At 67.3% G+C, this 56,684-nt stretch carries 51 protein-coding genes and 1 pseudogene; 26 read left to right on the top strand and 26 right to left on the bottom strand.

Translation table 11 applies throughout. From position 1 onward, the window contains the following. The first annotated feature begins 301 nt into the window (after positions 1 to 301). Together ACWESM_RS34760 and ACWESM_RS34755 are read left to right on the top strand one after the other, a co-directional pair. Positions 302 to 1,381 carry a zinc metalloprotease gene (locus tag ACWESM_RS34760; protein WP_452495377.1) on the top strand — a complete coding sequence of 360 codons (1,080 nt, stop codon included), beginning with the start codon at positions 302 to 304 and terminating at the stop codon, positions 1,379 to 1,381. Positions 1,382 to 1,390: 9 nt separating this feature from the next. Next, on the top strand, positions 1,391 to 1,705 hold the full coding sequence (locus ACWESM_RS34755; RefSeq protein ID WP_355079989.1) for a hypothetical protein: 315 nt from the start codon (positions 1,391 to 1,393) through the stop codon (positions 1,703 to 1,705). Positions 1,706 to 1,985: 280 nt separating this feature from the next. Here the strand turns inward: ACWESM_RS34755 and ACWESM_RS34750 are convergent, their stop codons facing one another. Beyond that, positions 1,986 to 2,897, bottom strand: coding sequence for a hypothetical protein (locus tag ACWESM_RS34750; RefSeq protein WP_355079991.1), 912 nt, complete (start codon positions 2,895 to 2,897; stop codon positions 1,986 to 1,988). An 880-nt stretch (positions 2,898 to 3,777) separates the two neighbouring features. Between ACWESM_RS34750 and ACWESM_RS34745 the strand changes: the two genes are divergently transcribed. Further along, on the top strand, positions 3,778 to 4,863 hold the full coding sequence (locus tag ACWESM_RS34745) for a fatty acid desaturase family protein (protein ID WP_452495375.1): 1,086 nt from the start codon (positions 3,778 to 3,780) through the stop codon (positions 4,861 to 4,863). 189 nt (positions 4,864 to 5,052) lie between these two features. Here the strand turns inward: ACWESM_RS34745 and ACWESM_RS34740 are convergent, their stop codons facing one another. Together ACWESM_RS34740 and ACWESM_RS34735 are read right to left on the bottom strand one after the other, a co-directional pair. After that, a complete protein-coding gene (locus tag ACWESM_RS34740) occupies positions 5,053 to 6,276 on the bottom strand; it encodes an FAD-dependent monooxygenase (RefSeq protein ID WP_364434794.1) in 1,224 nt (407 codons plus the stop codon). A 205-nt stretch (positions 6,277 to 6,481) separates the two neighbouring features. Beyond that, positions 6,482 to 8,176: an LCP family protein gene (locus ACWESM_RS34735; protein ID WP_397281898.1), complete on the bottom strand. Its 1,695-nt coding sequence runs from the start codon at positions 8,174 to 8,176 to the stop codon at positions 6,482 to 6,484. Positions 8,177 to 8,493: 317 nt separating this feature from the next. Here ACWESM_RS34735 and ACWESM_RS34730 point away from each other — a divergent pair, with 317 nt between their 5' ends. The 5 genes from ACWESM_RS34730 to ACWESM_RS34710 all read left to right on the top strand — a co-directional run bounded on the left by ACWESM_RS34730 (position 8,494) and on the right by ACWESM_RS34710 (position 15,501). Beyond that, positions 8,494 to 11,748, top strand: a complete 3,255-nt coding sequence (locus ACWESM_RS34730; RefSeq protein WP_452495373.1) for an ATP-binding protein — start codon at positions 8,494 to 8,496, stop codon at positions 11,746 to 11,748. A gap of 73 nt (positions 11,749 to 11,821) precedes the next feature. Next, positions 11,822 to 12,259, top strand: a complete 438-nt coding sequence (locus ACWESM_RS34725) for a DUF4267 domain-containing protein (RefSeq protein WP_355080001.1) — start codon at positions 11,822 to 11,824, stop codon at positions 12,257 to 12,259. A 7-nt stretch (positions 12,260 to 12,266) separates the two neighbouring features. Then, positions 12,267 to 12,719: a DUF2871 domain-containing protein gene (locus tag ACWESM_RS34720; protein WP_364434784.1), complete on the top strand. Its 453-nt coding sequence runs from the start codon at positions 12,267 to 12,269 to the stop codon at positions 12,717 to 12,719. Further along, positions 12,716 to 14,167, top strand: coding sequence for an amidase (locus tag ACWESM_RS34715; RefSeq protein ID WP_364434781.1), 1,452 nt, complete (start codon positions 12,716 to 12,718; stop codon positions 14,165 to 14,167). The genes ACWESM_RS34720 and ACWESM_RS34715 overlap by 4 nt, the downstream gene beginning before the upstream one ends. A 26-nt stretch (positions 14,168 to 14,193) precedes the next feature. Further along, the gene (locus ACWESM_RS34710; RefSeq protein WP_364434778.1) at positions 14,194 to 15,501 is read left to right on the top strand and encodes an FAD-binding oxidoreductase; all 1,308 of its coding nucleotides are present in this window, start codon (positions 14,194 to 14,196) and stop codon (positions 15,499 to 15,501) included. A 177-nt stretch (positions 15,502 to 15,678) separates the two neighbouring features. On the opposite strand, the gene ACWESM_RS34705 is transcribed toward ACWESM_RS34710, so the two are convergent. Then, positions 15,679 to 16,491: a helix-turn-helix domain-containing protein gene (locus tag ACWESM_RS34705; RefSeq protein ID WP_452495370.1), complete on the bottom strand. Its 813-nt coding sequence runs from the start codon at positions 16,489 to 16,491 to the stop codon at positions 15,679 to 15,681. A gap of 102 nt (positions 16,492 to 16,593) precedes the next feature. On the opposite strand from ACWESM_RS34705, the gene ACWESM_RS34700 reads away from it, so the two are divergent. Beyond that, positions 16,594 to 17,526 (top strand): alpha/beta fold hydrolase, encoded by a 933-nt coding sequence (locus tag ACWESM_RS34700; RefSeq protein ID WP_355080007.1) that lies wholly within the window; start codon positions 16,594 to 16,596, stop codon positions 17,524 to 17,526. A 50-nt stretch (positions 17,527 to 17,576) separates the two neighbouring features. Here ACWESM_RS34700 and ACWESM_RS34695 read toward each other — a convergent pair whose 3' ends face one another. The 3 genes from ACWESM_RS34695 to ACWESM_RS34685 form a co-directional block, all read right to left on the bottom strand. Beyond that, entirely contained in the window at positions 17,577 to 17,819 is a 243-nt protein-coding gene (locus tag ACWESM_RS34695) for a hypothetical protein (protein ID WP_355080008.1), read from the bottom strand. Between the two features lie 13 nt (positions 17,820 to 17,832). Beyond that, a complete protein-coding gene (locus tag ACWESM_RS34690; protein WP_452495368.1) occupies positions 17,833 to 22,626 on the bottom strand; it encodes an FHA domain-containing protein in 4,794 nt (1,597 codons plus the stop codon). A 176-nt stretch (positions 22,627 to 22,802) separates the two neighbouring features. Next, complete coding sequence (locus ACWESM_RS34685; protein ID WP_452495366.1) at positions 22,803 to 23,318, bottom strand: hypothetical protein; 516 nt, start codon at positions 23,316 to 23,318, stop codon at positions 22,803 to 22,805. Between the two features lie 570 nt (positions 23,319 to 23,888). Here ACWESM_RS34685 and ACWESM_RS34680 point away from each other — a divergent pair. Beyond that, a complete protein-coding gene (locus ACWESM_RS34680) occupies positions 23,889 to 24,641 on the top strand; it encodes a hypothetical protein (RefSeq protein WP_452495364.1) in 753 nt (250 codons plus the stop codon). A gap of 91 nt (positions 24,642 to 24,732) precedes the next feature. Beyond that, positions 24,733 to 25,395: a hypothetical protein gene (locus ACWESM_RS34675; protein WP_452495362.1), complete on the top strand. Its 663-nt coding sequence runs from the start codon at positions 24,733 to 24,735 to the stop codon at positions 25,393 to 25,395. Positions 25,396 to 25,770: 375 nt separating this feature from the next. Here the strand turns inward: ACWESM_RS34675 and ACWESM_RS34670 are convergent, their stop codons facing one another. From ACWESM_RS34670 to hppD, 8 genes are all read right to left on the bottom strand, one after another. Further along, positions 25,771 to 26,253 carry a hypothetical protein gene (locus tag ACWESM_RS34670; protein ID WP_356968728.1) on the bottom strand — a complete coding sequence of 161 codons (483 nt, stop codon included), beginning with the start codon at positions 26,251 to 26,253 and terminating at the stop codon, positions 25,771 to 25,773. Positions 26,254 to 26,357: 104 nt separating this feature from the next. Then, entirely contained in the window at positions 26,358 to 27,548 is a 1,191-nt protein-coding gene (gene tuf, locus ACWESM_RS34665) for an elongation factor Tu (RefSeq protein ID WP_067809956.1), read from the bottom strand. A gap of 99 nt (positions 27,549 to 27,647) precedes the next feature. Continuing rightward, positions 27,648 to 29,750, bottom strand: a complete 2,103-nt coding sequence (fusA, locus tag ACWESM_RS34660; RefSeq protein ID WP_355080017.1) for an elongation factor G — start codon at positions 29,748 to 29,750, stop codon at positions 27,648 to 27,650. A 136-nt stretch (positions 29,751 to 29,886) separates the two neighbouring features. After that, positions 29,887 to 30,357 carry a 30S ribosomal protein S7 gene (gene rpsG, locus ACWESM_RS34655; protein WP_014353063.1) on the bottom strand — a complete coding sequence of 157 codons (471 nt, stop codon included), beginning with the start codon at positions 30,355 to 30,357 and terminating at the stop codon, positions 29,887 to 29,889. Position 30,358: 1 nt separating this feature from the next. Continuing rightward, positions 30,359 to 30,733: a 30S ribosomal protein S12 gene (gene rpsL, locus ACWESM_RS34650; protein ID WP_039801925.1), complete on the bottom strand. Its 375-nt coding sequence runs from the start codon at positions 30,731 to 30,733 to the stop codon at positions 30,359 to 30,361. Positions 30,734 to 31,075: 342 nt separating this feature from the next. Then, positions 31,076 to 31,633: a DUF3558 domain-containing protein gene (locus tag ACWESM_RS34645; RefSeq protein WP_355080019.1), complete on the bottom strand. Its 558-nt coding sequence runs from the start codon at positions 31,631 to 31,633 to the stop codon at positions 31,076 to 31,078. Positions 31,634 to 31,643: 10 nt separating this feature from the next. Beyond that, entirely contained in the window at positions 31,644 to 32,171 is a 528-nt protein-coding gene (locus ACWESM_RS34640) for a DUF3558 domain-containing protein (RefSeq protein WP_364434744.1), read from the bottom strand. 103 nt (positions 32,172 to 32,274) lie between these two features. Beyond that, positions 32,275 to 33,477 (bottom strand): 4-hydroxyphenylpyruvate dioxygenase, encoded by a 1,203-nt coding sequence (gene hppD, locus ACWESM_RS34635; protein ID WP_355080023.1) that lies wholly within the window; start codon positions 33,475 to 33,477, stop codon positions 32,275 to 32,277. A gap of 157 nt (positions 33,478 to 33,634) precedes the next feature. On the opposite strand from hppD, the gene ACWESM_RS34630 reads away from it, so the two are divergent. Then, on the top strand, positions 33,635 to 34,159 hold the full coding sequence (locus ACWESM_RS34630; protein WP_355080025.1) for an Lrp/AsnC family transcriptional regulator: 525 nt from the start codon (positions 33,635 to 33,637) through the stop codon (positions 34,157 to 34,159). Between the two features lie 10 nt (positions 34,160 to 34,169). Here the strand turns inward: ACWESM_RS34630 and ACWESM_RS34625 are convergent, their stop codons facing one another. Together ACWESM_RS34625 and ACWESM_RS34620 are read right to left on the bottom strand one after the other, a co-directional pair. Continuing rightward, the gene (locus tag ACWESM_RS34625) at positions 34,170 to 35,282 is read right to left on the bottom strand and encodes a winged helix DNA-binding domain-containing protein (RefSeq protein ID WP_364434739.1); all 1,113 of its coding nucleotides are present in this window, start codon (positions 35,280 to 35,282) and stop codon (positions 34,170 to 34,172) included. A gap of 17 nt (positions 35,283 to 35,299) precedes the next feature. After that, a complete protein-coding gene (locus ACWESM_RS34620; RefSeq protein ID WP_355080029.1) occupies positions 35,300 to 36,274 on the bottom strand; it encodes an NADPH:quinone oxidoreductase family protein in 975 nt (324 codons plus the stop codon). Between the two features lie 146 nt (positions 36,275 to 36,420). Here ACWESM_RS34620 and ACWESM_RS34615 point away from each other — a divergent pair, with 146 nt between their 5' ends. From ACWESM_RS34615 to ACWESM_RS34605, 3 genes are all read left to right on the top strand, one after another. Beyond that, on the top strand, positions 36,421 to 36,753 hold the full coding sequence (locus ACWESM_RS34615; RefSeq protein ID WP_364434735.1) for a type VII secretion target: 333 nt from the start codon (positions 36,421 to 36,423) through the stop codon (positions 36,751 to 36,753). Beyond that, the gene (locus ACWESM_RS34610) at positions 36,750 to 37,883 is read left to right on the top strand and encodes a transglycosylase SLT domain-containing protein (RefSeq protein WP_452495358.1); all 1,134 of its coding nucleotides are present in this window, start codon (positions 36,750 to 36,752) and stop codon (positions 37,881 to 37,883) included. Before ACWESM_RS34615 ends, ACWESM_RS34610 begins: the two co-directional genes overlap by 4 nt. A 222-nt stretch (positions 37,884 to 38,105) precedes the next feature. Next, positions 38,106 to 38,891, top strand: coding sequence for an acyl-[acyl-carrier-protein] thioesterase (locus ACWESM_RS34605; RefSeq protein WP_355080035.1), 786 nt, complete (start codon positions 38,106 to 38,108; stop codon positions 38,889 to 38,891). Between the two features lie 366 nt (positions 38,892 to 39,257). Here ACWESM_RS34605 and ACWESM_RS34600 read toward each other — a convergent pair whose 3' ends face one another. Then, positions 39,258 to 40,928 (bottom strand): FAD-dependent oxidoreductase, encoded by a 1,671-nt coding sequence (locus tag ACWESM_RS34600; protein WP_364434572.1) that lies wholly within the window; start codon positions 40,926 to 40,928, stop codon positions 39,258 to 39,260. Positions 40,929 to 41,109: 181 nt separating this feature from the next. On the opposite strand from ACWESM_RS34600, the gene ACWESM_RS34595 reads away from it, so the two are divergent. Beyond that, positions 41,110 to 41,601: a SixA phosphatase family protein gene (locus tag ACWESM_RS34595; protein WP_355080039.1), complete on the top strand. Its 492-nt coding sequence runs from the start codon at positions 41,110 to 41,112 to the stop codon at positions 41,599 to 41,601. A 23-nt stretch (positions 41,602 to 41,624) separates the two neighbouring features. Here ACWESM_RS34595 and ACWESM_RS34590 read toward each other — a convergent pair whose 3' ends face one another. Then, complete coding sequence (locus ACWESM_RS34590; protein ID WP_355080041.1) at positions 41,625 to 41,828, bottom strand: hypothetical protein; 204 nt, start codon at positions 41,826 to 41,828, stop codon at positions 41,625 to 41,627. A 58-nt stretch (positions 41,829 to 41,886) separates the two neighbouring features. On the opposite strand from ACWESM_RS34590, the gene ACWESM_RS34585 reads away from it, so the two are divergent. Further along, on the top strand, positions 41,887 to 42,258 hold the full coding sequence (locus ACWESM_RS34585) for a glyoxalase superfamily protein (RefSeq protein WP_355080043.1): 372 nt from the start codon (positions 41,887 to 41,889) through the stop codon (positions 42,256 to 42,258). A gap of 10 nt (positions 42,259 to 42,268) precedes the next feature. Here the strand turns inward: ACWESM_RS34585 and ACWESM_RS34580 are convergent, their stop codons facing one another. Then, on the bottom strand, positions 42,269 to 42,877 hold the full coding sequence (locus tag ACWESM_RS34580; protein ID WP_355080045.1) for a TetR/AcrR family transcriptional regulator: 609 nt from the start codon (positions 42,875 to 42,877) through the stop codon (positions 42,269 to 42,271). Between the two features lie 77 nt (positions 42,878 to 42,954). Here ACWESM_RS34580 and ACWESM_RS34575 point away from each other — a divergent pair, with 77 nt between their 5' ends. The 7 genes and pseudogenes from ACWESM_RS34575 (at position 42,955) to ACWESM_RS34545 (ending at position 47,666) form a co-directional block, all read left to right on the top strand. Continuing rightward, on the top strand, positions 42,955 to 43,839 hold the full coding sequence (locus ACWESM_RS34575; protein WP_452495355.1) for an alpha/beta fold hydrolase: 885 nt from the start codon (positions 42,955 to 42,957) through the stop codon (positions 43,837 to 43,839). Between the two features lie 123 nt (positions 43,840 to 43,962). Beyond that, entirely contained in the window at positions 43,963 to 44,421 is a 459-nt protein-coding gene (locus tag ACWESM_RS34570) for a MerR family transcriptional regulator (protein ID WP_355080049.1), read from the top strand. After that, a complete protein-coding gene (locus tag ACWESM_RS34565; protein WP_452495354.1) occupies positions 44,418 to 45,428 on the top strand; it encodes an aldo/keto reductase in 1,011 nt (336 codons plus the stop codon). Before ACWESM_RS34570 ends, ACWESM_RS34565 begins: the two co-directional genes overlap by 4 nt. Positions 45,429 to 45,453: 25 nt before the next feature. Continuing rightward, on the top strand, positions 45,454 to 45,747 hold the full coding sequence (locus tag ACWESM_RS34560) for a putative quinol monooxygenase (RefSeq protein ID WP_355080053.1): 294 nt from the start codon (positions 45,454 to 45,456) through the stop codon (positions 45,745 to 45,747). 138 nt (positions 45,748 to 45,885) lie between these two features. Continuing rightward, positions 45,886 to 46,356 (top strand): annotated as a pseudogene (locus ACWESM_RS34555) (carboxymuconolactone decarboxylase family protein); the annotation flags it as partial. 12 nt (positions 46,357 to 46,368) lie between these two features. Beyond that, positions 46,369 to 46,680, top strand: a complete 312-nt coding sequence (locus tag ACWESM_RS34550) for a GNAT family N-acetyltransferase (RefSeq protein ID WP_452495385.1) — start codon at positions 46,369 to 46,371, stop codon at positions 46,678 to 46,680. Beyond that, positions 46,677 to 47,666 (top strand): pirin family protein, encoded by a 990-nt coding sequence (locus ACWESM_RS34545; RefSeq protein ID WP_355080057.1) that lies wholly within the window; start codon positions 46,677 to 46,679, stop codon positions 47,664 to 47,666. The genes ACWESM_RS34550 and ACWESM_RS34545 overlap by 4 nt, the downstream gene beginning before the upstream one ends. A 208-nt stretch (positions 47,667 to 47,874) precedes the next feature. Here the strand turns inward: ACWESM_RS34545 and ACWESM_RS34540 are convergent, their stop codons facing one another. Together ACWESM_RS34540 and ACWESM_RS34535 are read right to left on the bottom strand one after the other, a co-directional pair. Next, entirely contained in the window at positions 47,875 to 48,351 is a 477-nt protein-coding gene (locus ACWESM_RS34540) for an SRPBCC family protein (RefSeq protein ID WP_397281938.1), read from the bottom strand. Next, complete coding sequence (locus ACWESM_RS34535; RefSeq protein WP_397281940.1) at positions 48,348 to 48,680, bottom strand: ArsR/SmtB family transcription factor; 333 nt, start codon at positions 48,678 to 48,680, stop codon at positions 48,348 to 48,350. Before ACWESM_RS34535 ends, ACWESM_RS34540 begins: the two co-directional genes overlap by 4 nt. Before the next feature lie 299 nt (positions 48,681 to 48,979). Between ACWESM_RS34535 and ACWESM_RS34530 the strand changes: the two genes are divergently transcribed. Next, entirely contained in the window at positions 48,980 to 49,603 is a 624-nt protein-coding gene (locus ACWESM_RS34530) for a hypothetical protein (protein ID WP_364434547.1), read from the top strand. Here ACWESM_RS34530 and ACWESM_RS34525 read toward each other — a convergent pair. Further along, positions 49,600 to 50,454, bottom strand: a complete 855-nt coding sequence (locus ACWESM_RS34525; RefSeq protein WP_452495350.1) for a helix-turn-helix transcriptional regulator — start codon at positions 50,452 to 50,454, stop codon at positions 49,600 to 49,602. The genes ACWESM_RS34530 and ACWESM_RS34525 overlap by 4 nt on opposite strands. Before the next feature lie 100 nt (positions 50,455 to 50,554). Between ACWESM_RS34525 and ACWESM_RS34520 the strand changes: the two genes are divergently transcribed. After that, complete coding sequence (locus ACWESM_RS34520; RefSeq protein WP_452495348.1) at positions 50,555 to 51,565, top strand: aldo/keto reductase; 1,011 nt, start codon at positions 50,555 to 50,557, stop codon at positions 51,563 to 51,565. Between the two features lie 242 nt (positions 51,566 to 51,807). Here ACWESM_RS34520 and ACWESM_RS34515 read toward each other — a convergent pair whose 3' ends face one another. From ACWESM_RS34515 to ACWESM_RS34505, 3 genes are all read right to left on the bottom strand, one after another. Continuing rightward, on the bottom strand, positions 51,808 to 52,332 hold the full coding sequence (locus ACWESM_RS34515) for a PaaI family thioesterase (RefSeq protein ID WP_452495346.1): 525 nt from the start codon (positions 52,330 to 52,332) through the stop codon (positions 51,808 to 51,810). A 78-nt stretch (positions 52,333 to 52,410) separates the two neighbouring features. Beyond that, positions 52,411 to 56,364: a DNA-directed RNA polymerase subunit beta' gene (locus ACWESM_RS34510; protein WP_355080071.1), complete on the bottom strand. Its 3,954-nt coding sequence runs from the start codon at positions 56,362 to 56,364 to the stop codon at positions 52,411 to 52,413. Between the two features lie 102 nt (positions 56,365 to 56,466). Then, a partial coding sequence (locus ACWESM_RS34505) for a hypothetical protein (RefSeq protein WP_356968766.1) occupies positions 56,467 to 56,684 on the bottom strand: 218 nt, incomplete at its 5' end.

Here is a 56,684-nt window from a genome sequence, read left to right as displayed (position 1 = left end):
GCCGACCGGCGCGAGCTGTTACTCCACCGCTGTGCGGCGGGGTCGTCGCCGATCTTCCACATATTTCAAAGTTGTACGGATTTTAGCCGCGCGAGGTCGGATGCAGGTAGTCGCTACTCGTGTCACGGCCGCAGAATCGGCGAAGCATCCTTACCGGGCGATTTCATCCGACTGATTCGCGAAAGGATATGTGATGGCCGATCTTCCTACACCTGGTGCACGAAGCCGCGAATTGTGCGGCACCATGGCAGTTCACCATAAACTGCTCCAACAGAGCGAAAGCTACCGACAGCGTTCGGCGATGTTCGAGAACCGCGCGCTCGCCTACGAAGGCCGTATGCGCGCACCGATGCGCACCGGTCCGATCACGATCCCCGTGGTCGTCCACGTCGTCCACAATCCCGCGTTCCCGGCCGAGAACATCAGCGCGGCCCAGGTCGAGAGCCAGATCACGGTGCTCAACCAGGACTTCCGGGCGACCAATCTCGACCGCGTCGGCGTGCCGACCGTCTGGACCGATCGTATCGCCGACTGTCGAATTCAATTCGCCTTGGCGACAACCGATCCTGATGGCAATGCGACCGACGGCATCACCCGGACCGCCACCGCGAAGACATTCTTCAGCGCCGAAGCCGACGATGTGAAAGCCACCGCGACCGGCGGCGCCGATCCCTGGCCGAGCGACGAATACCTCAACCTCTGGGTATGCGCCGATCCGCAGACCGCGCCCGGAAACTCGATTCTCGGTTACGCGCAATTCCCTGGCGGTCCCGTCGACACCGATGGCGTCGTCATCGCGACAACCTGCTTCGGCACAATCGGAACCGCCACCGCGCCGTTCCACCTGGGGCGCACCACGACGCACGAAGTCGGGCACTGGCTGAGTCTGCGCCATATCTGGGGCGATGACGGAAGCGGCTGCTCCGGTGGCGATCTGGTCGACGACACGCCCAACCAGGCCACCCAGAACTTCGGCAAACCCCAGTTCCCGCACATTTCCTGCAACAACGGCCCCAATGGCGACATGTTCATGAACTACATGGACTACACCGACGACGCGGCGATGTTCATGTTCACCACCGGCCAATCCTTGCGGATGAACGCGTGCCTGGATGGGCCGAGGGCCTCGTTCCTGGTCGCCGCTCGCGCTCCGGCCGGGGATCTGCGACCGGCGGTGTCCTCCATGGTCGCGGAGGCGACGCCCGGACGCGGCGAGGCGGCCGCACCCCGTTCCGTGCCATCGACGAATTCGAGTTCCTCCGGCGGCGCGGGTGCGGTCGCCGACCTCGAGGGCGAGGTAGCGTTGTTGCGTTCATTACTCGACGAGATCAACGGCGTCCTCGCCCGAGCGCCACACTGGTCGGCGCCGGGGACCCGGTGAGGATTGCCGGTGACCGGACCGATCCCCATCCTCGGAATATGGGTGCACTCCCACGAGGAGGACACCGACACGGTGTCCATTTATCGGCCACGTGACTTCCCGTTTCCCCGGTCACGTGGCCGGTCCGGCCTCGAGTTCGGAGAAGACGGCACCGTCGTCGAATACCGTCCCGGCGCCGATGACCGGGCCCGGGCGACGACCGGCTCCTGGCGTGACCTCGGGGACGGCCGTTACTCGATGTCTTTTCCCGCCGAAGGCGCAGCGGAGCCCACTACACGTACGCTGCAATGCGTCGGGGACGCCCTTCTGGTGGACACCGGGTAATCAGCTTCGATCACCAATCCCCCACCTGAAACCCTTGTGGGTCTCGCTGACCTTCGATGTGGCGGCGTCTGGATCGGGATGAGCACCGTGACAGCGGTTCGGAACGAAACCCCGAAGCTATCGGCCGCCTTCGCGCCAACGGATATCTCCTGGTCGTCGGCGACTGACGGGTAGGTAGGACCGGTCAGATATCGGGCGAGCATGCAGCGTGGGCGACGGATCGAGAGTGTGCCTGCATCAGGGGACTAGTGTGCTGTGCCCGAATCGTGGAGGGCCTTTGTTATGGGTGGGGTGCGAGGTCGATGCGGACGTTGTCGTTGTTGCTGATGACGAATACTCGGTCGTGGTTGGCCTTCGTCCACTGGTGCGGGATCAGGAAGAAGCGGTCAGGAGTGCGCGCCAGTAGTAGGAGCCCGCTGTAGGCGTAGCGGTATTTCTCCCCGGGTGTGGTGATCGGGAGAACTTGGGAGCCGCCGCCTTCGATCGCGAGCCGATCGACGCTGAGCAGCAGGACGACCGGACGTGCGCCGAAGCCGGTCTCGACGGTGAGGCGGGCGTCGCGAATGGCGCGCTGATGGGCGTAGGAGCCCACCGCCCACGAGAAGCCGAGGAAACCTAAGCCCAGCAAGGCCAGGATCGGTAGCCATGGGGTGGATTGTGTGCGTCTGCGACCGGCGCCGGGGCGGCTGAAAATGCGGGGATGGGTTTCCCGCAGCGCGATGGCGTACCCGAGGAGTGAGACCGCCGCGATGAGCATGATCGGCATGTATGAACCGAGCCACGGCGGTAGCCAGTCGCGGACGATGACCAGAAGCGCGAAGACTGTGGCCAGGATGGCGCCGCTGATCAAGATGGCCATCGTCCAGCGCCGGAGCGTGGCGACGGGTCGTCGGCTGCGTACGGCAACGGCAAGCGGAACCGACCGAAGTGCGTAGCAGGCGAGCACGACCAGCAAGACGATGGTCACGGGCCAGTAGCTACTGGTGAGGCTGCCGATGACGTAGTCGGGGGTGGACAAACCGAGCATCCCGACATCCACGCCGAAATAGCCGTACCAGGCGCGGGTGTACACCATGCCGAAGTAGTAGAGCACTGCGGCGATAACCGCGCCCTGCGAGGCGATGGCTCCCGCAGCGGTCAGAGCTCGACGAAGACTGTGCCGGCCAGTCGAATCGGCGTCGTCCCCACTCATCGAGGGGGCTCACTGGTCGTCGCTGGGTGAGGCGCAACAGTCGTCGTGATATCGACTCCAGTGCCCGGCCTGCCCGGAAGAATCGGAACCGTCGGTGGCACGTTTGTGGGCGGTGTTGTCGGGATGATGACTCCGGTCGTGCTACTCGCCACGGAGACTGACACGGTTGAGGGGATCACCCGCCCGGTCTCGGGGGATACGGACGGAGTAACTGAAAGGACCGAGCTGGCAGTCGCCGAGTCGGGAGAGGTGGTCACTGCGCTGGACGTATCAGCTTTCGGGGCGGTTGTGGTCGGAGAAACCGTGGTCGGTGCATCGGGCGACCCGCACGCGGCCAGCCCACCGATCAACAAGCAGGAACAGACCGCAAAAAGCTGCGATACCGATCGCATCAAGCCCTCCTCGGACAGTGGAGAACAGCACGAGTATTTCACAGAACCATTGCGTCAGTGCAGGTTTGAATTCGAATCGGATCCTCGGCAAAGAAGCGCCTCCGGCCACATCACAGCGAGTGACGGCACCTCCCAGGAACCCTACTGCAACATATTTGCCGGCGACGGAGGGCGCCGGTCGCTTTGCCCGGTGCAAGCGCCACAGATTCGACGAAACGGTTCTGTCCACATCGCTCGATCAGCGGCATGAGGGGAGTCCGGTCCGGCGACCCGGATGTGTCGGCCGACAACGGGCCAGCCGCCTCTGCAGCTGTGGACATCGAATATCACACCGCAGTCCGATTCCCTCTCATACCAGAGGGTTACGAGTAACGAGAATCCGGCCGATAGCTTCGGGGTATCGAAATCCGCGCCCCGCTCCGACATCGACCGGCCGACATCGTCGACGGATGGGGGTGGCGTCTCCGGCTCAGCTCTCAGGAAGATCTATGACGACACCTGCCTTGGTCCCCGAGTCATCTCCACGGTCACCGCGGCGCGGCGCCGACGGTGACTACGCCCGTCTGTTGCGCCGGATCTCCGACGCGGGGCTGATGAACCGGCGTCCCGTCTACTACGCCGTCCGGCTAAGCCTCGTCGGGGTCGCGTTCGCAGCCTGCTGGGCAGCGTTCGTCCTCATCGGCGATTCGTGGTGGACGCTGCTGGTCGCGGGGTTCATGGCCGTGACGTTCGCTCAGATCGCGCTGGTCATGCACGATGTCGCACATCGCCAGGTTTTCCGGCTACGGCAGCCGACGGAGCTCGTGGGAAGAGTTGTCGGCAACGCCGGCATCGGTCTGGGCTACGGCTGGTGGCAGGACAAGCACACTCGGCATCACGCCAATCCGAACCACGAGGAACTCGACCCCGATGTCGCGCCCGACATTCTGGTCTGGTCACAGCAGCAAGCACGGTCCAGCCGCGGTCTGCCTCGTCTCATCGGGAGGGCGCAGGCGTTCCTGTTCTTCCCCCTACTGATGCTGGAGGGCCTGAACCTCCATGTGGCGGGCGTTCGGGCGCTGAGAAATCGATCGGTCAAACACCGCGGGTTGGAGGGCGCGCTGCTGTTCGTCCACTTCGCCACCTACCTGGCCGCACTGTTCGCGGTTCTGCCCGCCGACAAAGTATTCGCGTTCCTCGCTGTCCACCAGGGCCTCTTCGGCCTGTACATGGGCTGCATATTCGCCCCGAACCACAAGGGCATGCCGACCTCGACCGGCGACGACCGCCTCGACTACCTGCGTCGACAGGTGCTGACCTCCCGCAACGTACGAGGTGGCGCGTTGACCGACCTCGCCCTCGGCGGGCTCAACTATCAGATCGAGCATCATTTGTTCCCGAGCATGCCGACGCCGAATCTGCGTCATGCCCAGGTGATCGTCCGCGACTACTGCGCCGAAATCGGCGTGCCCTACCACGAAACCGGGTTGATCTCCTCTTACCGCGAGGCGCTGAGACACTTGCACTATGTCGGCGCTCCTCTACGCACCCCCGATCGACACCCGGGTACCGAAGTGTCACAACGGGATCGTTGAACACAAGCTGGGCGTCACCCCCGCCCCGGAAGCACCCGGCAGATGCTTTACACCGCCATCCGGCGAAAGTCCCAACGCCCGTTGTCTTCCGATGGCTACGCTGACCAGTGCAGATCCGCGCGGTATGCGCGGACGTAGTCCGGCGGTGGCCTACCCAAGCGTCGTCCCTCTCGACACGTTATGTGACACCTACGGCTTGGCCGACAAAGTGATCGGCGGCCCGGCCGTGGCCCTGGAGTCCGGCACCCCGGTGTAGTCGGGCAGCTCGACGCCGTTGATCGCGCGCTCGACCAACTCGGCGAACCACTCCCCGGTGAAATCGGGGCTCGGCTCGGCGTCCGGCCCGGGGACGTCGCGGCTGCGGGCGTTCAACTGGGCGATCTCCTGGTTGGCCTCGACGAACGAGCGCATCCGCGCCTCATAGCCGGCGAACCCGGCCTCCGGGTCCCACCCAGCGGCGGCCAGCTCTCCCGCCAGCAGGTAGGCGCCTACCAGGGCCAGCCCGGTGCCCTGCCCGGACATCGGCGACGAGCTGAACGCCGCGTCCCCGAGGAGCACCACCCGTCCGCTCGACCAGCGGTCCATCACCACCTGGGCGACCTGGTCGAGGTAGAAGTCCGGAGTGTCGTCCAGGTGCGCGAGGATGCGCGGGGTCAACCAGCCCATGCCGGCCATCCGCTCGCGCAGCAGGCGCTTCTGGGCCGCGACGTCGCGATAGTCGACATCGAAGTCCCCCGAGGGGAAGGAAAACATGGCCATCGCCCGGGTGGCGTCCTGGATGGGCCGCAGCCCGGCGGAGCGCCCGGACTCTTGGTAGTCGATCAGCCAGCGGTCCAGCCCGAACTCGTTGGGAACGCTGTAGAAAGCCAGCACGTGCCCGAGGTGGCGGACGAACCGCTCGCGCGGCCCGAAGACCATCGCTCGCAGCGCCGAGTGCAGCCCGTCCGCGCCGACCACCAGCTCGAAGCGCCGCCGGTCGCCGCCCGCGAAGGCCACGTCGACCCCGTCCGCGTCCTGGGTGAGCTCGGCGATCCGATCACCGAAGACGTACTCGACACCGTCACGGGTGTCGTCGTAGAGCACCTGGGACAGGTCCCCGCGCAGGATCTCGATCTCCGAGATGTACCCGTCGCCGCCATCGTCGTCCGCGCGATAGGTCTCCAGCACGTTCCCGTTCCCGTCCACGGTGTACGCGCCGGCCGTCTCAGTGCGGGCCGCGCGCACCGCCGCGTCCAGCCCCATCCGCCGGATGACCTCCTTGGTCACCCCACGCGCGTCCACCGCCTGCCCACCGGGACGCAGTTCGGGGGCCCGCTCCACCACGGTTACCTCGGCCCCTCGCCGGCGCAGCCAGTGGGCCAGCGCCGGCCCCGCGATACTCGCCCCCGCCACCAATACCCTGGTACCGCTCACTGCGCCTCCCGCTCACCCGGCCGGATCACTGTCCGGATCGATTGCTCTGACCCACCGCTGTCGGTGTATCCACAGGTATCGACGACGGATCCACAAGAAATTCATCGGTGCAGCCGAGATCGTGTCCGCGCTCCTGCGAACACCACACTCGTCTGCCCGATGCCGCACCGACCAGGCCGGGCCGGAGGCGTCCACGGCGGCAACCTCAGTCGACGCAGGGGATGTTGGATCCGATGCTGGTGGTGACGGGTTTACCGGAGTCGGGCGGCGCGTCGGCGGGTTTGGAGGTGGGGGCCCCGGTGGGCGAGGCTGTGCCGGTCGGTGTGGTGGAGCTCGTCGATGTGCCCGCACTCAATTCGTCGGGCATGGTGAAGTCGCTGCCGATCACGATCTCGATGTGGCCGGGGTCGATATTCTTGGACGCGGCTGTCGGTAGCCCGCCGAGCAAGTTCGCGGCCTGGGTGGCGTCGGTGTCGGCGCCTGTGCCGTAATAGACGACCGAGCCGGAACCATCGGTGGAGGCGGCGTTGCCGATGTTTCCTTTGCCGAATCCCTTGTCGGCCAACACTGTCGACACTTTGGCGGCCATACCTGCCGGTCCGCCCGCGTTGACGACGTCGACGGTACTGGTGGGTGTGGTCGTGAGTGCGGTGGGCGTGGCTGCCTGCACGCCGAACGCCGTGCGCACCGTCTTTTTGATGGCGGCCGGATCGATGACGTTGACGTCTTGGCCGTCGATGGTCCGGTAGCCCTGCACCGGCAAGGTCTGGAATTCGATCGGAATCGAACCCGCCTTTCCCATGGTCTGCGCGAAGTCGAGCACGTTCCAGCCTTGGGAGAGCACCACATCGTTCTGTGCGGCGTTGATCAATTGCTGCAGTTTGCCGATGTTGGTGAGTGTGCCGGACTCCGCGAGTTGTTTGGCGACCGAGGTGAGGAACGCCTGCTGGCGGTGGGTCCTGTCGAGGTCGCCGTTGTCGAGTTCGTGACGTTGCCGGACGAACGACAGCGCGTTGGCGGCATCGAGGTGCTGAGGTCCGGCCGGGAACACCGCGCCGGAGTAGTACTCGTCGTCGACGGCGTGATTGAGACAGACATCGACGCCGCCGAGAATGGCGGCCAGGTCGTAGAAGCCGACGAGGGAGACCTCGGCGAACCGGTTGATCGGTACTCCCGTCAGTGCCTTCACGGTCTGCACGATGGATTCGCGGCCGGCCTCGCGGCCCTGGCGTTCCAGTTCGACCTTGTCTTTGACGCCCTGGTTGGCGAGCTTCTGCTCGACCGCCACCTTCTTCAGCCCGTAGGCTTCCTTGATCTTGGCGTGGTCGTAGCCGGGGATCCCGGTGACCGCGACGTAGTCGTCGCGCGGGATGGAGAAGGCGGTGATCTTCTTCAGATCCTTCGGAATATGTACCAGGATAAGGGAATTGGCGTTGTAGCCGCCCTCGCTGCCGTCGCCGGCGTGCAACCGGTCCATGATTTCTTTGGGTAGGTCGTTGCCGTTGCGGTCTTTGCGGGTGTCCAGTCCGATGAGCAGGAGGTTCATGTCGCCGTCGAGCGCGGCGGCGTCCTCGGAACTGATAGCCCCGGACCGGGCGAACCCGTCATCGACGGCGCGCTCGGTGTAGTAGGCGAATCCGGTGCCCGATACAACGACCACCGAGGTAGCGGCAACGACCAGGCGAAGGGCGGTCCGTGCGACCCTGGCCTGCCACGACGACTGCGCGGTCCGATCGCGGCGGGTGGGCCGCACCGGCACATACCGGTCGGTGGGGCCCTCGGCAGGGTCGGTCGCCTCCGCGGACACCTCGCGAACCCCTTCGACAGGCGTTTCCGGCCGAGCATGACGACCACCGGACCGGGGAACCACGACCGGAATCGGTTCCGTTTCGTCACTCATTCGCCGTCAAGCCTCACGTCACAGTGCCGCGCGGAAACCACCGATAGCACTTCACCAGGTTAGAAATATCCTGCCCGATGTCTGTGCCGAATACACGCCGAGCAAGCACCCGATCGGGTACGCGGTAGCGAAATCCGTGGGCGCGGCATCACGTCACGCGCGCCGATCTCGGTGATGATCGACGACAGGCCGCGCCGGTCGGCATGCGCCGACAGTTCGAGGCGGTTCGATAGCCGCAATGCGGCGAGGTCCCAGGTTCGCCCGGGTTGACGAGAGGTCGGGGCGCCACGCAGGATCGATCGCGAGATGGACGATTCATGCTGGTAGAGCTATTGGGTCCGGTGCGGGTGGTGGCCGCGGACGGGAGGAAGGCGTCGGTCGGGGGGCCGCGGGTGCGGGCATTGCTGGGGTTGCTGGCGCTCGAAGCCGGGCGAGTGGTGCCGGCGGCGCGGCTGGTGGACGGGGTGTGGGGGGAGAACCCGCCGGCGGGGGCGGGGAATGCGTTGCAGACTCTGGCGAGTCGGTTGCGAGCGGCGGCACCGGGCACGGTGCGGAATGACGGGGGCGGGTATGTGCTCGAGCTCACGCCCGAGGACGTCGATGTGCATCGGTTCGGGCGTGAGGTCGAGGCAGGGCGAGCGTTGCTGGCGGCCGGTGAGCCCGAACGAGCCATCGCGTGCTTCGATGCCGCGCTCGCCTTGTGGCGCGGGGAGCCGCTGATCGATGCGGGAGAATCGGAGGCATTGCGGGTCGCTGCGCTGCATTTGACCGAACAGCGGCTCGAGGCGGTCGAACTGCGAGCGGACGCCTTTCGAGCCTTGGGCCGAGGCGGCGAGGTATTGGGTGAGCTCCGCACGGAGGTAGCCGCACATCCGTTCCGGGAGACGCTGGCCGCACGACTGGTGCGGGCGCTCGCGGCAGCGGGACGAACCTCGGAGGCGATACAACAGTTTCAGCGAACCGAGACCCTGTTACTGGACGAACTCGGCACGACACCCGCCGAGGTCCTGCGCTCGGCCCTGGCCGAAATTCATACGAACGCACCCCGTAATCCCACAGTCGACAAACCTGCGATCGAGACGGCGTCCGGATCGGGTCCGACGGGAGTTACGGAAGCATCGCGAACCAGCGGCGCATCCGCACCGCTGCTGCCCAGGCGGTTCACCAGCTTCGTCGGACGCGGACGCGACGTGGAAGGAGTGCGACGGGCGCTGCGCGAGGCCCGACTGGTGACACTGTCGGGTACCGGGGGCGTGGGGAAGACTCGGCTGGCCGCCGAGACGGTCGGGGCGCACGCCGAGGACTGGGCGGACGGTTTCGCTTTCGTCGAACTCGCCGCACTCGAGCGGGAGCGGCCCGACCGGCCGGCCATGAACGCGGTCGGAGTGGCGATAGCGAACGCGCTCGCTCAGTTCGAGCGACCCGATGAACTGTCCACGGAATGGGCCGATGTACTGGAGCGGACGCTGTCCGGCCGCCGAATGCTGTTGGTACTGGACAACTGCGAGCATGTCGTGGAGGCGACCGCGCGCCTTATTCACGATCTGTTGCAGCGGCTGCCGCTGCTGCGGGTGCTCACCACGAGCCGGGAGCCGATCGGCGTGGACGGCGAGCGACTGTATCCGGTCCGGACCTTGGACCTGCCCGAAGCCGACTCGGATATCGCGGCGGTCACCGCATCGCCCGCGGTCCGGCTGTTCATCGACCGCGCCACCGCGGCACTCCCGGATTTCGCACTGTCCGAGCTCAATTCCGCGGATATCCGCGCCATCGTACGCAGCCTGGACGGCATGCCGCTGGCTATCGAACTCGCCGCCGCTCGCCTGCGCAGCCTGCCGCTACCGGACCTCAGCGCCCGGCTCACCGATCGCTTCCGGCTGCTCACCAACAGCACTCGCCACGCGGTCCCGCGCCATCGAACCTTGCACGCGGCCGTCGCCTGGAGCTGGGGACTGCTCACCGATGCGGAAGCCACTGCAGCCCGGCGTTTTTCGATCTTCGCCGGCGGCGCGACCTTGGACGCCGTTACTTCGGTGTGTGGTCCGGACGCCATCGACACGGTCACCTCACTGGTGACGAAGTCGTTGGTCGACTTCGATGGACAGCGCTATCGAATGGCAGAGACCATCCGCGTCTATGCGACAGCGGAATTGACCGCCGCAGGCGATGCGGACGAAGTCGCCCGCATCCATGCCGACTGCTTCTCGGAATTCGCTGACGCCGCCGCCCACGGATTGCGCACTACCGCACAACCCGATTGGCTCGCGCGGCTGATCGCCGAACACGGCAATTGCGAGACCGCACTGCGGTGGGCGTTGGACGTCGGCGACGGCGAGCGCGCGGTTCGCCTGTACTCGAATCTCGTCTGGTATTGGCTGCTGCGCGGGTTGCACGGCGACATCTCCGAACGCCGCCGCGAGGTCCTCGCCCTGATCGACGACACACCGCCGCCGGGGTGCACCGGGGCCTATCTGGCCTGCCGGTACGCCGAGGAGCTGCCGGCGTACTTCACCAACATCTGGTGGGGCCAGATCCGAGATGACACGGGACAATTCGAGCGGCTGACCCGCGCGGCCCTCACCGAGGATCGACCTCCGCACCCGATGTTCGTGCTCATACTGGCGCTGCGTGACCTACTCGGCGACGACGACAGCCTGTTGACCGCGTGCACCACCTCCGATGATCCATGGCTACGCGGTAATGCGCTGATAGCAAAAGGTTTCGATGAACTGGGCGGCGACCACCCGGCCCGCGCCCTGCCCACTCTGGAGGCGGCGCTGACCTGCCTGAGCGCGCACGGCGACGCCCGGTCACACAGCCGCGCCCTGATCTCCCTGGCCAGCTACCGGACCCGGATGCTCGGCCTGGACAGCGCCCGCCCGCTGATCGCGAGCGCGCTGGAACTGCTCAGCGCCGACCTGGGCGCCGGTGAGCGCATGGGCGTGCTGCTCTTCGCGGCGGATATGTACCTGGTCGGCGGCGATACGGAGGTCGCGGCAACCTATATCGACCAGGCCGAGGCCCTGATCACCCCGCACATCATCCCCGCGCCTGGGCGCTTCTTGGCGGCGACGCAGGCGCACCTGGCCCACCTGCGCGGCGACAACGACCGCGCGATGGAACTGTACCGGCGGATGTCCGAGCATCCGCTCCCCGACGGCCCGCCACCAGCAGGACGCCACGATACCGTCCGCTTCGTGAACCTGGCCTTCGTGAGCACCGCGCACGCGGCGGCCCTGGTCGCGGCGGGCCGGCCGGACGACGCGCTGCGAGAGCTGGCCATGCCCCGCGATCTGGCCGCCCAGACCTCGGCGGCGCTGCTGGCCGAGGTCGGTATCGGTTACGCCCTCGTTGCTCTGGCGAAGGACGCCCCGGACCAGGCGGCCCGCATTCTCGGCGCAACCGACCGGATCAACCGGAGGGCCGGGGTGATCCGCATCGGCCCGTTCCGGCGGCGGGCGCTCGACCAAGCGGAAGAGGCGCTCGGGCCCGTTCGCCTGGGCGCGGAATTCCTCGCGGGCGCCCGGCTTTCCGACGAGGCGGTGCTCGAACTGCTGCGTACCGTTCGCTGACAGCGGCTGTCAGCGAACGGTACGGGCGGCACTGGATGCTCGGGACACGTATCCCACCGATCCAGGAGTGCTCATGTCAGTTCCTTCGAATACGGAAACAGTTGTTTCCGTGCGTGGTTCCCGCCGACTCGGCGAACGTCTCGGTAGGGCCGGCGCCGTACTGGGAGCCGGGTTCATCATCTCCGTCGGCGGCGGTTATCTGCTCGCCCCGCAGCGAATGGCCCCGGGGTTCGGCTTCACCGACTGGCCGCGCGGCGAGGCCAACGGCTTTCTGAACGTCAAAGGCGTCCGCGATGTGGTCATCGGTCTGATCATGCTGGTCCTGCTCGCGGCCGGGCAGCGCCGCACCCTCGGCGCGACCCTGCTCACCATCGCCCTCATCCCGACCGGCGATATGCTCACCATCCTGGTGCGCCGCGGCTCCACCGCGACCGCCCTGAGCGTGCACGGTCTCACCGCGGGCCTGGTGGCCGCCGCCGGCGCGCTGCTGCTGCGCCGGGAAAATCGCTGAGCGCCCGATGAAGACACTGCTCAATACCGCGCACATCTACATGATCATCGGCCTGATCTCCGGGTTCTACTACCGCGAGATCACCAAGGTCGAACATTTCACCGGGCAGTCGCAGCTCGGTGTCGTGCACACCCACGTGCTGGCGCTGGGCATGCTGTTCTTCCTCATCGTGCTGGCCTTGGAGAAACAGTTCACGCTCAGCGCCCGGGGAAGCCTGTACGGCTGGTTCTTCTGGCTGTACAACATCGGCCTGGCCATCACCGTCGCGTCCATGACGCTGCACGGCACCCTCACCGTGCTGGGCAAGAGCAGTGGTGAGGCGATCGCGCTCGGCGCGGGCGTGGGCCACATCCTGCTGGCCGTCGGGCTGATCCTCTTCTTCATCACCGTCGGCAAATCCATCGACGACAGTCGAACACCGCACAGCGCAGCGGTATTCGCCGAACAGGAGGCATTGTGAACACCGGCCAGGACGGCGCACTGTGGACGCGGGACGCGGTCTCGCTCGCGACGCTGATCGCCGAGGGTGCGGTCACCGCGACCCAGGTCGTCGAGTCGCATCTCGAGCGTATCGAGCAGGCCGACTCCGAGATCGGCGCACTCACCACGGTATTCAGCGAATCCGCGCGCGCCGAGGCGGCCGCGGCCGACCGCAGGGCGCCGACGGGGCCGCTGCACGGGGTCCCGGTCACCATCAAGAACAACCTCGATGTCGCGGGCAGCCCGACCACCTGGGGCGTGGCGGCCTTCGGGCAGGCCGTCGCGACAGCGGACGCACCCGCGGTGTCCGCACTGCGGCGAGCCGGGGCGATCGTCATCGGGCGAACGAACATGCCGGACTTCGCCACTCGCTGGCACACCGACAACGACGAGGCGGGCCCGACGGTGAATCCGTGGAACCCGACTCGCAGCCCGGGCGGTTCCAGCGGCGGTGACGCCGCAGCGGTAGCCACGGGCATGACCCCCCTGGGCCTGGGCACCGACTTCGGCGGTTCACTGCGCGTACCCGCCGCGTTCTGCGGAGTCGCCTCCCTGCGCACCACACCCGGCCGGGTGGCGGTGGCCTCGAGCCTGTCCGGGGCCGCACCCGCGCCGACGAATCAATTGTTCGCGGCGCCAGGGCCATTGGCGCGCACCGTGCGCGATCTGACGACTGCTTTCGAGGTACTCAGCGACAGCGCTGACCTGCGCGATCCCGGATGGATTCCAGTGCGTGACGCGACCGATACCGCCCTGCCCGCGGTCGCCGTCACGCTCGGTGACGATATCGATCCGCAGGTGCGGGCAGCGCTGCTCGGCTGCGCCGACGCCCTCGAACGCGCGGGGTATCCGGTAGCCGAACTGGATCCGCCGCAATTGGGCGAAGTGGCGGCGGACTACGGCCGATTGGTTTCCACCGAGGTGGTGGTCCAGCGCCGCGAAGCCATGCGGCGAGTCGGCAGCGCCGGACTGAACACCTTCGTGGACGCGGCGATCGACCTGTTCCCGCCGCTGGATCTGGCGGGCTACATGACCGCGCTGGGTGAGCGCCTCACCCGCCGCGCGGCCTGGTCCCGCTTCCTCGCGGAGCATCCGATCGTGCTCGGTCCGGTCTCGGACGAACTGCCCTGGCCGGTCGGCTACGACCTCGGCGGCACCGCACAAGTCGCGACCATGTATGCGGCGCATCGCCTCACCATCGCCGCCAACTACCTGGCCCTGCCCGCGGTCACGGTCCCAGCGGGCGTATCGGCCGAGGGTCTTCCCATCGGTGTCCAGTTGATCACCGCCCCATTCGCCGAGCGCCGCGCGCTGACGGCCGCCGCCCATATCGAAGCGGCCTTTCCGATGCCCACACCCATCTCCCCCGCAACCGACCCGGCCACCCGGAACCAGGCTCGGTCCATCGGCTCGGGCACGACGCGGTGAACATTTCTGTAGCGAAGGGAATCTACATGTCACACAACACATTGCGATCCGCCGTGCGCGGACGGGTACTGCTGCCGGGCGACGAAGCGTTCGATACGGCACGGACCCCGTGGAACCTCAATATCGACCAGCCGGTAGCGGCCGTCGTGCACGTCGAAGACGCGGAGGATATGGCCGCCGTGGTCGGCTACGCGCGCGACGCGGGCCTGTCGGTGACCGCGCAGCCCAACGGCCACGGCGCTTCCGGTGATACCGCCGGCGCCATCCTGATGCGCACGCGCCGACTCGATCGGATCGAGGTGGATCCGGCCCGGCGACGTGCCCGCGTCGGTGCGGGGACCAATTGGGGGCACGTCCAGGCGGCGGCCGCCCGGCACGGCTTGACCGGGCTGGCCGGAAGCTCCCCGGTGGTCAGCGTTGTCGGCTATACCCTCGGTGGCGGATTATCGTGGTTCGGCCGTAAATACGGTTGGGCGGCCGATAGCGTCCGGGCCTTCGACATCGTCGATGCCGACGGTCGTCAGGCCAGGGTCACCGCGGAATCCGACCCGGAGCTGTTCTGGGCACTGTGCGGCGGCGGCGGGGATTTCGCACTGGTGACGGCTGTGGAGTTCGATCTGTTCGCGGCTCCGGCCTTGTTCGGTGGCCTGATCGCCTGGCCGGCCGCGCAGACCGAGGCGGTCCGTGCGGCCTTCCAGGACATCACCGATCACGCACCGGCCGAACTCACGGTCTGGCTCAATCGGCTGGAACTGCCGCAGGCTCCGCCGGTGATCGCGATCGCCGCCGCCTACCTGGGCGAACCGGCGCGCGGACGGGACCTGCTGCGACGGCTGGACACGATCGACGGCATCCTCGCGGACACGCGCCGGGAATTGTCCCCGGCCGAGTTGGGCGCCATCGTCAACGAGCCCACCGCCCCAGGCCCCGGACTGCTGCGAACCGAACTGCTGACCGCACTGGACGAGACCGCCGCCGACATCCTGCTGCACGCACCGATCGATCCGCTGATGGGCATCCAGCTCCGGCAGTTGGGAGGTGCGCTCGCCGAGCCCACCCGAGGCGCGGCTCCGCCGTTCGCGGAGCCCTACGCACTGTCTCTGCAGGCCACCGGCTCGGATCCCGACACCGTTGCCGCGGTACTCGCCACGCAGAAGCGCATCATCGCCGATCTGGGCGCGCGAGTCAGCGGCCGCAAACCGTACACCGTCCTGTCCGCCGGCGACAGTGTCGCGGAGGTTTTCGACACCGGCACCTTGGACCGATTGCGAAAGCTCAAGCAGGCCCGCGACCCACACGGTGTATTCCGCGCCAACTTCCCGATTCTCCACTGAACCTCCGGTTTCGAGACCGAGGTCAGGCACCGCCACACAGCGCTGCCCCGCCAACGTGATCGGCGCGGCAGCGCTGTGCCCGCGACCAGCTATGTCGGTATCGGCCGCGAGGGCGATTCCCTTCGCCGCCCATCCGTTTTCGCGGGGCCAGGAGTATCCGAGCGGTATCGTGCCGAATTACGTCGCGATCGTCGACGGCCAGGCTCGGTCGTCGATTGTGAGCCAGGGTTCGGTGGCTGCGGCGGTGGGGGATACGCCGGTGAATTCGCGGATGTCGCGGTGGAGGTGGGATTGGTCGGCGTAGCCGGTGTCGGCTGCTACTCGGGAGGGGGAATGTCCTTGCACGAGGCGGTGGACGGCGTGGTCGAAGCGGACAAGTTTGGCGGCGCGTTTGGGGGTCAGGCCGATTTGCGTGCCGAAGCGTGACCACAGTCGTTGACGGCTCCAGCCCAGCTCGGCGGCGAGGTGCTCGACGCGGAAACGGCCGCGGCTGAGTTTGATCTGCCGCCATGCCCAGGCGACCTCAGGGTCGACGCGCTGGTCGTGCCGGGACCGCGCGGACAGCGCGGTGTCGACCAGGGCGAACCGGTCGGGCCAGCTCGGCGTCTCGTGCAGGCGCTCGCGCAGCCACCCCGCCTCACGACCCCAGATGTCGTCCAGGCCGATGATGCTTCCGCCCAGCTCGGTGGGAGGAAGGCCGAGAATCGCTTGGGCGACAACCGGTTCCAGGCGAATCTGGACGCATTCGACGGCGTCGACACGGACCGGAAGCGCGGTGCCGGCGAGGCCGAGTGTCAGACTGCCCGAATGGCTACGGCCCGTCGAGTCGCGGACCTCGAAGCCGCACTCGCCGAACTCGACGATCACCGTGACCGCCGGATGTGGAATGACACGCACCTGCTCGGGGCCGTCCCCGTGCACATGGAATCCGGCCATGTCGACGCCGCGCAGGGCGGGTGGCCGCGCCGGTCGCGCGATGTCCCAAGGCACACGTCGATTGTATGAGCAGCCGCGCACGCTGACATTTCTTCAATACGCGGCCCGCTGTCGTGCCAGAACGTGGTGGTGTCCCAACCAATCGAAGGAGCAACCGTGGACGAAACCACTACCGCCGCGAGACCGAATCGGTGGCGCAATATCGGGCTGCTGATCGCCACCGTCCTGGTCGCCGTGGCCACCGGCTATACGACCGGCGCGGCGAACGCCGAGACCGACGATTCGCACGAGCACATGGTTCATCTTCCGGGCGGAGACATCCACGTCGTCGCCGACGGAACGCCGGGCGCTCGCGCGGTGGTGCTGCTGCACGGACTGGGCGCCTCGACCGCCTATTGGGATCCGGTGCTGCCCGCCTTGCGGGACCGGTACGTCGTGCGTATCGACCTGCTCGGCCACGGCAAGTCCGATAAACCCGACAGCGGCTACAGCACGTCCGAACAGGCGAGCCGAGTGGGGGCCGTGCTCGACCAGCTGGGCGTACGACAGGCGATCGTCGTCGGGCATTCTTCCGGCGGCTACGTGGCCACCTCGCTGGCCGAACAGCGCCACGACCTGGTGTCGGCGATCATGCTGATCGACTCCGGTCCCCGCCTGGACGCCGTCACCGGCAGCGGTCCGGTCGGCAACCTACTGTTCGTTCCTGCGATCGGACAGCCGCTGTGGCCGCTGCTCCCGGATGTCGTGCTCCGGCAAGCCATGAGTTCCGCGTTCACCCGGGACGTGCGGATCCCCGACCAGTTCGTCGCCGACCTGCGCGGCATGACCTACCGCAGTCTCACCGCGACCTCCACCGCGTCGGACGACTACCTGCGGGAACGGTCCGAACCGGACCGGCTCACCGACCTCGGCGTTCCGGCCATGGTGCTCTACGGCTCTCAGGACAAGCGATGGCAGCCGGACTCTTACGAGGACTACCGCCGCGTCCCTGGCATCCGGATCGAGAGCCTCGACTGTGGCCACACACCCATGGTCGAAGAGCCCGACGGCACCGGCGCCCTCATCCGTGACTTCGTCGGCCGGCACTGACCGTAGTCGTCGGCCACCTCTGGGTGGTTCCTGCGGGGCCGCAGCTCCCGCTAGTCGTCTTCGCCGGTCGGTCCGTCCAAACCCGCCTCACGGAGGATGCGGGTCAAGGTATCGGTATCGACCGGCCGCTGCGGCTCTTCCTTCTCCGCGACCGGGTTCTCCCGAGCGACAGGCAGCATTTCTTCGTAGCCCGGGTCGCCGGGGTGGAACTCCTCGAAGCCGCTGTAGAAGACGCCGTCCTCGGTCTGGCCACGCAGCGGCAGCAGGATGGTCACGCCGTCTTCTGCCAGCATGGGTGGGCTCGTATCATCCGAATACGCGGTCAAAATAATCCTTCAACTGACGGGCAATCTGGTCGTTGCCGAGGGCGAACTTGCGAAGCTGCTTGATGTCGCCGTGCATCCACGCCGTGAACGCTTCGGCGAAAGCCTCGCAGCGACGGTTGTAGTAATCGTTCCACTTATGTTTTTTCCCGATGGATTGAAGCATCGACGCGTGCAGGTCGCGCCACTCCTGGGTGTCGCTGAGCCATCTTCCACCGGTACCGTACGCCGCGTCGGCCGCATGCCCGAACTCGTGGAAGACCACGTTCTCGCTGCCGCTGCGCCCGCCGGAGTTGATCACCAGCCGGCGCGGTCCACCCATGTACACGCCCTGGACGGTGTTCCAGCTCGTTCCGGCCTTGCGTCCGTATGGGGTACTGCCTGCAAGGCTCTCGGTACCGGGCAACTGGAGTAGGGGGCGATTACCTATGACGATTCCGCCACCGGCCACGGCGTTCATATGCTCGCTTACCCTCGCGTAGATATGGCTGGGCACTCGGGCGAGATCTGTCACCATCTGCCCGGTCTCAGGTGTCTGGTCGATGATGTTGACGAATGCGCCACCGTCGGCGGGAGGATAAGCGACAGTGAATTCGTACACATCGGCCAGGCGCACCTGATCCCCCGGATGCAGCATGACTTTCGTGCCGGGTGCGATCTTTTCGCCGTTGACGTAGGTGTGGTGGGTAGATCCTTCATCGCGGATCCAAACGCGGCCGGAGGGGTAGGTGCCGATACTGGCGTGCCTGCGCGAGATCCGGTCGGCGCGCGAAAGCCCGCTGGGTATCCCCGTCCCGTCCCGCCCGAGCAGGACCGGTTCGCCACCGCGCACCAGATCCAGCGACACGTCGCCGAGTGAGTTGTTGAGCTTCACCGCCAACGGGCGCGGAGGGGCCTGACCATAACCGTCCTCGAAACGTGCGGCGCCGATCCAGTCACCGAGCCGGACCTGATCGCCGGGACGAAGCCGAACCGGCCCTTGATCGGGATCGACCTTGATGTTGTCGACCCACGTCCCCCGCGTGGAGTGTTCGTCGCGCAACCACAGAGTTCCGAACTCGTCGCGGTAGATGACGGCATGGCGGCGGGATACCGATGTGTCGGTCAACTGGTCCGACAGCGGGGAGTCGGTCCCGCGCCCGAGCACAACCTGTTCACCACGCCGCAATGTCAGCGGAGGCACGTTTTCGTCGTCGGACAACCGCAGCTCCAGCGGCGGTTCCTCGCCGAATCGCAGCCGTGTCGACACGTCCCCGAACTTCACCTCGTCCTCGGCGTTCAGGTAGCGTTTCTGGCCCTCCGGCACGATCTCGTCGTTGACCCGCAGCGGGTTCCAGCCGTCGTGAACCCGATCGAGCACCCAGATGCCGCCATCCAGGTCACGTCCGACGATCACCTGCCGTCCCGGCCTGCCGATCACCATCGCGTGGCCGTTCAGCGCACTGACGTCGACGGAAACCTCCTGGCCGGGTTCGAGGCGGATGGGGAGCTTCTGTCTGCGCTGCTCGAAGCGCAGCTCGGCGGGCGGAAGTTGCGGGGGTTCCTCGCTGCCGATACGAGCGGTCCCGACATAGTCCGGGCCGAGTCCCACGTTGTCGCCTTCGGACAGTGTCACCCTCTGGTTCGGAGCGATCCTGTCCCCGTTGATCCATACCCCTTCCGACCCCCGGTGGTCTCTGACCCACAGACGACCGTCGTGGTCCAGCCCGAGCGTCGCGTGCTGCTCCCCGATGCCGCGGATGCCACGCAACTGGGATGCGAAGGGCGAACTCTCGCCGGTGCCGATGATGACCGGCCTACCGGGTTCCAGCCGCACGGATGTCGCGTCCGTCCCGACGCCGAACCGCACGTGCACCGGGCTGGCGTCCAGCGCGGCGTCCAGCGGAATGAACTGCGCCTCCCCGCGGTAGCCGCCGAATCGCACGCCATCGCCCGGTGCCAAAGTGCGCTTCTCGCCTTCGGCGAGCAGGTCGCCGTTCACCCGGGTGCCGTTGGTGGAGCCCGCATCCCGGATCCACACGCGACCGTCCTCGTCCATGCCCATGGTCGCGTGGCGGCCCGACACAGTGATTCGGCCGGTCGCCTCAGGGTGTATGAGGCCGCGACCGAGATCCACTTCTCGGCCACGATGCAGCGTGAACGTGGGCCCGTCGTCCCCGAACAACCGGACTTCGGCTGTCTGCCGCTCGAATGTCACCCCCAGTTCGAGGTCCCGGCTCAGCAGCAGCTCTTGCCCGTCGTAGATGCGCACCCATTGCCCGCCCGCCAATTGCTTGCCGTCGACGAAAGTGCCGTTCATCGAATTCTCGTCGCGGAGCATGACGTGGCCTTGATCGTCCACCTTGAGCATCGCGTGACGGCGTGACACCCGATCGTTCGCGACCTGCTCCAGCAGCGCGCCTTGGCCGCGTCCGAAAACGTATTCCTGGCCGGGAATCAGTCGCAGCGGAATCCGCGCGCCCTCAGGGCCGGTCAGCACCACGTCGACGTAGCCACCCTCGGGATGGCGGTAGTGCCCGGTGAGTCCGGCCGGCGGCGGCGCACCCGCGAGCGTGTACCGGTCCTGGCTCGCCGACTGCTCATGCAGCTGGACGCGCGGCTGCGGTCGTGTCGGCGGGCCGTCATACGTCGGTTCGTCGGTCCGCGTGTGGGGCGTCGGCTCTTCGTGTGTCGCCGGAGCCTCATCCGCTGCCGACTGCCGCCCGGCCGGATCTGCCTCAGCGACCGGAGGACGCGGCCTCGACTCGTCCGGAACACGCGAATCGTCCCGGATCGGCCGTCCATCCGACGTCTCGTCGACCGGGACCCGCGGCGTCAGTTCCTCCTGCCGGACGAGCGGACCATCCGCATTCCGTGGTAGCGCCGGCGGCTGGTCCCGGCGGCCTCGTGGCGCGACCGCCGAGCCGTCGACTTCGCCGCGCGGTGTGGGTGGCCTCCCGTTGCCCGCAAATGCGTCAGCGCCGGGCGGCCGGTCTTGTCGCGGCGTGACCGACACCGCCCGGCCGTCACCAGGGGTGATTCCCGGCGCCGAGCCGGGAGACTGCGGTGACACAGGCGGCAGAACCCCACGCCCGGCGTCACCACCACCCGCGGCATGTTCCTCCAACGCGGTCATCCGCTGGAGCATGCCGTCGTACCAGTCCCGATGACCCGCGGCGTAGAACACCGGGCTCAACTCTTCGACACGCTGCCGGATCTCCAGCAACTCCGGGCGGGTGAGAGCGTGGTCGTTCCACAAGATCTCGTTGGTGTCCCCGTAACGCAGGAAGTTCTCCGCGAAGGGGCCGACGGAATACTGCGCGTCGGTGAAATTCTCGAACGCGCGACTGTGGTCGATCCCCCATACGTTGCCGTCCGGATCCACCATCCAGTTGTCGCCATTGCGGTCCGGTATGCGTATCAGCACGTCCATGACACCTTGGCGCATTCCGGCAGGACCGCTGACGACGTCCTGCGGGAACGCGCTTCGCGGATACGTGTCCGCCGCCACCGTGCCGGGCACCACTTCCATGTAGACGTGGTCGCCGATCACGTGCACCGCGGGCACCCGTGCGCCCACCGCGTCGCCGACCAGCGAGCTCAGGAATTCCGCGTGTGCGTGCAGCGGATCGGAAACCACCTTGTGGATCACTTCGGTGCCGTCGTGGAAGACGAGCCGCTCTACCACTCTCGCCGACTTGCCCTCGGTGCTGAATCGTTCGATGGTCTCCACTCGCGGTGGTTCACCGGAACTCAACAGCTCATTGATGCGTGAGGCGAATTCCCAGTGGCGCAGACCGAGTCGAGGGGTGTCACCTTCCGAACGCATCGCGGTACGGCCTGCGGTGTGGACTCGGATCGCACTACCCGCCGCGCCGACGAACCCGCTGCCGAAGCCGGTGATCGCGGCTTCGCGAACCATCTTGAACAGGTCACCGAGGCTGTGGATCTCGTCCATGTGGATCAACACCGACGGCACCGCGCCTGCCAGACCACCGGTCACACCGCCCGCGCCGCCGAGCAACATCGTGCCGCCCATATGGGCAGCGAGCCGACCGCGCTGACTGATCGCTCGGCCGCGCGCCCAGCCCAGCACGCGCGGCGCGAGTCTGCGGCCGACCTCCGCACCCGCCACACCACCGACCACACCGCCGAGGAGCATTTCCAGGAAGGCGCCCACGTCGAACTTGTCGCGCACGCCGTCTTTCAGGTCCCACAGCTGTGCGCCGCCGCTGATCGCGGCACTGGTCAGGAGACCGACTTTCGCCGCGTGCACCGCGCCGTGCAGCGCAGCCCGCTGCGCAGCGCCCGCTACCGCTCGTTCGCCCACCTCCGCGGTGAGTCTCGCGGCCGCGGCGGCCATCGCCTGCTCGGCCTCGATCCGGTCGATCAGCGCCTTCGCGCCCCCGCCCTGGAAGAACAGCAGAGCATCGTAGGCCAATTGGGCGGCGAGGGCGATCCCCATCGCGAGCAGCAGATGCTGTGTTTGCACACTCGAATCAGCGACGTCGTGGCACTGCTTTCCCAAGCTCTGGCACACCGCTGCCTGATCGCGCATGGATTTCACGACGACACGGTGGCGGTCGGCCAGGGCTGTCGACGTGGCGCCTTGCACGGCTTGCTCGGTACGCCCGGCCTCGCCCTCGTATCGGTCGGCGGAGTCGTTCAACTCACCGGCAGCCACCAGGTACGCGTCCCCGTTACGACGCATTCCATCGATGTCGGTCTCCGGCCAGTGGCCGAGGACCAATTCGCGCACAGCCGAAGGCACCTCGGCCAGCAAACCGCTAGCATCCATCGCAGCCTGCCTCCCGGCACCCTCACATTCGCTGCGAGATCATTCAGACATATCGGACCGCACTCATTATTCCCAATAGTGGGAATTCGATCGGTAAGGGAAAGCTGGCCGTACCCAGCGCGACGGACAGTCGAGATTGCAACTAATCCGAAAGTACTGCGCCGAAAGTAGCTTCGTTATCCCACACCGAGCCGATCGACCAGACGGCGCTTTCTGGGGCAACCGTCACGCGGTCCCGGCCCGGCGGCGGGAGTCTCACCACAGGCGGGTATGCGACCAGCGGTTCCGGGACAATGTCTGCAAGTACATAGGGAGACGGTGTGGGCGAAACATTTTCGGTCGATCCGGATCGGCTGCGGGAGCACGCGCCGCAGTTCGACCTGATCGGGGCGGACGTGGCGGCCACCGTGCGAAAACTGCGCGCGGCCTTGGCCGAGGAAGGCGAGCCTTGGGGCAAGGACGACGCCGGCCGCGCGTTCGCCGAATCTTACGTTCCGGAGCACAAACGAACGATGGCCGACTTGAACAGCCTCGTCGAAGTGCTCCAGCAGGCAGGCACCGATCTGCGCAACCTCGCCGAAAACTTTGAGAATCACGATCGGGCCGTCGGGCAGCGTATCCGTGACACTGCCGACGCGTTCCAGAAAGATCCGGTATCGATCCCGCTGGGAGAGCAGGTCACCCCCACCCACCGGCTCGGCCCGAACGCTACGGACGTACCTACTGCCGCGCAGCCATACGCAGGATCTCCTCTGCCCACCGCGGCCTCGACGGCGGCCCCGCCGGCCCACCGAACTCCCGTCACCGCGCCTGCGACCGCTCGGTCACCTGACTTGTCGAGCGCTCCTGCCGGTACTCCCGGCACGCCTGAGGACGGTTCGAGCCCGAGGCAGCAGCCGGGCGGGACCGAGGGGAATCCGCCCGGCCGTGACCACCGCGGCACCGAACAGCCAAATACACCCGGTTCCAGCGCGCAACCCGCTCATCGGGCAGAAACCGCATCCACGCGTCCCACGCAGGGCAATCGGCCGTCTTCCCCGTGGACGAAGCCTGCCGCCACGAATCAGACCGCCGTGACGCCCCGGGCCGGCGTGGCGAAGCAGACCGGCGCCACGGCTCCGAGTACGCCATGGTCCAGGCCCATCACAGCGCGTCCGCCGAGGGTTTCCGCCCCGGACGCGGGGACACCCGGTTCGCCGCCGCGCGCGCCGGGCCGCCCTCCCGCACGACCGGATCAGAAGGACGAGAAAGCAAACCGGAAAGTGGACGCCTCCGCCGAGTCGGTCGCAGCCCGCCTCGCCCGGGAACTCGCCGACCGCCACGGCGTGCGCGCCTTCGGTTTCGAGACCCCGGGCGTCGCGGTCCAGGTACTGACCGAGATCGTCGCCGCAGTGGACGACGTGCTGCCGCGATACCCGCAAATCGTCCTGCGCGCCATTGGGATCGAAGAACTGGCGAGCGGCGAAGCGACGCGGCTGGAATGGGATTCGGGCGCGACACCTGGCGACTCCGAGAACGCTCCTGATTCACCGGAGAAGCGCTCCTCGGTCGCGTCCGAGGGGGTGCTCACCGCACGCATCGCGCTGGCGGTGGGCGCTGCCACCGACCCGGAGCGGTTACAGCAGACCGTCACCACAGCCGACAACGCGGGCATGCTCGCCCCCGGATGCGCTAGACGGCCCGTGTATTCGTCGATCGTGCGCGAGCTCGGCAGAGCGCTCGACGGAGCAGGCGGCTTTCGCGCTCGCGCCGCCGCACAGCGCGTGCTGGTCAGGGCGTATATGCCGCAGCTGAACCCGGAGGACAAGGGCTCGTTGAATCGCACGGTGTCCGGCTTCCAGGAATGGCGGTCGCAGTTGAGCGGCCGCAGCTTCGATCGCGGGCGATTCCACCCCGCCGCTGCTCTGGCCGAGGCATTCACCGACGTAGTCCTCAACGCCGCAGAGGCCGCACCGCCCGCGCAGGTACTGCACCGCCTGCTCGTCACCACCGCGGACTCCCCCGCACCCCCGTAATCACCACCGCACAGTTGTAGGGAGCAGCCAGTGTTGAGCGTCTGGCTTGCGAAGGTGAATTTCGTTGAGAGGCAGCGATATTGTGAGCAGCATGCGGTGGATGGTTGCGATGAGCTTGGTGCTGCTGCTGGGCGGCTGCGCGCAGACCACGGCGGGAAGGCCGCAGCCGGTAGCGGGGGCGTCACAGACGGCGTCGTCGCCGCGGGCGACGGCGGCACCGGAGAAGGAAGGGGAACTCAGAGATCGGATCGCTTGGGTTCGGCAAGGCACGCCGGTTGATCTCGCCGACTTCCATTCGGCCCGGATCGAGGGCCGTCCGGTGACCGACCTGCGGGACGATATCGCGTTCGTCAGCCCTACCAGCAAGATCAGTTGCGTCACGGGGACAGCGCTGGGAATGGACGGGTTCGACTGCACGGTCGAGCTGAAGGAACCGGCGCCCGCGCCGGGCGAGGGCTACGGCCAATGGTTCGGCGGATACGTGACCTACACGGGGCGCCGGTTGACGGTGGGCCAATTCCGCGGCGATCCAGGGCTTTTCATCAACGGTCATGGCCGGACCTTGCCGTACGACAGCACCGTCACCTTCGGCGACTACGCCTGTCGCATCGCGACGACCGGCCTCACCTGCGTGCACCCCGCCCAGGGCACGGGCGTGCAACTGAGCAGCGAGGGCGTCGTCCCGCTCGGCTGCCTGCGCGAACTCCCGCAGACGGAGCGCGAACCGGCCGTCGGCCGCGCTTATGCCTGCTGAGCACCCGCCGCTGCAGCATCCAACGCTATTCCGTGGCCTTCGGATGGCCGGTTCCGGCGTACGTTATCCAGATGGTCCGATGATCGTCATCGATCAAGTACCAGACTCTGCCCCCACTGGTGACTTCGTACTGCCAGCGCTCGAGAGTGGCGCCCTTCCACACCGCCGATCCCATCGAACCCTTGAGACGATGCTGCCGCTCCGGGTTCGCCGATGCCCTCGGATTCGCTCGGATCGCGTCGAACGCCCGACGAAGGTTGGCAGCCGCGTGCTGCGCCAAATGCTCCCAACCGGTACAGGCTTCGGTAGTCGCGAAACGGACTTCGAATTCTTCGCCGACCGCAGGAGGCGCGACGCGATCGCCCCGCTTCGGACTCATCCGGCCGACTCTTCCGACTCCGGCACCGGGACCGGCCCGAGATCGCCTTCCGGCTCACGAGTCAGAATTGCCAAGAGCGCCGGGTCGGCATAGATCTCAGCTGTGTGCCGCCACTGTGCCAGCAGCGTGGCCAGTGGAGCGAGGTTCTCCAAGGCCGCCGCGCCCCGCGCTACCGCGACCAATTCATCGAGAAACTGATCGAGATCCCCCGCCGGAAGGAAGGTCACCCAAGGAACAGCGTCCGGCAGGACATCCCGCACGGCCTCCGCGCCCAGCCGACGCACCAGACCCGCGAGCAGTCGCGCCGTGAAATCGACAACTATGCCCTCGGCATCCATCTGCGATACCCGCATGAGTGCCAAATCGTCGGCATCGCGCCGACGCAGCCGCAATGCGCGCACGTCGTCCAAGAGCTTCGCGGTCACCGCAGGCTTGTGCAGTAAGTCGCTGAAAGGGACGACGTCGTAGGCAGCGCTCATGACATCCACACTACCTCGGATGTTCGATCCGCTGGAATAGGAGCCCCGAAACGCGAACGGCGCCGCCCCTTTCGGAGCGGCGCCGTTCTCAGCGATTCAGCGAATCACTTGATGATCTTCGTGACGCGACCGGCGCCGACGGTGCGGCCACCCTCGCGGATCGCGAAGCGCAGACCCTCGTCCATGGCGACCGGCTGGATCAGCTTGACGGACATCTCGGTGTTGTCACCGGGCATGACCATCTCGGTGCCCTCGGGCAGGGTCACAACGCCCGTCACGTCAGTCGTACGGAAGTAGAACTGCGGACGGTAGTTGTTGAAGAACGGGGTGTGGCGGCCGCCCTCGTCCTTCGACAGGATGTACGCCTGGCCCTCGAACTCGGTGTGCGGGGTGGTGGTGCCCGGCTTCACGACGACCTGGCCGCGCTCCACGTCCTCACGCTTCAGACCACGAACCAGCAGACCGACGTTGTCGCCCGCCTGGCCCTGGTCCAGCAGCTTGCGGAACATCTCGACACCGGTGACGGTGGTCTTGGTGGTCTTCTCGCGGATGCCGACGATCTCGACTTCCTCGTTCACGTTGATCACGCCACGCTCGACACGACCGGTGACCACGGTGCCACGACCGGTGATGGTGAAGACGTCCTCGATCGGCATCAGGAACGGCTTGTCGGTCTCACGAACCGGGTCCGGGATCGACTCGTCGACCGCGGCCATCAGCTCCAGCACCGACTCCGCCCACTTCGGGTCGCCCTCGAGCGCCTTCAGACCGGAGACCCGCACGACCGGCGCGTCCTCGTCGAACTCCTGCGAAGCCAGCAGCTCGCGGACCTCCATCTCGACGAGCTCGAGGATCTCCTCGTCGTCGACCATGTCGGCCTTGTTCAGCGCGACCAGGATGTAGGGCACGCCGACCTGACGGGCGAGCAGCACGTGCTCACGGGTCTGCGGCATCGGGCCGTCGGTGGCGGCGACCACGAGGATGGCACCGTCCATCTGCGCCGCACCGGTGATCATGTTCTTGATGTAGTCGGCGTGACCCGGGGCGTCGACGTGCGCGTAGTGGCGCTTCTCGGTCTGGTACTCGACGTGGGAGATGTTGATCGTGATACCACGAGCCTTCTCCTCGGGCGCCTTGTCGATCTGATCGAACGCGAAGCTCTCGTTCAGATCCGGGTACTTGTCAGCCAGCACCTTCGTGATCGCTGCAGTCAGCGTGGTCTTGCCGTGGTCGACGTGACCGATGGTGCCGATGTTGACGTGCGGCTTCGTCCGCTCGAACTTCGCCTTCGCCACTTCTTTGTCCTCCTGGACTTGTTGGTGCGTGCAATTGCAGCAGTGCGGGGGTCATCCCCGCGGACAACGGGGAAAGGGTTTACAAACGCCCGGGAGCCATTACTCGCCGGTCGCCTTGGCGATGATCTCCTTCGACACGTTGGCCGGAACCTCCGCGTACGAGTCGAACACCATGGAGTAGTTCGCCCGGCCCTGGGTCTTCGACCGCAGGTCACCGATGTAACCGAACATCTCCGAGAGCGGAACCAGCGCCTTGACGACACGGGCACCACTGCGTTCCTCCATGGCCTGGATCTGACCACGGCGGGAGTTCAGGTCGCCGATCACGTCGCCCATGTAGTCCTCGGGCGTCGTGACCTCGACCGCCATCATCGGCTCGAGGATCACCGGACCGGCTTTGCGAGCCGCTTCCTTGAGCGCTTGCGCGCCCGCGATCTTGAACGCCATTTCCGACGAGTCGACGTCGTGGTAGGCGCCGTCGAGCAGCGTGACCTTCAGGTTCACCAGCGGGTAGCCGGCGAGCACACCGTACTGCATGGCGTCCTGGGCACCGGCATCCACCGAAGGGATGTACTCCTTCGGCACGCGGCCACCGGTGACCTTGTTCTCGAACTCGTAGTGCGCGCCGTCCTCGCCGACGAACGGCGCCAGCGCGATGATCACCTTCGCGAACTGGCCGGAACCACCGGTCTGCTTCTTGTGCGTGAACTCGAGCTTCTCGACCGGCTTGGTGATCGTCTCGCGGTAGGCCACCTGCGGCTTACCGACGTTCGCCTCGACCTTGAACTCGCGCTTCATGCGGTCGACCAGGATGTCGAGGTGCAGCTCGCCCATACCGCCGATGACGGTCTGGCCGGTCTCCTGGTCGAGCTTGACCGAGAAGGTCGGGTCCTCTTCGGAGAGACGCTGGATCGCGGTGCCCAGCTTCTCCTGGTCGGACTTGGTCTTCGGCTCGATGGAGACCTCGATGACCGGGTCCGGGAAGGTCATGGACTCGAGCACGATCTGGTTCTGCGGATCGCACAGGGTGTCACCTGTGGTGGTGTCCTTGAGGCCGATGACCGCGTAGATGTGACCGGCCGAGGCCGCGCCGACCGGGTTCTCCTTGTTGGAGTGCATCTGGAACAGCTTGCCCAGACGCTCCTTCTTGCCCTTGGTCGAGTTGATGACCTGGGCGCCGGAGTCGACCTTGCCGGAGTACACGCGGACGTAGGTCAGCTTGCCGAAGAACGGGTGCACCGCGATCTTGAACGCCAGCGCCGCGAACGGCTCGTCGGCGCTCGGCTTGCGGGTGAGCAGTTCCTCTTCCTTGCCGGGCACGTGGCCGGTGGTGGCCTCCACGTCCAGCGGCGAGGGCAGGTAGTCGATGACCGCGTCGAGCATGGGCTGCACGCCCTTGTTCTTGAACGCCGAGCCACACAGCACCGGGTAGAGCTCGGAGGTCACCGTCAGCTTGCGGATGGCGCCCTTGATCTCCTCGATGGTCAGCTCTTCGCCGCCGAAGAACTTCTCCAGCAGCGCCTCGTCCGACTCGGCGACGGTCTCCAGCAGTTCCTGGCGGTACTGCTCGGCCCTCTCCTTCAGCTCGTCCGGGATCTCGACGACCTCGTACTGCTCACCGAGCTTGGTCTCGCCGCGCCAGACCTTGGCGTTGTTCTCGACCAGGTCGACGATGCCCTCGAAGGTGTCCTCCGCGCCGATCGGCAGCTGGATGACCAGCGGCTTCGCGCCGAGGCGGTCCTTGATGGTCTGCACGGTGAAGTAGAAGTCCGCACCGAGCTTGTCCATCTTGTTGACGAAGCAGATCCGCGGCACGTCGTACTTGTCCGCCTGACGCCACACCTGCTCGGACTGCGGCTCGACGCCTTCCTTGCCGTCGAACACCGCGACGGCGCCGTCGAGCACGCGCAGCGACCGCTCCACCTCCACGGTGAAGTCGACGTGCCCGGGGGTGTCGATGATGTTGATCTGGTTGTCGTTCCAGAAGCACGTGGTAGCCGCGGAGGTGATGGTGATACCACGCTCCTGCTCCTGCTCCATCCAGTCCATCGTGGCAGCGCCGTCGTGGACCTCACCGATCTTGTAGGTGATGCCGGTGTAGAAGAGGATGCGTTCAGTTGTGGTCGTCTTGCCCGCATCGATGTGGGCCATGATGCCGATGTTGCGGACCTTGTTCAGGTCGGTGAGCACGTCCTGTGCCACGGAAATCTTCCCCGCTCGTAGCTAGTTGGGATTATCGGGGACGACCCTGTGGTCGCCTCTATGTCAACGCCGGAAGCGGCCGGTGAGTGCCGCCTCCGGCTGTGCCTCCCGACCCAGACGACGGGCCGGGCAGACGTCACCAGCGGTAGTGCGCGAAGGCCCGGTTGGACTCGGCCATCTTGTGGGTGTCCTCACGGCGCTTGACCGAGGCGCCGAGGCCGTTGCTGGCGTCGAGCAGTTCGTTGGCCAGACGCTCGACCATGGTCTTCTCCCGGCGCGCACGCGAGAAGTTGACCAGCCAGCGCAGGGCCAGAGTGTTGGCGCGGCCCGGACGGACCTCGACCGGCACCTGGTAGGTGGCGCCACCGACGCGGCGGGGCTTCACCTCCAGCGACGGCTTCACGTTGTCCAGCGCGCGCTTGAGGGTGACGACCGGATCGGTACCGGTCTTCTCGCGCGCCTGCTCCAGCGCACCGTAGACGATGCGCTCGGCGGTGGACTTCTTGCCGTCCAGCAGGATCTTGTTGACCAGCTGAGTGACCAGCGGCGAACCGTAGACCGGGTCGTTGATCAGCGGACGCTTGGGTGCGGGGCCCTTGCGTGGCATATCAGCTCTTCTCCTTCTTGGCGCCGTAGCGGCTGCGGGCCTGCTTGCGGTTCTTCACACCCTGGGTGTCGAGCGAGCCGCGAATGATCTTGTAACGAACACCGGGGAGGTCCTTCACACGACCGCCGCGCACGAGCACCATCGAGTGCTCCTGCAGGTTGTGCCCCTCGCCCGGGATGTAGGCCGTGACCTCGACCGAGCTGGTCAGGCGAACACGCGCGACCTTGCGCAGCGCGGAGTTCGGCTTCTTCGGGGTCGTGGTGTACACGCGGGTGCACACGCCACGACGCTGCGGGCTCCCCTTCAGGGCCGCGGTCTTCGTCTTGGCGACCTTGTCGCGGCGACCCTTGCGGACCAGCTGGTTGATGGTTGGCATAGACCGGCTTTCCTTATTAGTTAACGCGGTGTGTGGACTTGGTGTCTGTTTTAAGTTCGCGGCGTTCCCGGGGCCCTTCGTGAAGACAAGCTTCCACTTCGAGGCCCGTCGTTCACGCCGCTGTCATCGAGCTTTCACTCGCACGTCCGGCCACGTTTCTCGCGTCCCGAGGTCGGGCGTGTCGCGCGCGGCGCGGAGCCCTTATTCCGGGCACGCTGGATTCGTCGGCCGCTCTCGCTGGCCTACGGTCACGCACGAACTTGCCCGCATGCTTCCGGGCACAGCGGTCCACGATACCCGTGGCCGGGACACAGGGTCAAAGTGGGTCGGTTCGAAGATCGTCTACCTGGCCAGGTTCAAGGTCATTTCCATCAGCTTCTTGGCCGCGTCGCACGGGTCGGGATGTGCCGAGCCGGGGCGGTAGTTGATCCACCAGCCGATCACGCCGTTGTCCGGCGCACTCGCCGTCACGCCGCAGGAATCAGGGTCCTTCGGCCTGCGTATCTGCAATGCCAGCGAACTCTGGATGGTGATGTTGGTGGTCTCGTAGCCGAGCTTGTTGTTCGTCTGTTTCTCGTTGCTCAGCGTCCCGTTCTCGTACCAGTTGAGCGTGGCCATCCCGTTGCCGCCGGGCGCGCCGATCAGATCCCACATGCACACCGCGCCGAAGAACGACTCGCTGACCGTGACACCCTCGCCGACGGCCTTGCCGATCTGCTCCTCGGACAGGATCATGCATTCGCGCAGCAACTTGTCCAGCCTGGTGTTGACCGGCTGGCTTCCGCCCACCGGCTGCGGCGAACCGGGCACCACCTGACTACAGCCGCCCACGGACAGCGCCACCGCTACCGCCGCGGCGGCCACCGCGCCTCGCCCGCGCAGGACTCGTCGCACGTTCATGCCCTCCCCCTCACTGCATCCGCTGCAGAGTCAGCTCGGCGAGAGCACGGCTGCGGTCGCACGGGTTGCCGGAGCCCGTGCTGAAATTTCCGATGTTCGTCGACCATTCGAAGAAGTCGTCACCGAGTTGCACGGCGAGGTCGCAGATCTGTCCACTCGGATCCAAGGCGGCGAAACCCTCGCGCCCACCGACCTTTATCGGATCGGGGGCTCGGCCGTTCACGGTCACCCACGCCCGCTCACGCTCGATCGGACTCCCTCGATAGGAAGCGAAAGTGATACTGGCAGAACCGATGCCGGCCGACTGCCAATTGCAGCCGACGGCATTGCGGAAGACGCCGGAGATCCGGCCGAGCCCGCCAAGAGCGCGCACCTCGTCGTCGGTCACGTGCCCACACTCCCCGACGAACGGACCCATGGCCACCACTTTGGGCGCAGGCCGCGACGGACCGGGGTCCTCGGAGTCTCCGCTCGAACCGCAACCCGCCAGTGCGAGCACCAAGGCTGCCGCGGTCACGACCGCCGACTTGATCCGCATGGCAAGAACTCTACCGATTGCGCTCCGGGCGGACCGTCCGGCGAACACGGCCGGGCAGCGCTGCCCGCGACAGCCGGGCCGGCCATAGCTGCGCGAGCTCCGATTAAAGATTGCCCCGGGCTTGCTGTTCGCGTTCGATCGCCTCGAACAGAGCTTTGAAGTTCCCCTTGCCGAAACCGAGGGAGCCATGGCGTTCGATGAGTTCGAAGAAGACCGTGGGGCGGTCGGTGAGCGGTCTGGTGAAGATCTGCAGCAAGTAGCCGTCCTCGTCACGGTCGACGAGGATGCCGCGCCGCTGGAGTTCTTCGACCGGGACGCGGACCCGGCCGATGCGGGCGCGCAATTCGGGATCCTCGTAGTAGGCCGTCGGCGTCTCCAGGAACTCGACACCCTCCCTGCGCAAAACGTCCACGCAACCGAGGATGTCGCCGGTGGCGAGCGCGATGTGCTGGACACCGGGGCCGCGGTAGAACTCCAGGTACTCATCGATCTGGGAGCGTTTCTTGCCGACGGCGGGCTCGTTGAGCGGGAACTTCACCCGATGGTTGCCGTTGGCGACGACCTTGCTCATCAGCGCCGAGTACTCGGTGGCGATGTCGTCGCCGACGAACTCGGCCATGTTGGTGAAACCCATGACGCGCCGATAGAACTCGACCCACTCGTCCATCCGCCCGAGTTCCACGTTGCCCACGACGTGATCGATCGCCTGGAACAACCGGTTGGGCGCGCCGTCGCGCCGCTGGTAGTTGGAGCGGCGGGCGACATAGCCGGGCAGGTAGGGCCCGAAATAGCCGGAACGGTCGACGAGGGTGTGCCTGGTGTCGCCGTAGGTAGCCAGCGCGGCCGAGCGGACCGTGCCGAAGTCGTCGGTCTCGTCGTGCGGTTCGACCAGGACGGTGGCGCCGTGGGTGCGCGCCCACGCCACACAGCGGTCGACGTCGGGCACTTCGAGCGCGATGTCCACCACGCCGTCGCCGTGTCGATTGTGATGGGCGGCCAGCGGACTGTCCGGGTGCACCGCTCCGGTGATCACGAAACGCGCCGCACCGCTACGCAGCACGAATGCCTTGTGGTCGCGATTGCCGGTCTCCGGACCGGAGTACGCCTCCAACCGCATGCCGAAGGCGGATTCCAGGAAGTGCGCGGTCTGGGTGGCGTTGCCCACCGCCCAGACCAGAGCGTCCCACCCGATGACCGGGAACGGGTCACCGCTGTTGTCGTGGTCCACCAGCCCCACGAGCGTGCGCAGCTCGCCGTCGCTGGGAACGGCGCCGGACCGGGTGTCCGGCAGGTGCTCGATGGTCATGTTCCAAGGAAATCGCCGGTTCCGTCGGCTAGGCAACAGCGCCGATTCCCGGTAGTCAGTGTGGCGAATTCGGCTAGGAAGTGGCGGGCCATGCTGGACAATTTGAATAGCATGAGCGGGCCGGGCAGCGAGCCCGGTGCGGCGAACGGAGGCCGGCATGGCGCGCACATCGGCGAAGCTCGACGAACTCGATCTCGCCATCCTGTCCGCGATGCACGAGTACCAGAAGGCGGGCATTCTCGAACTGTCCCGGCGGACCAGAGTGGCAAGGGCCACCGTGCAGTCCCGGATCGCGCGCATGGAGGAGTCCGGCGTGATCGCCTCCTACGACCCGCAGATCGATGTCACCGCCGCGGGGTTCGACGTGCAGGCCTTCGTCACGCTGGAGATAGCCCAGGGTGCGCTGGACGCGGTGGCCTCCGAGCTCGACGCCATCCCCGGCGTGCTGGAGGCCTACGCCACGACCGGCACCGGCGACGTGCTGTGCCGGATCGGGGCCGACTCGCACGCGGGGTTGCAGGCCGTGCTGCTGAGCATCGACCGGACCTCTTCGGTGGTGCGCTCGCACAGCGTCATCGTTCTTTCCACCGTGGTATCCCGCCGGGCGCTGCCCCTGTTGCGCACGTTGAGCCCGACCGGGACGACCAAAGCGCCCGCCTACCGACCAGCCCGCGAGCAGTGAGCGACCCCGGTCAGGGGCGCAGGCCGGCGTGCACGTCGAGGATTTCCACGCTGCCCTGCTTGTCCGCCTCCAAGAAGGCGAGCAGAGCATGCGCCTCCGCCTCGACATCCGCGCGCTCCGCCCCGGTCCAGTTCCGGGTCGGACTGATGCGGAGCCGGGCGGTTCCCGCGTTCGTGAAGATCTTGTACATGCCCGCGAGAAAGCCGTCGACCAGCACCGGCGAGACCTGAGCCGCGAAGGCGCGCAGCGGAGGGGCCGCGCCGTCGGGCACGATGCGGGTCCGATCCTGGTGCGACAGCAAGGCGTTGTCGTACCAGCCGAGCAGCCGCACCGGGGCGGGAATGTCCGGATCGGCAAGTTCACCGTCGGCGATGTCGTAGAGCGTCCGACCGCGCTCGTCGGTGTAGGTGCGCACCCGGTCGCCCAGTTCCGCGACGGCCTGCTTCATGCCGAGCAACTTCGACCAGGTCTGCATGTCCATGGTGCTCGCAGGCCCGAAAGCACGTAGATAGCGGAAGATCAACTCCGCCAAGGGATACGAGGGGTCCAGCGGCGCACCCAACCAAGGCTCGACCCGCGACCAGATCGGCCTGCTGTTGTCCTTCCACTTGCCGCGCGGCGGGGTCTGCAACACCGGGAGCTGGTACAGCCAGGTCTGCAGCACCGCGCCAGGGTCGCGGTCGGGGTACAACTCCGCGGCGCGGGCGCGCAGGTCCGCCGCGGACGTCGGCTCGTCGGCGAGCGCGGCTTCGCCGTGCCCGCGCACCTCCTCCGGATCCAGTCCGACCATGGCGCCGTAGTTGAAACCATTCCGGAACGGCACCTTCTCCAGTTCCGGCTGTATGTGCGGCGCGATCCGCACCGCGTCGGGCGGCGTGACCAGGTGAATGGTGCCGCGCATCAGGGTGATCCGAACCAACGACCGGTCCTCCAGCGCGTCCGAGACCGTCGCCGGATCGAAATCCGCTACGCGGCTCCACAATGCGACGAACGGCGGCAGCGAATCCTGCGCCTGCAACCCGACGAGATGGTCGCACATCTCGTGCACCGTCAACCGCGAGCGCTCGAGTAGATGCTGGCGAGCCAGCAGGGTCCGGTTCAGTACCCGGTTGGACAGCTTCATGACGCGGCCGGAATGCCTCAGCGCAGGGTGACCACGACCTTGCCGGTGGCCGTCCGGTTGTCCAGCGAGGCGACCGCCTCCGCGGCCTTGTCCAGCGGGTACAGCACCGGCTCCGGCGGGGCGATCTTGCCGGAGGCCAGCAGCGGTTCCACCTCGGCCCACTGCTCCTGCAGATAGCCCGGATGCGACATCACCCACTCGCCCCACGCCGCGCCGGTCACCTCCACGTTCTTCAGCAGCAGCCGGTTGACCTTGACGGTCGGGATCTCCCCCGCGGTGAAGCCGACGACCAGCAACCGGCCCGCCGAGCCGAGCGACCGAACGCTGTCGGTGAAGCGGTCGCCGCCGACCGGGTCGAGCACGATGTCGACGCCGCGGCCGCCGGTCAGCTCCTTCACCGCCGCCAGCCAGCCGTCGGTCAGCACCACGTCGGTGGCCCCGTTGGCGCGCGCGACCTCGGCCTTCGCCTCGGTGCTCACCACGGCGATCACCCGGCCCGCCCCGAGCGCCGCCGCCATGCGCAGCGTCGAGGTGCCGATGCCGCCCGCGGCGCCGTGCACGAGCACCGTCTCACCTTCCGCCAGCCTGCCCCGGGTACGCAGGCAGAAGTGCACGGTGAGGTCGTTGAACAGAATGCCCGCGCCCGCCTCCAGCGAGACGTTGTCGGGGAGCCGGAACACCATCTGCGCGGGCGCGACGGCCGTCTCGGCCAGCGCGTTGCCCAGCATGGTCAGCGCGATCACCCGGTCACCCGGTCGCACGTGCGCGTCCTCGGGCGCTTCCCGGACGATGCCCGCGACCTCGCCGCCCACGACGAACGGCAGTTCGGGTTTCATCTGGTAGAGGCCGCGCGTCATCAGCACGTCCGGGAAGGCCACACCGGCCGCGTGCACGTCGATCACGACCCCGCCCGGGAAAGCCGCGGGCTCCGGAATATCCACGATCCGGATCGCTTCCGGGCCTTCCAGCTTGCTGACCTGGGCTGCGCGCATGTGCCGACCTCTCTGTCCTCGCACCGGCCTGATCCGCGGCCGGCGCCACACCGACAACATAACCGGCGCGGTCCGACGACGCCCGTCCGGACGCCCGATTTTGCTATGCTGGCCGCGACCTCGCGGTCGGGAGGGAAGGGGGATTCATGGTCGAGCAAAACCAATCGCAACCTGCGACGACGATGCAAGTCGATCCGGCGGCGCTGCGCTCGTTCGCGCAGACTCTCCGTACGGAGGCCACCTCGGTCGCCGACCTCGGCGGCGGCGAGAGTCTCGGTGCCGTCGTCGGGGCGCTGCCAGGCACCGAGTTCGGCCCTGCGGCCCAGCGCGCGAACGACGCCGCGCACCGCTGCCTGGAGCGGATCGGCTCGCGGCTCAGCACGGTCGCCGACAACCTGCACAACGCGGCGGGAAAGTACGAGCTGGTCGAGGACGACTTCGCGGCGAAACTTCGCACCATAGGACTCCAGGTGCCATGACGCTCAGCATCCCAGACGTCGAGAACTGGCGGCCGGAGCAGCTCACGGCGGCGGGTGCGCTCGCCGAACGGATGTCGCAGGGCCTGGACACCGCGGTCGGCAAGGGCGCGGACGACACGAAAGCACTCGCCGACGCCGAGCAGTGGTCCGGTTCCGCTGGCAACGCCGCGAACGCCAGGATGCAGACCGAGAAGACCCGCGCTTCCGCGGTGAGCGCCGCCCTGCTCGAGCTGAAGACGGCGCTCACCACCCAGGTGCAGAACCTCGCCGAAGCGAAAGCCAAGGTATTGAGCCTGCGCGACGACGCGCTGAACCAGACGCCGCCGTTCGACGTAGCGCCCAACGGCACCGTGGACGCCAAGACGCGCATCGACTATCTGCGCTCGCACGCGGACAAAGCCGACGTCGATGGGCTCGTCTTCCAGGAAGCACTACAGGCGGCCTCGCGGACGTGGGAGCTGACCAACGCCCTGAAGACCGCCGATGACGTGGCGAACCAAGCGAAGACGCAGGTCGAGAGCGCGGCCGGGAAACTGGAGGCGGCGTTCGCCGGGCTCGGCGAGCCCAGCGCGAACGTGCCCGCGGCCCCCACCACGCCCGCCGCCACCGCACCGGCCGCCGCATCGGGGACTCCCGTCGCCGCACCGTCGTCGCACCAATCGAGCCAGCTGACGTCCGGGCACCACAACTCCGGGTCGCCGCACGGCACCTCGTCGAGCACGCCGTATCACGGTGGTACGAGTTCGTCCGCGCCGTCGGGGCCCATGCCGACCGGTGACGTCGCGCAGTGGATCGCCGAGGCGAAGCAGAAGCTCATCGCGATGGGGTACGACCCAGCGCAGATCGATGAGCGGGCCATCGCGCTGATCATCGAGCACGAATCCGCGGGCAATCCATACGCGGAGAACCGCTGGGACAGCAACTGGGTGGCCGGGCATCCGTCGAAGGGTCTGATGCAGACCATCGACAGCACGTTCAACGCGTACAAGGCGCCGGGCCACGACGACGTCTGGAACCCGGTCGACAACATCATCGCCGGCGTGCGGTACTCGATCGACCGCTATGGTTCGCTCGGCAACGTCCCGGGTGTCGCTGCCGTGAACTCGGGCGGCGCGTACCAGGGGTACTGACCCCGCGCACGGCCATGCTTCACGCCCGCCGAGCCGCCGCGACCGTGCGTCGGATTCTCTCGCGCGCGCAAGACCCCGTTTTTGCTGGCCCAGATCCCCGCAGACGGACTATTAAGGAGGTACGGACGGCTCGACGCGAGGGTGTGACGTACGCCCCGTAAAGTCGTCACAACAGCACCGCACGAAGAAAACGCGGCACACCGTGCAGCGCGAGGAGCACAAGTGTCACTCGATCAGCCACTCGCCCCGCTTCCCGAGGAGGGCATGGGCTTTGCTTCGGCGTGGCCCATCCGGGCTGGCGATGTGGATCCCTACGACCGGTTGCGGTTCGACGCCGTCGCCCGCTACCTGCAAGATATCGCCTGGGAAAACCTGCACAGCACGTTCTTCCACCGGTCGGACCCGAACTGGATCGTCCGGCGCACCGTCATCGACGTCATCCGGCCGATCCTGTGGCCGGACGACGTGCAGCTGCTGCGGTGGTGCTCGGCGATGTCCACCCGGTGGACCAATATGCGTGTGCGGATCACCAGCGGCAACGGCGGATTGATCGAGACCGAGGGCTTCTGGATCAATATCAGCGAGTCCACCGGCATGCCCGCGCGGATCAGCGACGAGGGCCTCGCCTACCTCGCCCGCACGTCCACCGAACACCGCCTGCGGTGGCGGCCCTACCTGACCGACGCCACACCGCCGGAGTCGGACACCGACTTACCGTTCCCGGTGCGGGCCACCGATATCGACCAGTACAACCACGTCAACAACGCCTGTTACTGGCAAGCGGTGGAACAGTTCCTGGTCGAATATCCCAAACTGCTCGCGGGTCCACACCGCGCGGTGATCGAATACGTGGCGCCGGTGCTGGCACGCCAGCACGTGAGCGTGCGCAGCAGGTACGAACCCGGGGATCGGACCGGCCAGCCGGTGTTGCGGCTGTGGTTCGTGGTCGGCGGGACCACCACGACCGTGGTCCGCATCATGCCCATTCCCGCCTCTCCGAGTATTTAGGCCGTACCAGTCGGGTGGCGCGGGATTTGCGTTCAGGTCCTGCGTCGAGTGCTACTCGGGTTTTGGGCGTACCCGGTGAGTTACCCATGTACTTGCGAAATCAGTAGGCTGCTCCGCGTCTCCGCCTCTTCAGGCCGTACTGGTCAGGGGCTCGGCAGTTGCGTTCAGGGCTTGCGTGGGTGCCGCTCGGGTTTTGGACGTACCCGACGAGCTATCCATGTGCCTGCGAAATCAGTCGGCCGGTTCTCGCAGAAGATCCACCTGGTCGGCGTCCTCGTTGGATCCAGCCGATGCTTGGGCCACGTCGGGGACCTGGGGATCGGAGCCGGTCGGGTCGCGGGGTGATCCGACCGGCGTCCTGGGTCGTCAGCCGCGGGCGGCTTTGAGCAGGTCTTCGCGGGTGGTGAACTTGACCCGCGGGCGGCCCGCGGACTTGCCCGCGGACTTTTCCGCCTGGTCGATCGCTCGCCAGCCCGCCCGGTCCACCAAGTCGGCCTGGCGCTCGGCGAGCAGCGCCTTCAGCGCGGCGCGGTCGGCCTGCGGCGCTGCGAGTTTGCCCGCGGTGAAGTCGGCGAGCAGCAGCTCCACCGTCTCCTCGGAGTCGGTTCGGTTGGAACCGATGACGCCGCGTGGTCCCCGCTTGATCCATCCGCTGACGTACACGCCGCTCAGCAGCGTCCCGTCGTCGCCGACGACCCGGCCGTGCTCGTTCGGCACGACGCCGCGCCGCTCGTCGAACGGCAGCTCGCCGATCCGCTCGCCGCGGTAGCCGATCGAGCGCAGCACCAGCGAAGTCTCGATGCTCTCGGTGCGGTCGGTCGGGCGCGCCACGAGCTGACCGTTGTCGTCGAACAACTCGTTGTGCACGATCTCGATGGACTCCACCCGATCGGTGCCGGTCAGCGCGGTGGGCGAGGTCAGATAGCGGAAGACGATCCGCTTGTTGCCCTCGGCCCTGCGCCCGCCCGCGTACTCCTTGGCCAGGGTGTACTTCAAGGCCAGCGACGGCTCCACCTGCGGGTCGTCCACGAGCGCCTGGCTGGCGTGGTCGAGTTCCAGGTCGGCCTCCTCCACGACGACGTCGACGCCCTTCAGATGCGCGAGCGCGAGGAACTCCGGCGAGGTGTAGGCCGCCTGGAGCGGGCCGCGCCTGCCGAGCACGACGACCTCACGGATATTGCTCTGCCGCAGGGCATCCAGCGCGTGATCGGCGATGTCGGTCTTGGCGAGTTCGTCCGGATCGACGGTCAGCACGCGCGCCACGTCCAAGGCGACGTTGCCGTTGCCGACGATCACCGCGCGCTCACCGGACAGATCGAAGGTCCGGTCGGCGTAGTCGGGATGGCCGTTGTACCAGGCGACGAACTCGGTGGCGGAGTGGCTGCCCGGCAGGTCCTCGCCCGGGACGCCCATCTTGCGATCGCTCGAGGCGCCGACCGCGTAGATCACGGCGTGGTGGTGGCGCAGCAGTTCCTCGTGCGAGATGTGCGTGCCCACTTCGACGTTCAGGTAGTACTGCAGGGTCTCGCGGCGGAACGCGGACTCGAACATGCCCGAGACCGTCTTGGTGCCCGGATGGTCGGGCGCGACGCCCGCACGCACCAGACCCCACGGGGTGGGCAGCCGGTCGAACATCTCGACTTCCACGTCGGCCCTGCGCAACAGTTCGTCCGCCGCGTAGCAGGCCGCGGGCCCGGCGCCGACGATCGCGACGCGCAGGGTGCCCAGCTCCTTCGGCGGACGCGAGGGCGTGACGATCGGATCGAAGTTGGATTCCAGCGGATGCCGTTGGAAATAGGCGGCATTGATGTCGCGGAATCGCGCCAGCGAAGCGGTCAGGTCGTCCTCGGAGAAGATGGCCTCCACCGGGCACGCGTCGACACAGGCGCCGCAGTCGATACAGGTGTCGGGATCGATGTAGAGCATCTCGGTCGTCGCGAACTCCGGCTGGTCCGGAGTGGGACGGATGCAGTCGACCGGGCACTCGGAGACGCAGCTGGCGTCGTTGCAACAACGCTGCGTGATTACGTAGGCCATATTGTGCTGATCCTCGAAGAAGTACGTGGGCTGTGGCCACCCAGGGGTTGTGGTGGACAGATGAGCGGCGTCCGTCACGTCCGCCGCGAGGGTCGCCCGCGGGAGCACGTGATGTGATGCCGCTTTCAGTTTGCCTCGAGTGTGGTCGGGACCTCTCGCCCGGAGGGCTTACCGTATCTCCATGGCGCGGACTCTGATCCTCATGCGGCACGGCAAATCGGCCTATCCGGACGGCGTCGACGACCACGAGCGACCGCTGGCGCCGCGAGGCAGGCGCGAGGCCGGACTCGCGGGTGAGTGGCTGCGCGCGACCCAGCCGCCGATCGATGCCGTGCACTGTTCCACGGCCACCCGCACCAGGCAGACGCTGTCCGCGACCGGCATCACCGCGCCGGTGGTCTTCGAACCGGGGATCTACGAGGCCACGCCGGAAACGCTGATCGAGCTGGTCCGCCTCAGCGCCGACGACGTGGCGACACTGCTGGTGGTCGGCCACGCGCCGGGCATGCCGTGGACGGCTTGGGAGCTGGCGAGCAATCGCGACAGCGCCCCCGCGGTCGAACTCAGCCGGAAGTTTCCGACTTCGGCGCTCGCGGTACTGCGCTTCGACCGCGACTGGGCGGACGTCGATCCGGGTACCGGAGAGCTGGTGCAATTCCACATCCCGCGCTGACCGCACGCGATCCGGACGCGCGGTCAGCGCAGTAATCTGCCGCCGACCACGACGACCGCGCCGAGCACGAGCAGCAGCGCGAACGCGGCGAGTCCCCCGAACAACCACCACACCACGCCGAGCGCGAGCGCGAACGGCGCGACCGCTATCGCGGTGATCACCGGGCTTTCCTTGACCGTCGCCCAGGCCGAACGAGCCCTGATCCGGTCGATGTCCTTTCCAGGCATGTGCCCAGGGTAGGCCGGAATCCGGGACTTTGTCGGTGCACGATGGAATGCTCGCCGGATGGATTGGAAAATCGAACTCGTCGCCATTCCGGTGACCGATGTCGACCGCGCCAAGGACTTCTACACCAAGATCGGCTTCAACGCCGACCACGATCACCGGGTGAACGAGAACCTGCGCTTCGTTCAACTGACCCCGCCCGGTTCCGGATGCTCGATCTGTCTCGGTGAGGGCATCACCGACGCGGAACCCGGCAGCGTCCGAGGCATGCAGATCGTGGTCGCCAGCGCCGACGACGCCTACCAGCAGTTGATCGCCGCCGGTGTGGACGCCGCCCCGGTCGAGGACCTCGCCTGGGGGCGGTTCACCTACTTCGCTGATCCGGACGGCAACAAATGGGCCGTCCAGCAGCTGCCCGATTACAGCAGCTGACCGACGCGCGTCAGTCCGCCCGGAGCACCCCCGCCCGGGCGGCCAGCGCCGCCGTACGCGCCGCGCGCTCGGCCACCGCGTCGTCGACCGGCTCGCCGGTGACGAGCATGCGGTAGTAGATCGGAGCGGCTGCCAACCGGATCACCTCCGCCGGATCGGTGTCGGGGTGCACCTCACCGCGTTCGAGCGCGCGCCGCACGATGACGACCACCTCCGCGAAGCGGTTCTCGAACAGCAGGGAGAACGTGGCGCGAGCGGACGGATCCCTGGTCGCGGCCACCACCATCGCGTACAGCCAGTGCTCCGCCACCGGATTCCGATACACCTCGACCACGGCGCGGGCGAAGTCGATGAGATCGCGTTCGAAGTCCCCGGTGTCCGGCGTGACGATGCCCGTGCCGACATCCATCCCGGCCTCGAGGATCACGCGATCCAGGCCGCCCCAGCGCCGGTACAAGGTGGACACCGCGACGCCGGCTCGCGCGGCGATCTTCTCCAAACTTGTTCCCGCGTAGCCATTCTCGACCAGTTCCGTCAGCGTCGCCGCGAGCACGGCCCGCTTCGTGCGCGCCGTCCTTCCGCCCGGGCGGACCGCACCGGGCCTGATCTCCTCTGCCATCGAACAGCTTTCCCTTGCGTCGATCCGTCAGCCCTGCCACGATCTTAATGCAAACTTCTTCTCGTTTAGGTGGTCCTGTGAACATCGCCAAGGTCTCGCACCGGTTCGTCGAGGTCGACGGCGTGCGCGTCTTCTATCGCACGGCCGGACCGGCCGACGCGCCCACGCTTCTCCTGCTGCACGGATTCCCATCCGCTTCCCACCAGTTCCGCAGGCTCATCGACGCGCTCGGCGACCGCTACCACGTGGTCGCGCCGGACTACCCGGGCTTCGGACACACCGAGGCGCCCGCCGACTTCCCCTATTCGTTCGACTCGCTCGCCGACGTCCTGGAGGGTTTCGTCGAGGCGCTCGGCCTGACCCGGTTCGTCATGTACGTCTTCGACTTCGGCGGCCCGGTCGGGTTCCGGCTGGCCACCAGGCAACCGGACCGCATCGCGGGCTTGGTGATCCAGAACGCCAACGCCTACGCCGAAGGGTTGTCCGAACTGGCGCGCCAGACCGTCACCAACCGGCCGGGCGTGCCCGGCGCCGAGGACAACATCCGGCAGATCCTCACCCTGCCGGTGACCCAGAGCCAATACCTGGGCGGCACCACCGATTCCGAACTCGTCGCACCCGACGGATGGGTGCTCGACCAGTACTTCCTGGACCGCCCCGAGCGGCAGCGGGCACAGATCGCGCTCGGCTTGGACTACCACTCCAATGTCGAGCTCTACCCCGTTTGGCAGCGCTGGCTGCAGTCGCACCGCCCACCCACATTGATCGTCTGGGGAAGAAACGACGCCTTCTTTCCCGAGCCGGGCGCGCACGCCTACCTCCGCGACCTACCGGACGCCGATCTGCACGTTTTCGATACCGGCCATTTCGCGCTGGAGGAGTTCCTCCCGGAGATCGCCCCGCTGGTCGCCGACTTCGTCGACACCGTCGCGCGACAGGACGCGAAGCCGGTCTCGCGGTGACGGCGACAGCCGGGAGAAACAATCGGAGAATGGGTCTTGCTTGGAGTGCACTCCAGGTGATTAGCGTCGTCAGTGTTCAACGAGAAGGGCGAGTGCAGTGAACGAGCGTCAGCGAGTGAAGTCATGAGTGAAACCGCGTTTCCGGTGACCGCGAGTGACGACCGGGAGCTGCCGCGGTATTCGATCGGCGAGGTGTCCGAGCGATCGGGGCTGAGCCGGGATACGTTGCGCTGGTACGAACGGATCGGGCTGATGGACTACATCGGCCGGGACCACTCCGGCAAGCGCCGGTTCAGCGACCGGGATCTCGAATGGCTGGCGCTGATCGGGCGGCTGCGCACGACCGGCATGTCGGTGGCTGACATGGTTCGCTACGCCGAGCTGGTGCGGACGGGAGACGCCACGCTCCCCCAGCGGCTGGAGATGTTCCGGGACACCCGCGCCGAGGTACTCGCCAAGATCGATGAACTCCGTCAGACCCTGGCCGTGCTGGACCACAAGATCGCCCTGTACGAGGGCAAAGTCGAGACAGCTCCCCCGGCCATGGTCACCGCGCACGACAGCGAAGGAATCAAGCTATGACGAGCACGGACAGCCTGCCCACCACCACCCTGGGAACCAGCGGCATCGAGGTGGGGACGCAGGGTCTGGGCTGCATGGGCATGAGCGAGTTCTACGGGCCCAGCGATCTCACCGAATCAAGGGCGACCCTGGATCGGGCGCTGGAACTGGGTGTCACTCTGTTCGACACCGCCGATGTCTACGGCTCCGGGCACAACGAGGAATTCCTCAGCGATTTCTTCGGCGCCGAGCGCGACCGGCTGGTGATCGCCACCAAGTTCGGCATCGTCCGCAAGGCCGACGACCCGGCCTTCCGAGGGTTCGACAACTCCCCCGCCTACATCCGCGCCGCGGTGGAGGGCAGCCTGCGCAGGCTGCGGGTCGACACCATCGATCTGTACTACATGCACCGCAAGGACCCCGCCGTGCCGATCGAGGACACGGTCGGCACGATGGCGGAATTGGTGCGGGAGGGCAAGGTGCGCGCGCTCGGATTGTCCGAGGTGACGGGCGCCGAACTCCGGGCGGCGCACGCGGTGCACCCGATCGCGGCCGTGCAGTCGGAATGGTCGCTGTTCTCCCGGGACGTCGAACGCACCGTGGTGCCCGCCGCGGCGGAGCTGGGTGTGACCTTCGTGCCGTACTCGCCGCTTGGTCGCGGCTTCCTGACCGGATCGTTCACCGGCACCGCCGACAGGAGCGATTTCCGTTCCACGATGCCGCGCTTCACCGGCGAGAACGCGGCGCGCAATGCCGAACTGCTCGACCCGCTGCGGGCCATCGCCGAGGCACGCGGCATCACCCTGGCGCAGGTGGCCCTGGCCTGGGTGCACGCACAGGCCGCTGTGCGCGGCCTCGCAGTGGTCCCGATCCCCGGCACGCGCAGCCGCACCCGGCTCGCCGACAACGTGGCCGCCGCGACCATTTCGCTCACCGCCGACGAACTGGCGACACTGGAGCCGATCGCGAGCCGGGTGACCGGCACCCGGTACGCGGACATGTCGTTCACGTCGGCGGGCCGCGAATAACCCACCACGAGATCAGGAGACGCTCATGTCGACGTTGACGCTCAACGTCCGCTTCACCGCCAAGCCGGGTCGCGAGGCGGAGTTGAAGGACCTGTTGCAAGGCATGATCCAACCGACGCTCGCCGAGGACGGTTGCGTCCGGTACGAGCTCTACCTGCATCCCACCGACCAGAGCCGGATGGTGCTGCTCGAGGAGTGGGCCGACGAGGACGCCTTGGCCGCGCACTTCCAGACGCCACACCTGAAGGCCCTGGCGACGGCGTTGCAGGACGTCCTGGTCGAACCGTTCCAGCTGCGACGGTTCACCGAGATCGGATGAGCGCGGCGGTGGTCCGGGGTCGCGTGCGGGCCCGGCCCACCACGGACTCCTTCCCTACCACGCGCTCCCGGACCGAAGTCCGTTTCTCCGGCGGCGCGGTCTGCGCCGTTCACCGGCGACCGCTAACATCCCATGAATATGAGCCCCGAAGCCCCGCGAGATCGCGTCTGGATCGACAAACGGACGCCCACCGCGTTCCGCGCACTGAACGGCGTCGCGAGCGAGGTCAGGGCCGCCGCCGCGGCCGTGGGGCTGGATCGCCGGATCATCGAACTGATCAATCTGCGCGTCTCCCAGATCAACGGTTGTGCGTACTGCCTCGACGTGCACTACCGGGCGGCCTTGGCGGCCGGGGCTACCGAGCAGGAGATCGCGGTGCTGCCCGGCTGGCGGCGCGGCGGCACGTACCCGCCCTTCGAGCAGGCCGTGCTCGCGATCGCGGAAGTGACGGCGACGCTCCCGGACGAGCACGTCATCGAGCGTGAGTACGCTTTTGCTCGCCGGTATCTGACGGATGACCAGCTGTCCGTCGTCATCTGGGTGGCCACCACGATCGGCGCGTTCAACCGGGTCTCGATTCTCAGCAGGCATCCGGTTCGCGCACGGAAGGAGAAGGGAACCATGACCGAATCGGCTTCGGAGTCCAAGGTCGTCCGCAACGACGAGCGGCATCGCTACGAGGTGTTCTACGGTGGGGAGCTGGCCGGCTTCGCCGACTACGAGGAACGCGACGACGAGACGGTGTTCACGCACACCGAGGTCGACGGCGCGTTCTCCGGGAAGGGCCTCGGCTCGGTCCTGGCCAAGAGCGCGATCGAGGACGTCGTCGAGCGGGGGCGGGTGATCCGGCCGGTGTGCCCGTTCATCAAGGCGTACCTGGACAAGCACCCCGACTACGACAAGCACGTGATCGGCAAGGGCGTCGATCGGTGAGTGACCTGGATCCGCGCCCGGCTGAGACGCTGTGTGAACCCGCGCCCGGCCCCGGCCCGGTCGCGGAGCGTTATCCGGCCCGCGAGGTGCCACTCGGCGGCGTGCGCGGTGTGTACGTCGAACGGGTGCTGCCCCAGCGCGACCTGCCCACCGTCGGCGCGTGGTGTTTCCTCGACCACTTCGGCTCGCCGACGGTCACCAAGACCGGCGCGCCGCCGGACATCGATCCGCATCCGCACATCGGCCTGCAAACGGTGACCTGGCCGTTCGAAGGCCGTATCCGGCACCGTGACTCGGTCGGGTCGGACGTGGAGATCGAACCCGGTCAGCTGAACCTGATGACGTCCGGGCGCGGCATCGCCCATTCCGAGTACGCCGTGCCCGGCGCGCCCGCCGGACACGGCTTGCAGCTGTGGATCGCCCTGCCGGGCCACCGCACCGGCATCGCGCCGCATTTCGAGCAGCATCGCGAACTGCCGGTCGTCGAAGCGCCCGGCCTGCGAGCGATCGTGCTGATCGGGTCGCTGGCCGGGAAGACCTCGCCCGCCATCGCCTACACACCCATCGTCGGCGCCGATGTGCGGCTCGAGCCGGGAGCCGATGTCGCTCTCCCGCTCGACCCTCGTTTCGAGCACGCTGTGCTGGTGATCGAGGGCGAGGTGACCGTCGCGGGCGACGAACTCGCGGCTGGACCGCTGCTGTACCTGGGCACCGGCCGTGACGAACTCCAGCTCACCAGTTCCGGCGGCGCGCACGTCGCGCTGATCGGCGGGGAGCCGTTCGGCGAGGAACTGGTGATGTGGTGGAACTTCGTCGGCCGCAGCCACGAGGACATCGTCGCCGCCCGCGCCGATTGGGAGAATCACGACGTCAGCCGGTTCGCCGACATCGCGGGCCACACCCCGGGGCAGCGCATTCCCGCGCCGCCCCTGCCCGGACTGCATCTGAAGCCGCGCAAGCGCCGGATCGGCCCGGCCAGGGACTGAACCGCGCCGCGATCTCATCCGGCTCCGCCCGGCCGCCCCGCTGTTGTCAGCACCGCCACCTGTTGAGGATTGCCGCCGCCACCGTCCCGAGCCGGACGGCCGTTCGCGTCCGTAGACGCGCCTGGATCGGCCGCCGATTCCCCTGACACGAGACGGCGCACCCCACGCTTCGGCTCCGCTCACGCGACCGAAGCCGAAGCGTACGGTCTCAGCCTCGGGCGAGCAGTGCGTCCAGTGCGCGGTAGCTCTCGTTGAGCCCGGACTCCATGCCCGACTGGAGCATCCCGTCCCGTTCCTGCGACGTGTGGAACTGGCTGTCGGTGACCACCTTGGTGCGGCCGTCGCCGAGATCGACGAAGCTGACGCTGTCGATGGCCACGTGGGCGGGCATACCGTCCCACTCGAAGGAGTACACGATGCGCTCCCGCGGGGTGATCTCGCGGAAGCGGCCCTCGAAGCCGTGCGTCTCCCCCTCGGCGTGCTCGACGAAACGCCAGTGCCCGCCGGCACGAAACTCCCAGCGCTCGATGTCGAGCCGGTTGCCTCGACCCCACCACTGGGCGAGCTGTTCGATCCTGCTGTAGGCGGCCCACACCCGCTCGCGCGGGGCATCGAAGACCCGCTCGATGTGGATCGCGCGGTCGGTGTCGGCCGTGATGACAGCGTCGTTCGTGGTTGTGCTCATCGCTCCTGCTCCGTTCGTCCGAGGAATTCGCCGAGACGGTCCAGCCGCGCTTCCACCATCCGCCGGTAGCCCTGCATCCAGGCCACTTCGCGGTCGAAGACGTTCTCGCCGAGGCGGCAGTACCGCACCCGGCCGCGCTTCTCCGTCACCACCATGCCCGCCGCCTCCAGCAACTGGACGTGCTTCTTGATGCCGGTGAGCGTCATCTCGAAGCGCTCCGCCAGTTCGCTGACGGTCGCGGGCCCACTGCCGAGGCGTTCGAGGATGCCACGCCGAGTGGGATCCGCGAGCGCTCCGAAGGAGGCGTCCAAGAAGTCATACTGAACCATCTAGTTCAGTGTTGCGCAGCACGGCGCGGACGTCAAGAGGGAATCGCATCGCCCGGATCCGGCAACTCGACCGACGGTCGGCCGAGAAACCACGACCCGGCGGCCGACCCGACGACGCCGGGGCCGAAGCCCGCCCCGGCGACCGATTCCCGCTTTACAGGCACTCGCCGGCGAAGTGCGACAGATACTTTCGCCGCCGCAATCGGTGATGAACTGTCGCTCAACCCTTCTGATCGAGCCCGTCGAGCGGTATCTTGTCCGGACGAACCGGACACGGGGCGGGACACGGAAAGAGCACGATGAGGATCATCCAATTCACCGCGACCACTCTGGTTGCGCTGGCGGCCACCGCACTCACCACGAGCGCCGCGCACGCGCAGCCCGCGCCCGCCGACGCGCCGCTCGACCTGCACGGCACGTTCCACCAGGTCGCCTACGAGGTCGCCGCCAGCGAGGATCGCCGTGCTGCGGTGGCGACCCTCCAGGACGGAACGTTCGAGCTGACCCACGACGACCGGGTGGTGACGGTCGCCGATCGCGACGGCCAGATCGTCGCCGCGCTGCCGATGACGCTGCGCATCGGGGACCAGCGCGTGTCCCTGCGGCCCGTACTCGAGGACGCGGGACATCGGCTCACCGTCGCGCCGATCGCCATGGCCGACGCGCCGCTGCGCGACGTCAGCGCCCAGGAGCGGTTCTACGCCGAGGCCGAGAAGGTCATGCCGACCATCCTGGCGGGCGCGGGGATCGGCGCCGCCATCGGCTTCATCGTCGGATTCCCGCTCGGCCTGTTCGTGATCGACTTCATCACGGTGCCCGTAGCCGCGGTCGCGGGCGCCGCGATCGGCGCGATGGCCGGGTACGTCATCGGCGGTGGACAGCCCGCCGTCGACGCGGCGCTCGAGTACGTCACCGCGCCCTAGTCGAGCCGGTCGACGGGCGTCAACTGCTGCGTGCCGATCACCCGCAGCAGGTCCAGCTTCTCGGCCGCGTCCGTGCCGGGGCGCGGGAGGTAGACCAGCAGGCGCTGGGCGGAGTTGGGTGTGAGCAGCGTTTCGCAGACCATGTCGATCAGCCCGACCTGCGGATGCAAGATGCGCTTGATATCCGAAAGCCGCACGGCTACTTCGTGCTCGTTCCAGAGCCGGTCGAACTCGACGCTCGCGGAGCGTAGTCGCGCGACGAACTCGATCACGTCCGAATCGGCCGCCCGGCGCGCGGCCGTGGCACGCAGATCCGCGACGTGATGGCGGCTGAGCCGGTCCCAATCCTCCTCCGGGAAGGTCGCGCGCGCGGACGGGTCGGTGAACCAGCGGTAGGCGTAGTACCGGTCCCAGCCGCGCCGTTCGCCGTGATCGCCGACCAGCAAGGTGTGCATCCGGTTCTGCACGAGCACCTCGCCGAGATCGGTGACGACCGTGGCCGCGGTGTCGTCGAGCTTGGCGAGCAAGTGCATCAGGCCGGGGCCCACGTGCTTGTCGGTCGTCTCGCGGCCCGGCGGGGCGTGGTCGCACAGATGGTAGAGGTGGTCGCGTTCGTCGTTGTCGAAGCGCAGAGCGCGCGCGAGCGAGGCGAGCACCTGGGTGGACGGACGCGGACCGCGCGACTGCTCGAGCCGGGTGTAGTAGTCGGTCGAGATGCCCGCGAGCAGGGCGACCTCGTCGCGGCGCAGCCCCGGCGTGCGCCGCCGGACGCCGGGCGGCAATCCCACGTCGGCGGGCGTGAGCTGCTCCCGGCGACGGCGCAGGAAGTCGGCGAGTTCGGGGCGGTCCATGTCTTCACTGTCCCCCGAAACGGCGTGCTCAGCCAGGGATCGCCGCTCCCCCGATAAACGATCTCTCCCGCGGCGGTACCGCACGGTTCAGGCTGGTCCCATGACGACAACGAAGATCGACGAAGTGCGGCTGGGAGCCACCGGTCCGACCGTCAGCCGGATCGGCCTCGGCGCTATGAGCATGTCCGGCGCGTACGGCACGACCGACGACGCCGAATCGACCGCGACCATCCATGCGGCGCTGGACTCCGGCGTCAACCTCATCGACACCGGCGATTTCTACGGCGCGGGCCACAACGAGATGCTGATCGGCAAGGCCATCGCCGAACGTCCTCGCGAGGACGTGGTGCTGAGCGTGAAGTTCGGCGCGCTGCGCGGCCCTGACGGCGGTTTCGTCGGCATGGACAACCGCCCCGCCGCGCTGCGCAATTTCCTGGCCTACAGCCTCCAGCGGCTCGGCGTCGACCACATCGACATCTACCGACCCGCCCGGCTGGATCCGGACGTGCCGATCGAGGACACCGTCGGCGCCATCGGCGAGCTGATCGAAGCCGGATACGTCCGCCATGTCGGCCTGTCCGAGGTCGGCCCGGAAACCATCCGGCGCGCGGCGGCCGTGCATCCCATCGTGGACTTGCAGATCGAGTATTCGCTGATCTCGCGGGGCATCGAGGAGCGCATCCTGCCCGTCTGCCGCGAGCTCGGCATCGGCGTCACGGCCTACGGCGTGCTCTCACGCGGTCTGCTCAGCGATGCGATCCAGCCCGGCGCCACCTTCGACCCGACCGATTTCCGCGCGCACAGCCCACGCTTCCAGGGCGAGAACCTGGACCGGAATCTGGAGCTGGTCCGCGCGCTGAACGAGATCGCGGCGCGCAAGGACGCCTCGGTGGCGCAACTGGCCATCGCCTGGGCACTGACCCGCGGCGCGGACATCGTGCCGCTCATCGGCACCCGCCGACGCGGACGCTGGGCGGAAGCTGTTCGCGCCCTCGATCTTTCGCTAACCGACGAGGAGCTGTCCACCATCGAGTCGGCCGTGCCCGCAGACCGAGTCGCGGGGGAACGCTACGCCACGGCACAGATGGCGATGCTCGACAGCGAGCGGTGAGGTCACGTCCGGAGCGCGGCCGCGCCCCGGACCACCCGTGCCCGGACCCCCGATGCCGAAATCGACGGCAACGGCATGGCGAGGGACGCGAGTCCCGACGGCCTCGCCGCGACAGCGGTCCGGGCGACCCCCACTATTCCGCTGTTCTCCATAAGAACCGGCGTGCGTGCGTCCGCGCGCCCGGCCCGCGGTGCCGGTCACTCACCGTGGAGCACGGTAGCTCCGAGCATCTCCGGGCGCGATCACGTCCGGCGCGGACGCAGCACGGCCGTGAACACCGCTGCGGCCACGGTCCTTCCGGTGGCGTCGGCGATATCCACCGGAACTTCGAGTTCGAGCGGCACCTTCGCCTCGATGTCCGCACGTATCTTCGCCAGCGTCTCGCCGGAGAACGCGGAAGTAGCTCGGAACGGCCCCGCTTCCCCTTTCGCCCGGGCTTTGTACTCGATGCGCCCGTCCTTGGCGACGATGAACGTATCCCCCATCAGGTCCACGATTCCCGACACCGACGCGCCCATCGCGGCGGTCTCCGCCATCCCGAACAACACGGCGGCGTGCAGATCCCCGTTGTGGTTCAGGTGTTCCGCCCGCGGCACGACCGACACCACATTGCGCCCCGCCGCGAACTCCTCCCATTCCACCCCCGCGTACTGGATGAACCCCAGCTTCCGGAACCCGGCCACCACCAGATCCGCCAACGCCACGCCGTCCACCGCCACCTCCAGGAGCAGAACTGAAACCTGTTCTACTTTTACTGGCTTCCCCACCGGTTGTCCACCGCGCGCGAAACGAATCCGGCCCCCGCTCCAGAACGGAGCGGGGGCCGGATGCTTACGGCTGACGGATCAGCGGTAGTCGCTGAAGCCGTAGTCGTCGAGCGGAACCGCGGCGCCGGTGGTCTGACCGAAGCTGTCCGGGCTGTAGTAGGTGTCGTCGTAGGACGGCACCGCGTACGCGGCGGCACGGGCTTCCTCGGTCGGCTGCACCTGGATGTTGCGGTAGCGGTTGATACCGGTACCGGCCGGGATCAGCTTGCCGATGATCACGTTCTCCTTGAGGCCGATGAGCTTGTCGGAGCGGCAGTTGATCGCCGCGTCCGTCAGGACTCGGGTGGTCTCCTGGAAGGACGCCGCCGACAGCCACGAGTCGGTGGCCAGCGACGCCTTGGTGATACCCATCAGCACCGGGCGACCCGCCGCGGGCTCGGCGCCCTCGGCGACAACGCGACGGTTCGCGGCCTCGAACTCGGCGCGCTCGGTGAGCGAGCCGGGCAGGAACTCCGTGGCGCCCGAGTCGATGATCGTCACGCGACGCAGCATCTGGCGCACGATGACCTCGATGTGCTTGTCGTGGATCGACACACCCTGCGAGCGGTAGACCTCCTGGACCTCGTGGACCAGATGGACCTGAACCTGCCGGGGGCCCATGATGCGCAGCACCTCGTGCGGATCCGCCGCGCCTTCCAGCAGCTGCTGGCCGACCTCGACGTGGTCACCGTCGGAGAGCAGACGCTCGGTGCCGTCGTCGTGCTTGAACACACGCAGACGCTGCCGCTTCGAGAGCTTGTCGTAGACAACCTCTTCGCCACCGTCATCCGGGATGATGGTGATCTTGTAGAAGCGATCGTCGTCCTCCAGCCGCACGCGACCGGAGACCTCGGCGATGGGCGCCTTGCCCTTCGGCACGCGCGCCTCGAACAGCTCCTGCACACGAGGCAGACCGCCCGTGATGTCGTCACCCGCGACACCACCCTGGTGGAAGGTACGCATGGTCAGCTGGGTACCGGGCTCACCGATGGACTGCGCGGCGACGATACCGACGGCCTCACCGATGTCGACCAGCTTGCCGGTCGCCATCGAGCGGCCGTAGCAGGTCGCGCACACGCCGGTGCCGGTGGTGCAGGTCAGCACGGAGCGGACCTTCACCTCGGTGATACCCGCCTCGAGCAGCGCCTCCAGCGCCGGGTCGCCGAGGTCGGCGCCCTTGCCCACGATGACGTTGCCCTGCGCGTCGAGCGCGTCGGACGCGAGCGTGCGCGCATAGGTGGAGGTCTCCACGTGCGCGTCGCGGATGATCGAGCCGTCGAGCTGCTTCTCCGCGATCGGCACCACGATGCCGCGCTCGGTGCCACAGTCGTGCTCGCGCACGATGACGTCCTGCGAGACGTCCACCAGACGACGGGTCAGGTAACCCGAGTCGGCGGTGCGAAGCGCGGTGTCGGCCAGACCCTTACGAGCGCCGTGGGTGTTGATGAAGTACTCCAGAACCGTCAGGCCCTCACGGAAGGAGGACTTGATCGGCCGCGGGATGAACTCACCCTTCGGGTTCGTCACCAGGCCCTTCATACCGGCGAGGGTACGGGTCTGGGTGAAGTTACCCGTGGCGCCCGAGTCGACGATCGTGATGATCGGGTTGTCGGCCGGGTAGTGCGCGCGCAGCGCCTTACCGACCTCCTCGGTCGCCTCCTGCCAGATCTTGACCAGGGCGTTGTTGCGCTCCTGGTGATCGAGCGCACCACGCTGGTACTTCTTCTCGATCTGATCCGACTGCGCCTCGTAGCGCTCCATGATCTCGGCCTTCTCCGGCGGCACGAGCACGTCGGACATGGAGACCGTCACGCCGGAACGCGTGGCCCAGTAGAAGCCCGCGTCCTTGAGCTTGTCGACGGTCTGCGCGACCACGATCATCGGGTAACGCTCGGCCAGATCATTGATGATCGTCGCCTGGCGCTTCTTGGGCATCTGCTCGTTGATGAACGCGTAGTCCACCGGCAGCAGCTCGTTGAACAGCACCCGACCCAGCGTGGACTCGATGGTCCACGCGTCGCCGCGGCGCCAGCCCTCCGGGAACAGCTCGGCCTCGATCTCCTTCGGCGGACGCTGGTCGGTCAACCGGACCTTGATCAGCGAACGCACGGTGAGCTCACCGCGGTCCACCGCCATCTGCGCCTCGGCGGGCGAGGAGTACACGCCCTGCTCCGGACCGTCCTGAGTGGCCGGCTGGTAGGAACCCTTCGCGCCCTCTTCCAGACGGGTCAGGTAGTACAGGCCGGTCACCATGTCCAGACGCGGCATGGCCAGCGGGCGGCCCGAGGCGGGCGACAGGATGTTGTTCGACGACAGCATCAGCACGCGAGCCTCGGCCTGCGCCTCCGCCGACAGCGGCAGGTGCACGGCCATCTGGTCACCGTCGAAGTCGGCGTTGAACGCTTCACAGACCAGCGGGTGCAGCTGGATGGCCTTGCCTTCCACCAGCTGCGGCTCGAAGGCCTGGATACCGAGACGGTGCAGGGTGGGCGCGCGGTTGAGCAGCACGGGGTGTTCGGCGATGACCTCTTCGAGGACGTCCCACACCTGCGGCCGCTGCCGCTCCACCATCCGCTTGGCCGACTTGATGTTCTGCGCGTGGTTCAGGTCGACCAGGCGCTTCATCACGAACGGCTTGAACAGCTCCAGCGCCATCAGCTTGGGCAGACCGCACTGGTGCAGCTTCAGCTGCGGACCGACGACGATGACCGAACGGCCGGAGTAATCGACGCGCTTACCGAGCAAGTTCTGACGGAAGCGGCCCTGCTTGCCCTTGAGCAGATCGGACAGCGACTTGAGCGGACGGTTGCCCGGTCCGGTGACCGGACGGCCGCGGCGGCCGTTGTCGAACAGGGCGTCGACCGACTCCTGCAGCATCCGCTTCTCGTTGTTGACGATGATCTCGGGCGCGCCGAGGTCGATCAGTCGCTTGAGGCGGTTGTTGCGGTTGATCACGCGACGGTACAGGTCGTTCAGGTCGGAGGTGGCGAAGCGGCCACCGTCGAGCTGAACCATCGGGCGCAGCTCCGGCGGGATCACCGGAACGGCGTCGAGCACCATGCCCATCGGCGAGTTGCCGTTGGCCTGGAACGCCGCGACGACCTTGAGCCGCTTGAGCGCGCGCAGCTTCTTCTGGCCCTTGCCGGTGCGGATGGTCTCGCGCAGCGACTCGGCCTCGGCCTCGATGTCGAAGCTCTCCATCAGCTTCTGGATGGACTCCGCGCCCATCGCGCCGGTGAAGTACTCGCCGTAGCGGTCGACCAGCTCGCGGTAGAGCACCTCGTCGACGATGAGCTGCTTGGGCGCCAGCTTGGTGAAGGTGTTCCAGATCTCCTCCAGCCGGTCCAGCTCACGCTGGGCACGGTCGCGGAGCTGGCGCATCTCCCGCTCGCCGCCGTCCTTGACCTTGCGGCGGACGTCGGACTTGGCGCCTTCGGCCTCCAGCTCGGCCAGGTCGGCCTCGAGCTTCTGAGCGCGGGCCTCGAGGTCGGCGTCGCGCTGGTCGGCGACCGCCTTCTTCTCGACCTCCATCTCGGCCTCGAGCGTGGACAGCTCGTTGTGCCGCAGCTCCTCGTCGACCGCCACGATGACGTAGGCGGCGAAGTAGATGATCTTTTCCAGATCCTTCGGCGCCAGGTCGAGCAGGTAGCCCAGGCGCGAGGGCACGCCCTTGAAGTACCAGATGTGGGTGACCGGAGCGGCCAGCTCGATGTGGCCCATGCGCTCGCGGCGCACCTTGGCGCGAGTCACCTCGACGCCACAGCGCTCACAGATGATGCCCTTGAAGCGGACGCGCTTGTACTTGCCGCAGTAGCACTCCCAGTCCCGGGTGGGACCGAAGATCTTCTCGCAGAACAGGCCGTCCTTCTCCGGCTTGAGCGTGCGGTAGTTGATGGTCTCCGGCTTCTTCACCTCGCCGTAGGACCACTGACGGATGTCTTCGGCGGTGGCCAGGCCGATCCGGAGTTCATCGAAGAAGTTGACGTCTAGCACGTAACTTCCTTTCCCCTGTGCGGGTCGAATTCGAGCAAAAGTTCACTAGTTGGGTAATCCGTTGCGGGAGGCCGGATGCCGTGACGGCATCCGGCCGACCGCCTAGTTCGCCAGATCGTCGACGGTCGCGGCTTCGTTCCTCGACAGGTTGATGCCGAGGTTCGCCGCAGCGCGCTCCAGGTCCTCGTCCTCGCCTTCGCGCAGCTCGATCGCGGCGCCGTCGGACGACAGCACTTCGACGTTGAGGCACAGCGACTGGAGTTCCTTGAGCAGGACCTTGAACGATTCCGGAATGCCCGGCTCCGGGATGTTCTCGCCCT

This window comes from Nocardia sp. NPDC003999 (assembly GCF_053604885.1).
Note: the sequence above shows the minus strand (reverse complement) of the source record. Positions and strands in the feature narration are given on the sequence as shown.

Bases quoted from the DNA above. Each gene is read 5' to 3' on its own strand.
- ACWESM_RS34620 (WP_355080029.1), bottom strand. From the start codon at position 36,274: ATGCGCGCAGCCCAGGTCAGCAAGCTGGAAGGCCCGGAAGCGATCCGG.
- ACWESM_RS34580 (WP_355080045.1), bottom strand. From the start codon at position 42,877: ATGGCAGAGGAGATCAGGCCCGGTGCGGTCCGCCCGGGCGGAAGGACG.
- ACWESM_RS34565 (WP_452495354.1), top strand. From the start codon at position 44,418: ATGACGAGCACGGACAGCCTGCCCACCACCACCCTGGGAACCAGCGGC.
- ACWESM_RS34525 (WP_452495350.1), bottom strand. From the start codon at position 50,454: ATGGACCGCCCCGAACTCGCCGACTTCCTGCGCCGTCGCCGGGAGCAG.
- ACWESM_RS34540 (WP_397281938.1), bottom strand. From the start codon at position 48,351: ATGAGCACAACCACGAACGACGCTGTCATCACGGCCGACACCGACCGC.
- ACWESM_RS34600 (WP_364434572.1), bottom strand. From the start codon at position 40,928: ATGGCCTACGTAATCACGCAGCGTTGTTGCAACGACGCCAGCTGCGTC.
- ACWESM_RS34695 (WP_355080008.1), bottom strand. From the start codon at position 17,819: ATGCTGGCAGAAGACGGCGTGACCATCCTGCTGCCGCTGCGTGGCCAG.
- ACWESM_RS34630 (WP_355080025.1), top strand. From the start codon at position 33,635: ATGGCGCGCACATCGGCGAAGCTCGACGAACTCGATCTCGCCATCCTG.
- ACWESM_RS34640 (WP_364434744.1), bottom strand. From the start codon at position 32,171: ATGCGGATCAAGTCGGCGGTCGTGACCGCGGCAGCCTTGGTGCTCGCA.
- ACWESM_RS34710 (WP_364434778.1), top strand. From the start codon at position 14,194: ATGTCACACAACACATTGCGATCCGCCGTGCGCGGACGGGTACTGCTG.
- ACWESM_RS34615 (WP_364434735.1), top strand. From the start codon at position 36,421: ATGGTCGAGCAAAACCAATCGCAACCTGCGACGACGATGCAAGTCGAT.
- ACWESM_RS34570 (WP_355080049.1), top strand. From the start codon at position 43,963: ATGAGTGAAACCGCGTTTCCGGTGACCGCGAGTGACGACCGGGAGCTG.
- ACWESM_RS34760 (WP_452495377.1), top strand. From the start codon at position 302: ATGTTCGAGAACCGCGCGCTCGCCTACGAAGGCCGTATGCGCGCACCG.
- ACWESM_RS34530 (WP_364434547.1), top strand. From the start codon at position 48,980: ATGAGGATCATCCAATTCACCGCGACCACTCTGGTTGCGCTGGCGGCC.
- ACWESM_RS34750 (WP_355079991.1), bottom strand. From the start codon at position 2,897: ATGAGTGGGGACGACGCCGATTCGACTGGCCGGCACAGTCTTCGTCGA.
- ACWESM_RS34595 (WP_355080039.1), top strand. From the start codon at position 41,110: ATGGCGCGGACTCTGATCCTCATGCGGCACGGCAAATCGGCCTATCCG.
- ACWESM_RS34745 (WP_452495375.1), top strand. From the start codon at position 3,778: ATGACGACACCTGCCTTGGTCCCCGAGTCATCTCCACGGTCACCGCGG.
- ACWESM_RS34670 (WP_356968728.1), bottom strand. From the start codon at position 26,253: ATGAGCGCTGCCTACGACGTCGTCCCTTTCAGCGACTTACTGCACAAG.
- rpsG (WP_014353063.1), bottom strand. From the start codon at position 30,357: ATGCCACGCAAGGGCCCCGCACCCAAGCGTCCGCTGATCAACGACCCG.
- ACWESM_RS34720 (WP_364434784.1), top strand. From the start codon at position 12,267: ATGAAGACACTGCTCAATACCGCGCACATCTACATGATCATCGGCCTG.
- hppD (WP_355080023.1), bottom strand. From the start codon at position 33,477: ATGACCATCGAGCACCTGCCGGACACCCGGTCCGGCGCCGTTCCCAGC.
- rpsL (WP_039801925.1), bottom strand. From the start codon at position 30,733: ATGCCAACCATCAACCAGCTGGTCCGCAAGGGTCGCCGCGACAAGGTC.
- ACWESM_RS34690 (WP_452495368.1), bottom strand. From the start codon at position 22,626: ATGGATGCTAGCGGTTTGCTGGCCGAGGTGCCTTCGGCTGTGCGCGAA.
- ACWESM_RS34735 (WP_397281898.1), bottom strand. From the start codon at position 8,176: ATGAGTGACGAAACGGAACCGATTCCGGTCGTGGTTCCCCGGTCCGGT.
- ACWESM_RS34560 (WP_355080053.1), top strand. From the start codon at position 45,454: ATGTCGACGTTGACGCTCAACGTCCGCTTCACCGCCAAGCCGGGTCGC.
- ACWESM_RS34610 (WP_452495358.1), top strand. From the start codon at position 36,750: ATGACGCTCAGCATCCCAGACGTCGAGAACTGGCGGCCGGAGCAGCTC.
- ACWESM_RS34725 (WP_355080001.1), top strand. From the start codon at position 11,822: ATGTCAGTTCCTTCGAATACGGAAACAGTTGTTTCCGTGCGTGGTTCC.
- ACWESM_RS34535 (WP_397281940.1), bottom strand. From the start codon at position 48,680: ATGGTTCAGTATGACTTCTTGGACGCCTCCTTCGGAGCGCTCGCGGAT.
- ACWESM_RS34730 (WP_452495373.1), top strand. From the start codon at position 8,494: ATGCTGGTAGAGCTATTGGGTCCGGTGCGGGTGGTGGCCGCGGACGGG.
- ACWESM_RS34520 (WP_452495348.1), top strand. From the start codon at position 50,555: ATGACGACAACGAAGATCGACGAAGTGCGGCTGGGAGCCACCGGTCCG.
- ACWESM_RS34585 (WP_355080043.1), top strand. From the start codon at position 41,887: ATGGATTGGAAAATCGAACTCGTCGCCATTCCGGTGACCGATGTCGAC.
- ACWESM_RS34625 (WP_364434739.1), bottom strand. From the start codon at position 35,282: ATGAAGCTGTCCAACCGGGTACTGAACCGGACCCTGCTGGCTCGCCAG.
- ACWESM_RS34645 (WP_355080019.1), bottom strand. From the start codon at position 31,633: ATGAACGTGCGACGAGTCCTGCGCGGGCGAGGCGCGGTGGCCGCCGCG.
- ACWESM_RS34675 (WP_452495362.1), top strand. From the start codon at position 24,733: ATGCGGTGGATGGTTGCGATGAGCTTGGTGCTGCTGCTGGGCGGCTGC.
- ACWESM_RS34590 (WP_355080041.1), bottom strand. From the start codon at position 41,828: ATGCCTGGAAAGGACATCGACCGGATCAGGGCTCGTTCGGCCTGGGCG.
- ACWESM_RS34550 (WP_452495385.1), top strand. From the start codon at position 46,369: ATGACCGAATCGGCTTCGGAGTCCAAGGTCGTCCGCAACGACGAGCGG.